This is a genomic window from Acidobacteriota bacterium (genome assembly GCA_028875575.1).
Taxonomy (GTDB): Bacteria; Acidobacteriota; Terriglobia; order Versatilivoradales; family Versatilivoraceae; genus Versatilivorator.
The window spans coordinates 1-57,671 of sequence record JAPPDF010000054.1 but is presented as its reverse complement, the minus strand read 5'-3'; the positions used below and the strand labels follow the sequence as shown (position 1 = coordinate 57,671).

Annotated in this window: 48 protein-coding genes and 1 tRNA gene; 19 read left to right on the top strand and 30 right to left on the bottom strand. The window is 61.9% G+C overall.

Going from position 1 to position 57,671, the window contains the following annotated elements; all coding sequences use genetic code 11:
* Positions 1-130 precede the first annotated feature (130 nt).
* Complete coding sequence (locus OXI69_08665; GenBank protein ID MDE2666209.1) at positions 131-1,399, top strand: GAF domain-containing protein; 1,269 nt, start codon at positions 131-133, stop codon at positions 1,397-1,399.
* A gap of 40 nt (positions 1,400-1,439) precedes the next feature.
* Here OXI69_08665 and OXI69_08660 read toward each other — a convergent pair whose 3' ends face one another.
* Positions 1,440-1,772 carry a type II toxin-antitoxin system PemK/MazF family toxin gene (locus tag OXI69_08660; GenBank protein ID MDE2666208.1) on the bottom strand — a complete coding sequence of 111 codons (333 nt, stop codon included), beginning with the start codon at positions 1,770-1,772 and terminating at the stop codon, positions 1,440-1,442.
* Between the two features lie 664 nt (positions 1,773-2,436).
* Between OXI69_08660 and OXI69_08655 the strand changes: the two genes are divergently transcribed.
* Positions 2,437-3,876 carry an FAD-dependent oxidoreductase gene (locus tag OXI69_08655; protein MDE2666207.1) on the top strand — a complete coding sequence of 480 codons (1,440 nt, stop codon included), beginning with the start codon at positions 2,437-2,439 and terminating at the stop codon, positions 3,874-3,876.
* Between the two features lie 171 nt (positions 3,877-4,047).
* Complete coding sequence (locus OXI69_08650; GenBank protein MDE2666206.1) at positions 4,048-4,824, top strand: outer membrane beta-barrel protein; 777 nt, start codon at positions 4,048-4,050, stop codon at positions 4,822-4,824.
* A gap of 103 nt (positions 4,825-4,927) precedes the next feature.
* On the opposite strand, the gene OXI69_08645 is transcribed toward OXI69_08650, so the two are convergent.
* From OXI69_08645 to OXI69_08630, 4 genes are all read right to left on the bottom strand, one after another.
* Positions 4,928-5,212: a type II toxin-antitoxin system PemK/MazF family toxin gene (locus OXI69_08645; protein ID MDE2666205.1), complete on the bottom strand. Its 285-nt coding sequence runs from the start codon at positions 5,210-5,212 to the stop codon at positions 4,928-4,930.
* Entirely contained in the window at positions 5,206-5,460 is a 255-nt protein-coding gene (locus OXI69_08640; GenBank protein MDE2666204.1) for an AbrB/MazE/SpoVT family DNA-binding domain-containing protein, read from the bottom strand. Before OXI69_08640 ends, OXI69_08645 begins: the two co-directional genes overlap by 7 nt.
* Positions 5,461-5,542: 82 nt before the next feature.
* On the bottom strand, positions 5,543-6,457 hold the full coding sequence (locus OXI69_08635) for a hypothetical protein (protein MDE2666203.1): 915 nt from the start codon (positions 6,455-6,457) through the stop codon (positions 5,543-5,545).
* A 209-nt stretch (positions 6,458-6,666) separates the two neighbouring features.
* The gene (locus OXI69_08630) at positions 6,667-7,302 is read right to left on the bottom strand and encodes a hypothetical protein (GenBank protein ID MDE2666202.1); all 636 of its coding nucleotides are present in this window, start codon (positions 7,300-7,302) and stop codon (positions 6,667-6,669) included.
* A 209-nt stretch (positions 7,303-7,511) separates the two neighbouring features.
* On the opposite strand from OXI69_08630, the gene OXI69_08625 reads away from it, so the two are divergent.
* Positions 7,512-7,608 (top strand) — tRNA-Sec (locus OXI69_08625).
* Positions 7,609-7,629: 21 nt separating this feature from the next.
* On the top strand, positions 7,630-9,291 hold the full coding sequence (locus tag OXI69_08620; GenBank protein ID MDE2666201.1) for an aldehyde dehydrogenase family protein: 1,662 nt from the start codon (positions 7,630-7,632) through the stop codon (positions 9,289-9,291).
* Here the strand turns inward: OXI69_08620 and OXI69_08615 are convergent.
* From OXI69_08615 to OXI69_08575, 9 genes are all read right to left on the bottom strand, one after another.
* Complete coding sequence (locus OXI69_08615; GenBank protein MDE2666200.1) at positions 9,286-10,044, bottom strand: lysophospholipid acyltransferase family protein; 759 nt, start codon at positions 10,042-10,044, stop codon at positions 9,286-9,288. The genes OXI69_08620 and OXI69_08615 overlap by 6 nt on opposite strands.
* Before the next feature lie 85 nt (positions 10,045-10,129).
* Positions 10,130-11,029 carry a diacylglycerol kinase family lipid kinase gene (locus OXI69_08610; protein ID MDE2666199.1) on the bottom strand — a complete coding sequence of 300 codons (900 nt, stop codon included), beginning with the start codon at positions 11,027-11,029 and terminating at the stop codon, positions 10,130-10,132.
* 463 nt (positions 11,030-11,492) lie between these two features.
* Positions 11,493-13,217, bottom strand: coding sequence for an AMP-binding protein (locus OXI69_08605; protein ID MDE2666198.1), 1,725 nt, complete (start codon positions 13,215-13,217; stop codon positions 11,493-11,495).
* Positions 13,217-13,459, bottom strand: coding sequence for an acyl carrier protein (locus OXI69_08600; protein MDE2666197.1), 243 nt, complete (start codon positions 13,457-13,459; stop codon positions 13,217-13,219). The genes OXI69_08605 and OXI69_08600 overlap by 1 nt, the downstream gene beginning before the upstream one ends.
* 17 nt (positions 13,460-13,476) lie before the next feature.
* A complete protein-coding gene (locus OXI69_08595; GenBank protein MDE2666196.1) occupies positions 13,477-14,280 on the bottom strand; it encodes an enoyl-CoA hydratase/isomerase family protein in 804 nt (267 codons plus the stop codon).
* 334 nt (positions 14,281-14,614) lie between these two features.
* Positions 14,615-16,282 (bottom strand): AMP-binding protein, encoded by a 1,668-nt coding sequence (locus OXI69_08590; protein MDE2666195.1) that lies wholly within the window; start codon positions 16,280-16,282, stop codon positions 14,615-14,617.
* A gap of 244 nt (positions 16,283-16,526) precedes the next feature.
* On the bottom strand, positions 16,527-17,936 hold the full coding sequence (locus OXI69_08585; GenBank protein MDE2666194.1) for a polysaccharide pyruvyl transferase family protein: 1,410 nt from the start codon (positions 17,934-17,936) through the stop codon (positions 16,527-16,529).
* Positions 17,933-19,063, bottom strand: coding sequence for an SDR family oxidoreductase (locus tag OXI69_08580; protein MDE2666193.1), 1,131 nt, complete (start codon positions 19,061-19,063; stop codon positions 17,933-17,935). The genes OXI69_08585 and OXI69_08580 overlap by 4 nt, the downstream gene beginning before the upstream one ends.
* Positions 19,064-19,066: 3 nt before the next feature.
* The gene (locus OXI69_08575) at positions 19,067-21,364 is read right to left on the bottom strand and encodes an SDR family oxidoreductase (GenBank protein ID MDE2666192.1); all 2,298 of its coding nucleotides are present in this window, start codon (positions 21,362-21,364) and stop codon (positions 19,067-19,069) included.
* A 522-nt stretch (positions 21,365-21,886) separates the two neighbouring features.
* Here OXI69_08575 and OXI69_08570 point away from each other — a divergent pair.
* Positions 21,887-22,930: a c-type cytochrome gene (locus OXI69_08570; protein MDE2666191.1), complete on the top strand. Its 1,044-nt coding sequence runs from the start codon at positions 21,887-21,889 to the stop codon at positions 22,928-22,930.
* Positions 22,931-23,042: 112 nt separating this feature from the next.
* Positions 23,043-23,696, top strand: a complete 654-nt coding sequence (locus OXI69_08565) for a hypothetical protein (GenBank protein ID MDE2666190.1) — start codon at positions 23,043-23,045, stop codon at positions 23,694-23,696.
* A gap of 106 nt (positions 23,697-23,802) precedes the next feature.
* Here the strand turns inward: OXI69_08565 and OXI69_08560 are convergent, their stop codons facing one another.
* From OXI69_08560 to OXI69_08530, 7 genes are all read right to left on the bottom strand, one after another.
* Positions 23,803-25,119: an inositol-3-phosphate synthase gene (locus OXI69_08560; protein ID MDE2666189.1), complete on the bottom strand. Its 1,317-nt coding sequence runs from the start codon at positions 25,117-25,119 to the stop codon at positions 23,803-23,805.
* Positions 25,120-25,250: 131 nt separating this feature from the next.
* Entirely contained in the window at positions 25,251-25,967 is a 717-nt protein-coding gene (locus OXI69_08555; protein ID MDE2666188.1) for a hypothetical protein, read from the bottom strand.
* Between the two features lie 25 nt (positions 25,968-25,992).
* Positions 25,993-26,670 (bottom strand): DUF1326 domain-containing protein, encoded by a 678-nt coding sequence (locus OXI69_08550; GenBank protein ID MDE2666187.1) that lies wholly within the window; start codon positions 26,668-26,670, stop codon positions 25,993-25,995.
* A gap of 114 nt (positions 26,671-26,784) precedes the next feature.
* Positions 26,785-27,000 (bottom strand): hypothetical protein, encoded by a 216-nt coding sequence (locus OXI69_08545; protein MDE2666186.1) that lies wholly within the window; start codon positions 26,998-27,000, stop codon positions 26,785-26,787.
* 2 nt (positions 27,001-27,002) lie between these two features.
* Positions 27,003-27,992 carry an FAD binding domain-containing protein gene (locus tag OXI69_08540; GenBank protein ID MDE2666185.1) on the bottom strand — a complete coding sequence of 330 codons (990 nt, stop codon included), beginning with the start codon at positions 27,990-27,992 and terminating at the stop codon, positions 27,003-27,005.
* The gene (locus OXI69_08535; GenBank protein MDE2666184.1) at positions 27,989-30,148 is read right to left on the bottom strand and encodes a xanthine dehydrogenase family protein molybdopterin-binding subunit; all 2,160 of its coding nucleotides are present in this window, start codon (positions 30,146-30,148) and stop codon (positions 27,989-27,991) included. Before OXI69_08535 ends, OXI69_08540 begins: the two co-directional genes overlap by 4 nt.
* Positions 30,141-30,800: a (2Fe-2S)-binding protein gene (locus OXI69_08530; protein MDE2666183.1), complete on the bottom strand. Its 660-nt coding sequence runs from the start codon at positions 30,798-30,800 to the stop codon at positions 30,141-30,143. Before OXI69_08530 ends, OXI69_08535 begins: the two co-directional genes overlap by 8 nt.
* A 924-nt stretch (positions 30,801-31,724) precedes the next feature.
* Between OXI69_08530 and udk the strand changes: the two genes are divergently transcribed.
* Together udk and OXI69_08520 are read left to right on the top strand one after the other, a co-directional pair.
* Positions 31,725-32,345: a uridine kinase gene (gene udk / locus OXI69_08525; GenBank protein ID MDE2666182.1), complete on the top strand. Its 621-nt coding sequence runs from the start codon at positions 31,725-31,727 to the stop codon at positions 32,343-32,345.
* Positions 32,346-32,366: 21 nt separating this feature from the next.
* The gene (locus tag OXI69_08520; GenBank protein ID MDE2666181.1) at positions 32,367-32,966 is read left to right on the top strand and encodes an NUDIX domain-containing protein; all 600 of its coding nucleotides are present in this window, start codon (positions 32,367-32,369) and stop codon (positions 32,964-32,966) included.
* On the opposite strand, the gene nth is transcribed toward OXI69_08520, so the two are convergent.
* Positions 32,963-33,631, bottom strand: coding sequence for an endonuclease III (gene nth, locus OXI69_08515; GenBank protein MDE2666180.1), 669 nt, complete (start codon positions 33,629-33,631; stop codon positions 32,963-32,965). The two genes, OXI69_08520 and nth, sit on opposite strands and share 4 nt — an antisense overlap.
* Before the next feature lie 126 nt (positions 33,632-33,757).
* Here nth and OXI69_08510 point away from each other — a divergent pair, with 126 nt between their 5' ends.
* Entirely contained in the window at positions 33,758-34,894 is a 1,137-nt protein-coding gene (locus tag OXI69_08510) for a mechanosensitive ion channel (protein ID MDE2666179.1), read from the top strand.
* A 16-nt stretch (positions 34,895-34,910) separates the two neighbouring features.
* Here the strand turns inward: OXI69_08510 and OXI69_08505 are convergent, their stop codons facing one another.
* From OXI69_08505 to OXI69_08490, 4 genes are all read right to left on the bottom strand, one after another.
* Positions 34,911-37,610, bottom strand: coding sequence for a UPF0182 family protein (locus OXI69_08505; protein MDE2666178.1), 2,700 nt, complete (start codon positions 37,608-37,610; stop codon positions 34,911-34,913).
* A gap of 75 nt (positions 37,611-37,685) precedes the next feature.
* Positions 37,686-38,921: a glycosyltransferase gene (locus tag OXI69_08500; GenBank protein MDE2666177.1), complete on the bottom strand. Its 1,236-nt coding sequence runs from the start codon at positions 38,919-38,921 to the stop codon at positions 37,686-37,688.
* A gap of 269 nt (positions 38,922-39,190) precedes the next feature.
* Positions 39,191-39,850, bottom strand: a complete 660-nt coding sequence (locus OXI69_08495; protein MDE2666176.1) for a DUF5752 family protein — start codon at positions 39,848-39,850, stop codon at positions 39,191-39,193.
* A 654-nt stretch (positions 39,851-40,504) separates the two neighbouring features.
* Positions 40,505-41,905: a D-alanyl-D-alanine carboxypeptidase gene (locus OXI69_08490; GenBank protein MDE2666175.1), complete on the bottom strand. Its 1,401-nt coding sequence runs from the start codon at positions 41,903-41,905 to the stop codon at positions 40,505-40,507.
* Positions 41,906-42,229: 324 nt separating this feature from the next.
* Here OXI69_08490 and lysW point away from each other — a divergent pair, with 324 nt between their 5' ends.
* The 6 genes from lysW to OXI69_08460 all read left to right on the top strand — a co-directional run bounded on the left by lysW (position 42,230) and on the right by OXI69_08460 (position 46,949).
* Positions 42,230-42,394: a lysine biosynthesis protein LysW gene (gene lysW, locus OXI69_08485; GenBank protein MDE2666174.1), complete on the top strand. Its 165-nt coding sequence runs from the start codon at positions 42,230-42,232 to the stop codon at positions 42,392-42,394.
* Positions 42,395-42,500: 106 nt separating this feature from the next.
* Positions 42,501-43,367: a lysine biosynthesis protein LysX gene (gene lysX / locus OXI69_08480; protein ID MDE2666173.1), complete on the top strand. Its 867-nt coding sequence runs from the start codon at positions 42,501-42,503 to the stop codon at positions 43,365-43,367.
* A complete protein-coding gene (argC, locus tag OXI69_08475; GenBank protein ID MDE2666172.1) occupies positions 43,364-44,407 on the top strand; it encodes an N-acetyl-gamma-glutamyl-phosphate reductase in 1,044 nt (347 codons plus the stop codon). Before lysX ends, argC begins: the two co-directional genes overlap by 4 nt.
* A 32-nt stretch (positions 44,408-44,439) precedes the next feature.
* On the top strand, positions 44,440-44,853 hold the full coding sequence (locus OXI69_08470; GenBank protein ID MDE2666171.1) for a carboxypeptidase-like regulatory domain-containing protein: 414 nt from the start codon (positions 44,440-44,442) through the stop codon (positions 44,851-44,853).
* A gap of 35 nt (positions 44,854-44,888) precedes the next feature.
* A complete protein-coding gene (locus OXI69_08465) occupies positions 44,889-46,025 on the top strand; it encodes a dienelactone hydrolase family protein (GenBank protein MDE2666170.1) in 1,137 nt (378 codons plus the stop codon).
* Between the two features lie 105 nt (positions 46,026-46,130).
* Positions 46,131-46,949: a [LysW]-aminoadipate kinase gene (locus OXI69_08460; GenBank protein MDE2666169.1), complete on the top strand. Its 819-nt coding sequence runs from the start codon at positions 46,131-46,133 to the stop codon at positions 46,947-46,949.
* 28 nt (positions 46,950-46,977) lie between these two features.
* Here OXI69_08460 and OXI69_08455 read toward each other — a convergent pair whose 3' ends face one another.
* From OXI69_08455 to OXI69_08445, 3 genes are all read right to left on the bottom strand, one after another.
* The gene (locus OXI69_08455; protein ID MDE2666168.1) at positions 46,978-47,559 is read right to left on the bottom strand and encodes a hypothetical protein; all 582 of its coding nucleotides are present in this window, start codon (positions 47,557-47,559) and stop codon (positions 46,978-46,980) included.
* A gap of 174 nt (positions 47,560-47,733) precedes the next feature.
* Positions 47,734-47,844 (bottom strand): hypothetical protein, encoded by a 111-nt coding sequence (locus OXI69_08450; protein ID MDE2666167.1) that lies wholly within the window; start codon positions 47,842-47,844, stop codon positions 47,734-47,736.
* A 13-nt stretch (positions 47,845-47,857) separates the two neighbouring features.
* A complete protein-coding gene (locus OXI69_08445; GenBank protein MDE2666166.1) occupies positions 47,858-48,118 on the bottom strand; it encodes a hypothetical protein in 261 nt (86 codons plus the stop codon).
* 170 nt (positions 48,119-48,288) lie between these two features.
* Here OXI69_08445 and OXI69_08440 point away from each other — a divergent pair, with 170 nt between their 5' ends.
* The 3 genes from OXI69_08440 (at position 48,289) to OXI69_08430 (ending at position 53,907) form a co-directional block, all read left to right on the top strand.
* Positions 48,289-48,519 (top strand): hypothetical protein, encoded by a 231-nt coding sequence (locus OXI69_08440; protein MDE2666165.1) that lies wholly within the window; start codon positions 48,289-48,291, stop codon positions 48,517-48,519.
* Between the two features lie 612 nt (positions 48,520-49,131).
* Positions 49,132-52,482 carry a PSD1 and planctomycete cytochrome C domain-containing protein gene (locus OXI69_08435; protein MDE2666164.1) on the top strand — a complete coding sequence of 1,117 codons (3,351 nt, stop codon included), beginning with the start codon at positions 49,132-49,134 and terminating at the stop codon, positions 52,480-52,482.
* A gap of 9 nt (positions 52,483-52,491) precedes the next feature.
* Entirely contained in the window at positions 52,492-53,907 is a 1,416-nt protein-coding gene (locus OXI69_08430) for a DUF1501 domain-containing protein (GenBank protein ID MDE2666163.1), read from the top strand.
* Between the two features lie 96 nt (positions 53,908-54,003).
* Here OXI69_08430 and OXI69_08425 read toward each other — a convergent pair whose 3' ends face one another.
* Positions 54,004-57,111, bottom strand: a complete 3,108-nt coding sequence (locus OXI69_08425; protein MDE2666162.1) for a hypothetical protein — start codon at positions 57,109-57,111, stop codon at positions 54,004-54,006.
* Positions 57,112-57,671: the final 560 nt, after the last annotated feature.

Here is a 57,671-nt window from a genome sequence, read left to right as displayed (position 1 = left end):
GGCGGGCTTTGCGGCGCTCCCGGTCCAATCCTGAAGGCGGTTCCCGGCCGCACCCGTCCGGTAGGAATGGGCGGGGTGCTGTGCTATGATTCGGCCACTCGCCGTAACCCTCCATTCGACGGGAATCCCGATGTCCAATACCGCGGAACGAAGGAGCCGGAACGTTTCAGCCGAAAGCCCCAGTCGGCTGCGGTCCGCCCTCAGACTCAAGGAGCAGGAAGTCGCCATCCTGCACCAGATCAGCCGGGCGATCAGCGGAAATCTGAACCTCAAAGACGTTCTGCACGAAATCGTCGATCTGGTAACCCACGTGACCAAGGGAGATTCCTGTCTCCTGTACCTTTTGGACCAGACCGGGGAAGAGTTGGTGCTGCGGGCCTCCAAGAACCCTCACCCCAGGATCATCGGCCGGATCAAGGTGAGGCTGGGGGAGGGAATTACCGGCTGGGTGGCTCAGGAGCGACAGCCGGTCGCCATCCAAAAGGACGCCAGCAACGATCCCCGCTTCAAACTGTTCCACAACCTTCCGGAAGATCGGTATCAGGCCTTTCTCTCGGTCCCGGTCATTACCAAGAACGAGGTGATCGGGGTCATCAACGTGCAGCACCGCCGTTCCCATCGCCATTCCTCCAGCGAGAAGACCCTGTTGATGACCATCGCCAACCAGGTCGGCGCTGCCATTGAAAACGCCCGCCTCTATGAAGAGGCCCGGAGGAAGGCCCTTCAGTTGGAGACCCTCTCCAACGTCAGCCAGACCATCACCTCCCACCATTTCCTGGACGAGATGCTCCAGTTCATCGTGGGCATGATCGCGGAGGCCATGAACTCTCCCATCTGCTCCATCATGTTGCTGGACGACGAGGGCAAGGAGCTGGAAATCAAGGCCACCCACAGCCTCAGTCAAGACTATGCCTCCAAGCCCAACCTTCCGGTCCACCGCAGCCTGCTGGGCCGGGTGGTGAAGGGCCGCAAGCCCCTGGTCATCCGCGACGTCACCCAGGAGCGGGGCTATGCCTATCGAGACCTGGCTCGCCGGGAAGGACTCCGCTCCCTGGTCTCGGTTCCGCTGATGATCAAGGACCTGGTCATTGGCGTGTTCAATCTCTACAGTTCCCAGGAGCGAAGCTTTTCGCGCGAGGAGATGCAGTTGTTGACCTCGGTGGCCAACCAGGCGGCCGTGGCCATTCAGAACGCCAAGCTCATGAGCGAAACCATCGCCATGAGGGAGGCCCTGGAGACCCGCAAGATCATCGAGCGGGCCAAGGGAATTCTGTTGAAGGAAGAGCGCTTGGCAGAGGCCGACGCCTACCGCCGCATTCAGCAAAAGAGCATGAAGCTGCGCAAGTCGATGCGGGAGATCTCGGAAGCCATCATCCTGGCCGCCGAGGTCAAGGGGTGAGGGGCGCGAGGAACGTCGAGATGGACGGAATCCCTGAAGTTTAGCCGTCGCTACAGGCGGTGGCAACGGCAAGAGCCCGGCACACGTCGTTCATTTTCTTCGACCCAAGCGTACCGACAAATTTCTTCAAGCGGGTCTTTTCGACCGTTTGGACGTGGTCCAGGTTAACGGCCGAATCCTTCTTCAACCCTTCTTCCACTCCCACAACAACCTCGCTTGGCGCTCCCCGAATCACGGATGTAACCGGCGCCACCATCACGGTGTGCAACAACTCGATGACTTCCGGACGGGTCAGCACCAGGACCGGCCGAGGCTTTTCCGGACGAGAGAGGGAAAGTAACCAAATTTCACCACGTCTTATTCTTCCATCCATGCAGCTTCACCCTCCCACCCCTTGAATTCTTTCCCGAGGTCAGCATTGGCGCCATATGCCTTTCGGTACTGACGGGCGATCTCGACTCGGCTTTGACGGGCCAGGTATTCTGATGTGGCACGGCGAAGAACTGCGGATCGTCCAATCTTCTGTACTTCTTCAGCCTTGTCGAGTCTGGCCAACAACTCTTCATCCATCGTAATCTGTATGGTCTTAATAGCTATATTATATGTGGCACCATGCGGTGTACCAATGGAGTTCTTTCGCCGCAACCTCCAACAGATCGAGAGGTTCGCCGACCACTGTCGGGTGGTAACAGGGGACGCAGTTGGATTGCCGGCAAGTTCCGGGACATGGCTGTCGGTCGACGCCTGAGGTCCCGAGAACTTTCTTGGTCTGGATTTGGCGAAGCAGCCTTCTTTCTCATCCCTCGACCCTCGGAGGGATGCCCTAAGGCGTTGAGCGCGACAATGTGCCGGGATACAATTCAGTCGATCCGTGCGCGATTGGCGAACGAATGCCGAGAGGCGTTGAGCAGCGGGTCCATGGAACATGGCGGAACCACGGAACATCTCGTTGACTGTCCCTTGCTGAAGCCAGGTGGGCACAACCCGAATCGGTCATCGCTCATTATTCCTGTCAGATATTCGTCGGGACGATCAGAATGATCACCCAGAAACGTTTTCCCATAGGCAGTCGCGAGCGGCCCCTCCAGGTGGCCATCGTGGGCTCCGGTCCTTCGGGGTTCTACACGGCCGACACCCTCTTGAAGCAGAAGGATCTTCACCTGAAGGTGGACATGTTCGAACGCATGGCCATGCCCTACGGGCTGGTGCGCTACGGTGTGGCCCCCGATCACCAGAAAACCAAGCAGGTGATTCGCATCTACGAAGCCACGGCCAGGGATCCGCGCTTCCGATTCTTCGGAAACGTCCAGGTAGGCCGCGATCTGCAGGTGAAAGAACTGCAGGAGCACTACGATCAGATTGTTTATGCCGTCGGATGTGAGTCGGACCGGCGGTTGGACATCCCGGGAGAGGATCTGCCGGGCAGCCACACGGCCACGGCGTTTGTGGCCTGGTACAACGGGCATCCCGATCATCGGGACGACCTGTTCGATCTGTCCGCACGGCGAGTGGCGGTAGTGGGCGTAGGCAACGTGGCCATGGACGTCACGCGAATCCTGGTGCAGGATCCGGAAGGCTTGGCCTCGACCGACATCGCCGAGCACGCTCTGCAATCCCTTCGCAAGAGCTCGGTCGAAGAGGTAGTGGTGTTGGGGCGCCGGGGACCGGTCCAGGCCAAGTTCACTCCCAAGGAGATCCGTGAGATCGGCGACCTGCCTGGTGTGGATCTGGCGGTCAGACCCCGGGACCTGGAATTGGACCCGTTTTCAAGGTCCCAACTGGAGAAGGGAGGGGCTGCGCGCCGCAATTTCGAGTACTTGAAGGAGCAGGCCAGCCAGGGGACCAGTCGTGGGCGACGCCGCGTCCGCCTGCGCTTTTTCACCTCACCGGTGGAGATTCTGGAGAAGCGGGGTCGGGTCGCCTCCGTCCGGATGGAACGGAATCGCCTGGTTTGGGATGAACAGGGACAATCCCGTTGCGTAGGCACCGGAGTGTTCGAGAGCATTGAAGCGGGCCTGGTCTTTCGGTCGGTGGGATATCGGGGAATCCCGATTCCAGGCATCCCTTTCGACGAACGCAAGGGCTTGATTCCCAACGCGGCGGGGCGGGTCCTTCGCCCCCCCGGCGACGAGAACGGGACCTCCGAGTACGTGGTGGGCTGGATCAAGCGAGGCCCTTCCGGTCTCATTGGAGCCAACAAGCGGGACTCGGCCGAAACGGTCCGTGGGATGATGGAAGATCTTCAGGGCCGGGAGGCCAGGTCTCTTCCGGAGGGGAATCATGAGGTCTTGGAAGGTCTCCTCATGGAGCGAGAAAGCCGGCCCATCAACTTTCAGGACTGGCAACTCATCGACGCGGAGGAGCAGGAGCGAGGCCGAAAGCGGGGCAAGGTGAGGGAAAAGATCACGGACCCGGACGAAGTTGTCTCGCTGTTGAGACAGGGGAAGCCCCTGAAAGAAGGCAAGTTGCCGGCTTGACGGGCTCTTGCCTGTTTCGAGACAAGGGACGCCTTGTCCTTGACCAAGTCATGCCTCCCTCTTGTTCAGATTCATATGTGGTGATCCTGGATTTGGCGGGAGTTTATGGTCACCACTACCTTTGATCGCCTTACCACCGACTGCCAGGTGAATACCATCACAGAACATCCGATGAGGAGTTGGCGGATTCGTGCCACTCTTCTTGTGGTAGCGACGGGATGGGTATTCTCCGGCTCCACGGCTCGAGCGAACGACTTTTACCTGCGAGTCGGGGGCAGCCTCGAAGCGGCTGAGGAAACGCGGTTCAAGGATAAATCCTGTTCGAGCACCTCTCCAGCGGCCTTATACGGCTGTGGGACAGGCAACGACGGCGCACCCAAGAGTACGCTGGGCGATTTCGGCACAATGGCCGGCTTCGAACTCGGGATTGGCCGCTTGGTGACCCCTGTCTTGAGGCTGGAAACCGTCCTGCAGCACCGCCCGAGCTTTTCCTTCAAGGGCCGCGCCAATTTTGTCCAAACGACAGCCAGGCAGACTGTCTCTGCGGACTTGTCCTCCCTTTCCGGCATGGTTGCCGCCTATGTGGATCTCCCACGGTTGGGTCTGAGCAGGTTCGGCCCGTTTGTCGGCGCCGGCGCCGGCGTTTCTCGAATTGACATCGGCGAAACCCGCATGGAGTTTCCAAAAACGGCAACCATTGTTCCAGGTGGACGACGGGTCGGAATCGCCCGCATGCTGATGGCAGGGGTCGGAATAACACTGACCGAGACGGTGACGCTCGATCTCGGCTATCGCTACAGGAATTCCGGCACTGCTGAAACCGGCAGAGCCACGGGACGGATCGTTTGGCATGACGGGAGCCGGGAACCACTGGAGCTCAGCCTCGCCGAGACGCGGGCAAGGGTGTCGAGCCAAGGACTCTGGGTATCCCTGCGCTATGGGTTCTGAAGGTATTTCTCACAGGGAACATACACTCTTGAGAAGAGTGCAGGCTGGCAGTGAGAAACGTGGGCTACGGCGCAAACATTTCACCCAGGACATGCAGGACTTTTTATGCGGCCTTGTCGTTGATTTTTCCCAGGCGTCGAAGCAGGCGCGATTTGTCGATCGTGCGAATCTGATCCAGGACGATTTGCCCGCTTTTCTGTTGGAAGAGGACGGGGATGCGGGTGGGGTAGCGAGCACCTCTTGTTGTCAGTGGGGCAACGATGACCGTGCCAATGTGTTGGTTCATCTCGTCGGGAGAAATCACGACGCATGGGCGGGTTTTCCGAGTCTCGTGCCCTTTAGTGGGATCGAGTCCTGCCAGATAAACCTCAAAGCGGGCAACTACCATTCCCACTCCGTGGTGTCCCATCGGGTAGCTGACAGAAATTCTTCATCAAGAAGCGCGTCGTCCCCTTGTTCGCGCATTTGGCGGAAGGCGTCATCCCAACCGGCCCGGGTCGGTGTAGCCGGACGAATGACCAGGTGGTCTTGGCGGGGTACCAGTTCGACTTCGTCGTTGAAACGGTACTGTTCCACGAGAACTTTGGGTATGCGTATGCCACGCGAGTTGCCAATCCGTATCAGAGCGGCTTTCACGGGAAGCCTCCACGTTAGTAAAGTAATTACAATGTATTTACAACAAAGGACAGAGGCTGTTAAAACAAAATGAGGTCTCTTCCTATCCGTCCCCTCCCATCATTGATTTCTCGCGGGCCAAGCCTGAGCCGTAGTCTCCCTCGTAGACCATGACAAAGCCCTTGGGGCCGACGAGTTCCTCCTCGGGCTCCAGGATCCGATCGAGGCCGTAGCCGAAGGAGACCTCGACCCGCCGGTCGCGCGCGGTTCCCACGGGTATGGTGAGTGTCCCCGCCTCGGGAGGCCGGCTGGCCACGGTCATTCCCATGACACTGTTCCAGAAGGCCACCCGTGCGAAACCGGGAGAAGCGGTGGTCACGGTCCGGGCGAAGTCGAGGTCGAGCAGGGGCTCGGTGCCATCTCCATGGACGAGCTGATCGTAGTGGAAGCACTGGAGGCCGTGTCGGGGGGCCTGGGCATCGGTCAGGGAAGCATCCATGCGGAAGAACTGGTTGGTGATTCCGGTGATTCGGATGGGGCGTTCCAAGTCCGGGTTGCGGTAGACGGCCCAGACCATGGCGATGTCCGGGTAGGCTTCGAAGAGCTCGACGACCATGGTCTTTTCGATCAGGATGTTCTCTTCGGTTTCTCCGAGACCGGTGATCTTGAGGCGCTTCCCGGGGCCGAAGCGGCCTCTCACCTCGGACAGGCCGATGTTCCGGTAGTCGACGTAGAAATCCAGGACGTCTTGTCCCTCAACCGCAATGAAGTGGCTGGGTTTGGCCAGGGTGGGATCGGGCGGGTTGTGGCTGAGAGCCAGGAGTTGTCCGTCCTGCCTGAAGAAGACACTGCAGTAGAGTTCCCGATCGAAGCGGATCTGAATGGAGGAGTGGCGGAACCATACCTCGCCCTCGGCCACGGCGGTATAGTGGATACCCTCCGATGTTGCCGTCTGTCGCTGGCCTCCGCCGCACCCCGGTCCGATAGTCCAGAGAAGAATTCCGCTCAGCACTGCCACCAGGCCGCGGGATGGGGTTGCGATTTCAGTTCGGCGAGGCCGTGACGGAGCCGTCGGTCTGGCGTGACCCCTGCGAATTCGATTTACGGGATTGGAAGGCATCATCATTGGTCCTGCTGCGAAGGGAATCCGGTTTTCCAACAAACGGCGCGGGGCTCCGGCTTTCTTCGCCATTGGAAAGCCGGCAGGCAAGCGTATCACGGAACCCTTTACCCGGAACGACTCGAACCGGCAGCGGGGGGCTCGACCTTCAGCAGGTAGTCCAGGCAGATCTGGGACCAGGTTTCCAGTTGGGAGCGCCGCCGCACCAGTTGCTTCAGGGTGAGGAAGCGAAGCTCGGTGATGGAGCCCTCCCCCTTGCTGACTTCGCGGTGGTCCAGCCGGCAGCGGTGCACGATTCCCAGGTGGACCCGCCCCACCGGAGTGGAATCGTCGTTGAGAAGCCCCAACGGCTCGGTTGGGAAAACACCCTCCAGGGAGATTTCTTCCGATATTTCCCGCTGCAAGGCCGCCTCGTAAAACTCCCGGCCGCGATGGAACAGGCTTTCATCCGCGGGATTGATGTGGCCGCCAATTCCAATCGAACCCATGTGTACCAGGCGTTTTTCTCCCGAGGCCTTTCCCCGGACGTAGTGCAGCCAGCGGTCTCCCTTCTGGATCAGGACGTAGGGGATCAGTTGCTTGAACTCGGGGTCCTGCTCGGCCTGGGACCTGGGTCGGAAGCGGGAATTTCGCGGGTCCAGCAGCACGTCCAGCCGGGCCTCCACCTGCGGCTGAAACCCCTGCCCGATCTCCAAGGTCTCCAGCAATCGGCTGGGGACTCCCAGGACCATCTCGTCCTTCATAGCTCTCCCCGGTCGGCAACGCAGGCTTGAGGTTAGGTAGGATCTCCGGGAAATGCAACCCGGAATTTTGCCTTCCCGCGGGTGATCACGGGTTTCAAGTAGGAGCCGAGCCGAATGGCGAAGGCTGATGCGGTGGGGGGCAAGGGTCGGCTCCGGACCAGGCGGGACGCCCGCGCTCCCGGGGCCGCGGCTATGCTATATTGCCGGGTGGAGGCGAAAAGGGTCTGGTGACTCTCCTGGTCTTCAAAACCTGTGCGTCGCGACGATGTCGGGACGGGTGGGTTCGATTCCCACACGCCTCCGCCAGCCCCCTCTGAAGCTCCCGCCATGCAGGAATTGAAAGTGCTCATGGAAGCCGAGCGGTCCCGCCCCTGGGCGCGAACTCCGGCGCCGGAGTTGGCCGGCCGGCTGTTCGAAGTGGCGGAGGCCTTTTACACCCGGGGAGATTGCCTGGCCTCGGAGACCGAGGAACGGCTGGGCGTGCCTCCGGTCTCGGTCTGGTTCGAGTCCATTTTCCCCGCGGTTTGGGGCCTGCTTTCCACCGCCTCCTTTCTGGAGTCCCTGCATGGCTCGCTGGGCGAGATCGTTGCCGCCGAGCCGATAGCCACCGAGGAGTTCGCCGGGTCGCCGGCGTTGCGGCTGCTTCCCGCCAACCAATTCCAACGCCTGCTCTTGCCCGGCTTTTCGGGGCATGTCCTGCTGCGTCCTTCCCTGAACCTGCCGCCAAAGCAGCCCACCGAAGAGGGACTGGCCCTTTGCCTGCTGCCCTTCAACCTGGCCGGCATTGGCGCGCTGGACATCCTTCATCTGCTTTGCAACGGCCCCAGGAGGGTCCTGGCCAAGGTCTCCGAGAAGGCTCCATTTCTCAAGGGTCACCTTGAGAAGCTGTTCGAACCCCTGGTGTCCTGTGGGGCCTTGTCCTTTGTGCAGGGCGGACCCGACACCGGAGCGCAGTTGGCGGCGCGTCCTGAATTCGACCGGATCCACTTGACGGGCAGCGCACGGACGGATGCCGCGGTGCAGGCCATCGCGGGGCAGGACAAGGTCACCTGCGAACTGGGAGGAGTGACCCCGGCCATCGTCCTTCCTGAAGTCAATCGGGACAGACGTTATTTGGGCCAGGTGGCTCGGCAGGTGCTCTTCGGAGCCCTGGCCAACAACGGGCAGCACTGCGTCAGCTACCAGGTGGTGCTGGTCCCGGAATCCCTGCGGGGCGCTCTGGGTCAGGCGCTGGCCAGGGAGATGGCGCTGGTTTCCCGGCCGGGTGGCCTGGTCGGTCCCGACCGGCTGTTGATCGACGAGGCGGCGTCCTTCCGGGTGGCGGCCATGGTCGAGGACGCCCGCCGCCTGGGAGCCTCAGTGACCTCTATCGGGGAGAGGGCCCGGGGCCGCCGCTTCCCGGTGACGCTCCTGAGCGGGATCACCGAAGAGATGCGGATCTTTCGCGAGGAAGCCTTCGGTCCGGTGGTGGGTCTGGCAAGCCTGCCCGACAGGGACTTCTGCCGGAGGGTCCTTTCTCGGGCCAATCAGCCCGCTCTGGCGGGCGACCTGGGCGCCTCGGTGTTTACCCCGTTTCCGAGCTCGCAACCCGTTCGTCAGCTGGCCCGCGACCTCAAGCACGGGGTGGTGGCCATCAACAGCTATCCGGGGGTGGCTTATGCCACCTCTCTGCCCTGGGGCCCCGGCTGCGGGCAGGCCAGCGGCCGCGGCTGGGTTCACAATTTCCGGTTCCTGGACGAGGCCCGGATGGAGAAGGTGGTGCTGGCGGCGCCGCTGGGAAGGAAAGGGCTGGGACCGCTCGCCTGGGAGGACCCCTGGCTCCCCAATGTCACGGGCGATGGCCCGCTTCGCCTGGCCAAGGCCCTGGTGCGGTCGGCCCTGGCCTGGTTCCGGAAGCAGCCCTGCCGCCTGTTGGCCTCGCAGTGGGACCTGGTTCCAGCCTTGATCGGACGCGAGCTCGACGCCCGCCGCAGTGACCGTATTCTATGAGGGGCCGGCGTGTCCGGAGGGGTGGGACCGCAGATTCTCGGCCACCGGCTCGGCGATGATGCGGTGTACCCGTTCCATCAGGGCGGGGACCTCCTGCGGGCGCAGGTCCCTGGTCTGGATGGTTTCGTGCAGGTGCACGGTGATTTGGGAGGGGTAGAGCATGGAGCTTCCCTTGCGGGAGAACTGGAACGATCCGCAAATGCTCATGGGAACGATGGGAGCGCCCAGCCGCTGGGCGATGACGAAGGCGCCCTTTTGGAAGGGTCCGACCCGGCCGTCCAGGGTTCGCGACCCCTCGGCAAACACGACCACGCTGATTCGATCCTGCAGGTGGGAGCGGACCCGGTTCAACAGGGCCTTGAACTGGGAGGGGCCTCCGCGCCTGCTGACCGGAATGTTGCCGAATCGGCTCATCATCCATCCGTAGACGGGGATCTTGAAGTGGGACTCCAGCTCCAGTCCTCGAACGAACTGAGGGATTGCGCAGTAGACCACAAAGGCGTCGAAGATGTTCACGTGGTTGCAGATGAAGATGCTGGTCTGATCGGGGTCGAAACCCGGGGCCCACCGTTTCCGGAAACGGACGCCTGCCAGTCGAACGATATTGCGGCAGAGGATCCTCTGGGGCCGGTCGTTCCAGCGTGGGTCCACGAAGATGCCCAGCGCCACCAGGAAGGTGCAGACGGTGAAGAAGTGAAGGCTGCTGACCGCCCAGATCAGGCCGCAGCGCAGGGTCAAATAGAGTCGGCGCATGGAAGTATCCGATTCGATGGGCGAGGCCGCTTGCCTGACGGGGATTGGACAGCCTGGCGGCTGGGGGCTGCGGAGCCTCTCCGACTCACGCCGCCACCTGGAGAGCTCCCGGCAGGACCTGGATGGACTGCGGTCGGCAGACGATCACCTCGCCGTCGATCATGACCGGCGTGGGGCCCTCGAGGTCGAACTCGACCCGTGGGGCCGCGGCTCGCCAGATCAGCGGGTGCGCCATATGGGTTCCTGAGAAAATCCGAGGGAAGGTCTTCACGAACTCCCAGCGTCCGATAGCGCCGACCCGAGTGATTTCGATCAACCCGTCCGCGATGTCGGCTTGAGGGGCGATCATCATCTTTCCTCCGGTAAAGCGGCTGTTGGAGAAGGTCAGATAGGTGCAGGGTTGACGCTGGGTCTCTCCCTCCTCCTCCAATCGGAAGGGAAAGGTGGGGTAGCGCAGCCCCATCCAGCACCTCAGAATGGCCATCAGGTAGCCCAACTCTCCCCAGCCCTTGAAGCGCCGGTTGGTGAGCTCTCCGGCGTCCGCCGTGAAACCGATGCTGAGCAGATTGATGTAGTGCACCGCACCTGCCGCATGGGTCAGGCGCATCACGTCGCAGGGGCGTGAACGCTGGCCTACCAGCGCTTCCACGGCATGATCCAGTCCCCGGTCGCTGAAGTCCCTCAAAAAGGAATTCCCCGTCCCCAGGGGCAGAAATCCCAGGGTTACCGGATCCGATTCACCCTCCCGCGGAAAGAGGCCGTTGACCACTTCGAAGCTGGTTCCGTCTCCCCCCACGGCCAGAAATCGGCGGAAACCGCTCCGGTAGGCTTCGCGGCAGAGACTGGTGGCATGTTCGGCTCGTTGGGTTTCCACCGACTCCACGGGGACGCCTTGCGAGCGAAGCCGCTCCAGGGCCGCCGGAGCCTGCCGCCCGCAGCGCCCTCCGCCGGCAGCCGGATTGACGATGGCGAAGTAGGGTTTCATGGCTGGTCCGTGCCCCCGCCCCCCACAACAGGGCGGATCATACGAGGGTGAAACAACGATTATTGCTGGCCTATCGAGAACAACGACCCAGTCCCGTGAATCCGGATTCCCGGACTACTGAACATGGATAGACAGGATGCACAGGATAAACAGGACGAGACGCTTTCGCACAGGGAGCGGACTCGCTCAATGATCGGGTGGGTCTTCGAGGGGCTCCAGGAGCTCGGGAGCGGGATTCGGAATCCCGGTTGAAGCCTGGACGATGGTTGAGCGCACGGTGGTGGAGACTCTCGCCAAAAAATCCTGTATATCCTGTGCATCCATGTCAATCAACTCTCGACTCATGCTTGACTTTGAACCGGTTTCCCGCCAGGAGGCGCAGCGCTTGATTCAGCTTATGCCTAACCTGTCTATCCAATAACTCTCCACTCTCCACTCTTCACTCTCCACTTGCCTGTGCCCCTCAGAGGGAACGGACGTCTTCCGGGCCCATGCGGGCCGCAATGGCGTCGGCCAGCACCTGGCGTTTGATCTTGAGCGACGCCGTCCGCGGAAAGTCTTCCGGCCACATCAGGTAGCCCGAGAGCCGCTTGAAGTCGGGCAGCCTTCGGTTCCGGCGGCGCAGCTCCTCCAACACTTCTTCGGACGCCAGCGAGCTGCCCGCCTCCAGGTGGAACGCGATGATCAACTGTTCCCCGGTAAGGGCACGCCGCTTCCAGACGAAGTTGGCGGCAAAGATGCAAAGCTCCTTGACTTCAAGGCCGCTGAAGGCGTTCTCGATGTCCTCGGGATAGATGTTCTTGCCTCCCTCGGTGACCACCATGTTCTTGAGGCGGCCCACCAGTTGGAGGTGTCCGCTGGGATCCATGCGGCCCAAGTCGCCGGTCAGAAGCCAGCCGTCCTTGAAAGTCTCGGCCGTCAGCTCCGGCTCGTCCAGATAGCCTCGCATCAGTGTCTCGCTCCTGACGGCGATCTCGCCCACGCCGTCGGCGTCCGGGTCGAGCACCCGGATCTCCACTCCCGGCAGAGGCTTGCCCACCGTGTCGGGGCGAAAGGGATTGAGATCGTTTACGGTGACCGCCGTCCCGGCTTCGGTGAGGCCGTAGCCGTTGGCGACGGGAAGGCCCAGGTCATAGAAGAACTGCAGGGTTTCGGGGTCGGCAAAGGCTCCGCCGGTGATAAAGGCCACCAGCTCTCCACCCAGGGCCTGGTGGATCTGGGGTAGCAGCCGCCGGCTCAGGGCGGGTCTCGGCTTGCCGGCTGTCAGCAGGCGGTTGATCCCGATCAGGCGGTTCAGAACCCAGTGTCGAAAGGGTGGAAGCTCGGCGAACTTGGCCTTCATGCCGGTTTCCATGGCCTTCAGCACCATGGGAACCACGCTGACGTAGTTGATGCGGTAGAGAGGGAAGGCCGCCTTGAGGAATTCGGGCCGGAGCGTCCTCAAATGGATGACGGTGGCTCCGCAGATGAAGGGTCCGATGAAGCCCACCATGAAGTCGATGGCATGGTTGGTGGGCAGAATGCTGAGATAGCGCAGCCCCGGCCAGAAGGGATACCAGGTCATGAGCGACTGGCACTGCTTCAGGTAGTTGTCATGGGTCAGCATGCACCCCTTGGGCCGTCCGCCGGTTCCCGAGGAGTAGACGATGCAGGCCAGGTCCGAGCGGTCGCGGGGGACGAACTCGGGCGCGGGATCGGGACGGCAGTCCTCCCAGCGCCGAGCGCCGGAGAGTTCCGCATCCGGGGGGGCTTCGCTGACCAGGATGGTTTCGGGTCTGAAGTCCTCGGCCTTGATTTCCTTGGCCAAGGCCCGCCAGATCGGGTACTCGACGATCAGCACCTTGGCCTTGGCGTGAGCCAGCAGGGCAAGATGTTCCGAAGGGCTCAGCTTGTAGTCCAGGGGCACCAGCACGCCCCCGCTGTAGAAGACCGCATAGGCGGCGATGAGCCACTTGGACTGGTTGGACATCATGATGCTTGCCCGGTCTCCGGAAACGAACCCGGCGGCCTGCAGGGTGGCGGCAATGGGGCGGGCGGCCTCGCTGAAGTCCCGGTAGGACAGGCGGCAGTTTTCCCGGTCGCGGTCGGCTTCGATCAGAGCCGGATGATCCGTCCACTTGGAGGTGGAGGCCCGCAGGGCTTCTCCCAGAGAACGGTAGGGGGTCAGGTCGGGGGCGGCAATCTTCATCAGAGTCTGGAATCCACGCGCTCCGCCAGGGTTCGAAAATCGGTCACGCCCTGGAGCTCGTAGTCGGGAAGCTCGATGCTAAAGTGATTTTCCAGTTGGGTCAACAGATCCAGCGCCTGCAGGCTGTTGATCCCCAGCTTTTCGAAGAAGTCGTCGTCGCCGCTCAGTTGGCCGAGGGGAATTTGAAACCGCTCGGCGGCGAGCTGAAGGATCCGGTTCAGGGTTTCTTCTTGCGCGGGCATGAAAGGGTCTCCTTGGCTCAGGGCAGATAGGGTTGAACCTGGCTGCTCTCCACGAATTTGAGAAGGGCCGCTTCCACCTCGGGCCGATCGAAGAGAGCGCAGAAGGTTTCGATTTCCCTTTCGAGCTCCAGGTGAGGGATCGGTTTGATGAAGCGCTTGGCCTCGCGAGCCGCGCGCGCGTCGAATTTGGTTGCCTGGGTCGCGATCCCGCGGGCTGCCCTCAAGGCGTGACCCGGCGCCACCAGTTGGCTGACGAGCCCGGCAGCGGCCGCCTTGCCGGCGTTGATGCTCCGGCCGGTCAGGAGCAGGTCGCGGACCAGGGCGTTGCCCAGATCCCGCTTGAGTCGAGGAATTCCGCCGAACCCGGGGATCAGCCCCAGTCTCAATTCGGGGAAGCAGAACCGGGCGGTGCGGTCGGCCACAATCATATCGCAGGTCAGCGCCAGCTCGAACCCTCCCCCGAACACGACTCCGTGAACTGCCGCCACCGTGGTCAGCGGGATCTGGTCGATCCGATTGAACACCCGATGGATGCGTTCCAGAAAATCGCGAACCCCGGCGTTTCTTTCAGCCTTACCGAGTGACTGCAGCCCGAAATAGAGCTCCCTGAGGTCGGCTCCGGCGCTGAACCCGGCCTCCATCGAGCTGTGGACCACCAGAGCCTTGGCCCGGACCGCCTGTTCCTCCAGTGTCTGGACGAATCCCTCCAACTCCCTCAGCGCCAGCGACCCGATTTCGTTGCAGGGCTGCCGGTGCAGCCGCAGCTCGAAGATTTCATCGGCCAGATTGTAAGAAAGTGTCTTTCCTTGAAACAAGTTCATGGTGCTTGGTCTGCCTGAGGCGAAGCCGGGTTAGCCGGACACCATCCTGGCGTATAGGACGCGACTTGGTGAGAAATATGGGTTCACCACAAAAGGCACAAAACGAATTTTTAGTTTTGAGTCCTGACGATGCTCCACTCTTCTTGTGTTTTTGTGCCTCTTGTGGCCATTCTCGGCAAAGATCCCGTTGCCAAATTTCCCCTTAATGTCTCTCTTCGTGGTGCTTCACGGAACCTTCTTGAGCCATCTCCAACCCCTTAGTGGCCCTTCGTCATCCTTCGTGTGTCTTCGTGGATAACTCTTTTTTCCTTCCTGCTCTTCGTGGATTACCTCTCTATTGGGCTTCAGACTGGTAAAGAGCCTCGATCTCTTCCAGGAAATGCGCCTCGATGGCTGCTCGCCGCTGCTTTCCGTTGGCGGCAAGCAGGCCGTTTTCGATGCTGAAAGGCTCGGCGGCAATGTGGAACCGGCGAACCTGGCGGTAGTGCGGCAGTTGCCGGTTGACCTCTTCGATGACGCGAGCCGACTCGTCCCGGCTCACCGGTCCCGTCAGCAGGGCGGACAGGTGCTTGCGTCCGTTCCCGACCACCATCACCTGGGTCGAGGCCGGCAGGGCTTCCAGCAGACGCTCCTCGATGGGCTCGGGGCTGATGTTGTGCCCCCCGGTGGTGATGATGATGTTCTTCATTCTTCCCACGATTTTCCAGTTTCCGGTGGCGTCCACCTCACCCTGGTCACCGGTACGGAACCACCCCTCCCGGAAGACGTCCCGGTTGGCCTCGGGGCGATTCCAGTATCCCGGAAAGATGTTGGGGCCCTTCACCAGAATTTCCCCCTCCTCGCTCAACCGCATTTCGATGCCCCGGATGGCCGGACCCACACGGCCCGCCGTCACCCGGTGCACGTCGTCCATGGTGCAGATGGCGGTGGTTTCGGTCAATCCATACACCTGCAGGACCGGAATCCCGATCATCTGAAAGAACTGCTGGGTCTCCTCGGCCAGGGGGGCGGAACCGCAGATGAGGGCCCGCAGACCGGACCCGATGCGGTCTCGGATCTTGGCGAATACCAGCCGTGTCGCCAGGGCCAGCCAGATCCTGTCGAACGGCCGGGACCCGTTCTCCTGTTGGCGAAACCAGGCCGATTGACCTCGGCTGAAGAGCAGCAGTCCCACGCCGCCGCCTGCCCTGATCTTTTCCTCGACGCCGGTTCGGATCCGTTCCAGCAGGGCGGGGACGTTCAGCATGTATTGGGGGGCCGCCAGTTTCCACTCGTCGGCCAGACGGTTGAGGTCCGTCGACAACATCAGGTTGTTGTTGCGATAGAGGCAGGTGAGCAGCAGGATCCAGGAGCCCGCGAAACAGAGGGGCAGGTAGTGGAAGACACGATCATCTCCCTTCCCGGGGACGCCCTGCATCAGCTCTTCCAGGCGAGCCGTGGTCCGCTGCAGCATGAAGGCGATATTGTCGCCGTTGAGCATGACTCCCTTGGGCTCGCCCGAGGTGCCCGAGGTGTAGATGATGGTCACCACCTCCAGCCGGTCTGGCGCCTCCTCGCCCACGACATCGCTTCCGTCGCCCGCATCGGGGGCCGACTCTACCAGAGCCTGCGAGTAATCGAGAACGGGCGGCAGGTCGCTCCAGCAGGAACGGATGGCTTCAATTTCTGAGGGGCCGGCGCAGCAGAGCAGGGAAACCCCGCAATCCTTCATCATGGCCACCAGTTCGTCCGGGGCCTGCCGGGAATAGAGAGGAACGGCCATGGCGCCCTCGGCCATGATCGCCAGGTTCATGGCGACCCAGCGGCTGCTGTTGGGGCCCAGCAGTCCGCAGCGGTCTCCGGGACGCAGTCCGGCTTCCCTCAGACGGCGTCTGGCCTGGCCGATCCAATCCAGGAGATCGGCTCCGCTGACCGAGTGGAGACCATCCTCCCGAACCTCTTGCAGGACCGTTTTCTGAGGGCTCCGGGAGAGATTGGAGAAAATTGTCTGTAGAAAGTTCATCTAGGTTAATGATGGATGATGAATGATGAATGATGAATAGTGATGAGGCTGGGTAGTGATTGAATCGACACGCCAAGCATCTTGTTGATCCTGTCGCACCTGTTAATGGAGTGCAGCCGGGTATATGTGGCAATGCCTATGAACCAGAGTACTCAGCGCCCCGTCGTATTCCTGCGTGGACAACCCTTTCCCCCATGCCCAACCCATCGACCAAAAAGCTCTTCACTCATCACTCATCCACTCATCATTCGTAAGTTTCGATCAAGTTGACCAGGTTGGAGCTCAAAGGCGGAAGATAGTCTTCCCAGGAGAGATGGCCGCTCCGAATGGGGAATTCGGGATAGCGCTCCAGCAGGTGATGCTGGAAGTAGACCCCCATGCGCGCCATCGCCTTCAGGTTCTTCACGACCGTCGCACCCAGGCTTGCCCGCATCTCCTCGGCCTGACTCAGTAATTTCGGCAGCAGGGCCTCCAACTTGGTCTCCAGATCGGGGTCATCGACCTCCAGCAGAAATTCCGAGTGTCCGCGCTCCCGCATCAGGTTGCGCAGGCGTTCATCCATGGTGATGCCCAGCGAAGCCACGCCGGCGGGCATGCTGGTGACCACTCCATGAAACCGTGAAGAAACGAGCAGGTGGCACTGCCTCAGGATGCTCACCAACTGGTACATGTCGAACTGGTCGGCGATAAAGCAGGGGGCGCCTCCCAGGCTATGGCTGATTTTCTCGCAGCTGATTCGATCCAGCGCCTCCATGCCGATTAATACCGGAAACACCTGGTGTTTCTTCCGGAAAGCTTGGATGCCGCGGCTCCAGGCATCGATATAGCGCTGAAAAGAGGCCCTGACCTCGGCGTTGTCGTGATGGAAGTAAATGGAACGGTAGTGGCTGGCCTTGTACAACCCCAACAGGGTACGGGCGGTAAACTTGGCCAGCGAAGGTCGCACCGGCCACCAGAAGGGATTGATGGGGCATAGCCCCAATATTGGGGTGCGTCCGTCCCAACCGGCGGCCATCAACTGCTTTTCCCCGTATTCCGGGCCGTGAGGTTCAAAGGTCCAGGCCGTATCGGTCCCCAACTCCGTCGGCACCCCCAGTCCACCCAGAATTCCCTGGGATTCCTCGTTGCGGGTGATGACCAGCGAATCGGAACAGAAACGCCGGCACATGGACTTCAGAAAGCGGTCCATGTCGCCGGCTTCCGCCCCATATCCCACCGAAAGCCGGTTGTGGGCGGCGGCAATTCCCAGGCAGCCGATCATCATGGCGCTGAGGGCGTTGGCGAACTTGCTCTTGAACATCGAGCCCTCGCATGCCAGAACCCCGTGATAACGGCCGACCTCGCGAAAGAGGAATGGTGGAAAGACATCCGGCAGCTTGACCTGGCGCACCGAATCGAAATAACCGCGGGACCACTCCAGGTTGTGCGAAAGCACGCTCAAATCCAGGTTGGAGTCGCCAAGCACGTGGCGAACCTGGCGGATCATCTCCTGGACCCGGACATCGGCCCCGGTATTGCGGTTTCCGTTGTAACCGGCAAACAGCAGGCGCAGCGGGGTTCCAGGCGTCCAGGACTCCCCCGATCCCAGCATCCATCTCAGCTTGGAGAGCTCGATCAGGCTGCTGACCCACAGCTCCAGTCCCAGGTCCATCATGGGGCAGCCCCCCTCTCAGGCCATTCCCGGTAGGGATAGGTGAAGTCGTTCCTGGTGGCGAACTGATAGAGAGGATAGCAGTAATCGGTGAAAGATGCGGGGCTTGTTCCCGTTTCCCGCACCACCCGGCTGTTGTCGAAGACCGTGTTCCAATGCAGGTATGGAAGAAAGACCTGCATGAGGCTGGCCAGATAGCCCACCGAAGTTCCCCGGCGCCGGGCCAGCCAGCCCACCAGGGAGTTGACGGGGCGGATCAGCGAGGGAGCGTAGGTGGGCCGGCGGCGATTTCGGACGGCGCTCAAGGCGTTGGTAATGTCCTGGCAGGTGGGGGAGCTTCTGCCGGAAGAAAGATGGTAGGTGTCGAAGCGGGGACTCTCTTTCTGGTGCAGATTCGCCACCGCCTCGGCCACGAAGTCCACGTTGACGATGTCCAGGCGGTCGCCGGCCCGCAGTGGCAGCAGTGGCAGCCCCGCCAGGAAGGCGAAGGCCTGGACCATGTCGAACTGGGTGGTCTCCGCCCGCCGGCTGTCGCCCAGCACGATGCTGGGGCGAAATATGGTCAGCGGAGTTTCCGGCAAAAGCTCCCGGATCAGGTGTTCGCAGAACTTCTTGGTGCGGGCGTAGGGATCGTAGTCGGACCGGTTCCAGTCAATGGCCTGCTCTTCCTCGACGACTTCATCCTGGCGGAATCCAGCCACCGCCACCGTGCTGATGTGGCTGAATCGCTTCAGGCCGTGGTCCGCGGAGATGGCTTGGGCCAGCTTGACGACTTCCAGGGTCCCTCGAAGATTGATGTTCAGGCAGGATTTTTCCGATTTGCGGTTGAGAGAGGCCGCCACATGCAGGATTGAATCGGCGTTCTTGACCAGGTGGCGATACTGGTCCGGACTGAAGCCGAATCCTTCTTCAGTGAGGTCGCCGGTCAGCACCTCGATACCGGTATTCAGGTGGTGGTGGAAGCGGTCGAAGTCCAGGTGCAGCTGAAAGGCTCGCCAAAGGCGCTGGGCCGCGGCTTCGCGGTTGGGGGCCCGAACCAGAAGAATGAGGCGTTGGTGGTGTTTTTCCAGCAACTCGCTGGCAATGTGAGCGCCGAGGTAACCTGTGGATCCCGTGAGGAAGATGCCCATGTGCTAGCCCTGGCTCGGCCGGGCATGGTAGACCCTGCCGCCCATCGGGTCTGCGGGGGCGCTGGCGGTTGCCGCTGAGGCGTGGGCGGGCTCCAGCTTGAAGTTGCGGGGGAGCAGGCCGGTGTCGGGACGGCGCCCTTCGATGATGGGATAGGTCCAGCGGCGCAACGCCGGCACGTGCAGGTTCACCCAGTAGTCGTACCAGTCGATGTTTTCCGGATGGTATCCGAAATCGGCGACTTCATCGCCGGGTAAGGCCGCTCCCAGTTTTCGAATATTGTCGGCGGCAAAGAAGTACTCGTTGTCCAGAATGAAGGGCTGGTAGAGCTCAATGACCTTGTGGACCCGGTCCAGGGCGCGTTGCTTTCGGGCGAGGCTGTCGTTCTTGACGGGGAGCACCCCGGTCACACGCTGAAGACCCTCAAGCAGGGTCTTCAGGCGGGGGAGGGAAACGTTCCGGTAGCGGGCCTGGGAGACCGGAATGGTGTCGAAGCGGGCTCGGAGCCAGTGCTCCAGGCCTTCCAGGGACCGATAGTACTTGCGATGGGCCAGGCCGGTCAGCTCGATGGTCCGGCGCATGTCGGCGGGATTGGTGGCCGAGGTCGCCAGTTGGTAGACCCTGTCGTGACGCCGCTCGACCAGGGCTGCCGCCACCAGGGTGAGTCCGCGGCACACCAGGTCGACCGGGATGACATCCAGGCGCTTGCGCTTGTTGGAGGGGAGTTGCCGGAAGTAGGTGCTCAACAGATAGGAGAGCGGTGCCGTCGTGTTGACGCCCTCGTTCCATCCCCGAAACGGTTGACTGATGGAGGACTCCACGATCGAGGGTCTGACCACGGCAATGGGAAGATCCTGGGTAGCCAGCAGCGATTCTCCCAGGCTCTTGGTGAAGGTGTAGATGTTGGGCCAGCCCCAGTGCTGTGCTCTCTCGATCCCGAATTCGATTCCGCGATCGCGAATCCAGCGGGTGCGCTCCTTGCGAACCAGGCGTGAAGGGTCGCTCACATTGGGCTTGCGGTCAGAGACCCGGGCCTGGACTTCGTCCGTTACCGCCTGGCTGTCTCCTTCCCCGGTGATGCGCTCAATGGCTTGATGGACCAACCGGTGTTCCTCGTAGACGTCGAAATCGGCTCGACCGGCGGGAGTGTAGTTGGGAAGCAGCTCCTCCGAAACCCGCCCGTCGATGCGGCCGTTGACGAAACAGGTGGAGACATGCAGCAGGGCGGCCCGTCGGCAGCGCTTCAGAAAGCCGATCAGGCCCATGACGCTGTCCACGTTGGTGGTCATGGCCAGGCGGATGTCCGGATTGAAATCGGTGAGGCCGGCGGAATTGACCACCAGGTCCAGATCCCGGATCAGGCGCTCCAGGGTGGCTTCGTTCAGTCCCAGGTCGGGATCCCCGATGTCTCCCTCCAGTACTTCCACCCGGTCCATGAGCATCCGGGGCAGTCGGTCGCCGAAGCGTTCATGAAGGGGAGCGAACGCGGGAGATTCGGCGACGATCTTCTCGAAGCGCTGCAGGGCGCTGCGCGAGCCCTGCCGTCGAATCAGCAGGTAGATCCTTCCGATCTCCGGAAGGTCTTCCAGCAGCATGGACAGCCAGACCTTGCCGATGAATCCCGTCCCGCCGATCAGCAGAATGTGCTTGCCGGAAAGGGCCTGGCGTACTGACACAATCTCGGCGCTGGCCCGGCGCCGGTGGAAATCCACCACCGGAGGCGCGGGGCTCCTGGTTTGCCGGGCGGTGGCCTGGATGTGCGGTTCCAATGCGCGGGAGGAAAGCCCGGGCAGGCCGTCGATGAGAAAACTCTGTGTGCCGAACGGTGCCCGGTTCGGCTCGGGTTGCAGGGTGTCGGGGATGATGGGTGAATGCAGGCGCCCGGTGGCCAGCCCGTCCCGAAACTCCAAACGGTTGGAGACCAGGTTCCGGACACCCAGGTGCTGGGCCAGGGGACGGAGGAGGTGGTCCAGTTCGCGGCTGACCAGCACCACCTGGTTTCCGTCGGCGCTCAACTGCTTTATGGCCTCAACCCCTTGGGGCTCGAGATGGTTTCGCAGCTTGTACTGGAAATATTCTTCGCCCAGCAGGTCCAGGCGGTCCCGGCTGGTGCCCCTCAGGGGCAGGTGAATCAGTCGAGTGGCCAGCCGCGGATTCCAGATACCCACGATCAGGTGGATGGAACGCATCAGAGCAACGCCCAGCAGGCGGTGGATTCGACCCGCAAACGTCTGGGAGTTGCTGGCGTAGTGGGCAGCCAGTCTGGAGGAGTTGACCCGGAACAGCCCCCCGTCGGCACTCACGAAGGCGAGCTTTCCAGGCTTATCAATGGTGTTCTGCAACGAATTGCTGTTTTCCGGCCGGGCGCCATGATTCAGGGTTCACGATCTGCCCCGGACGGGAAAACCATCCTCTCGTGGGCCGGCCGATTCCCGGACTCAGAAGGTAGGCCCGGCCGCCACCGGCAATCGGAGAGAATACGTGAGCACCATGGGTTTTTCAAGCCCAAAAGGGCTCCCTGCCGGCGGTGGGCAAGCCGCGGGCACTGGGCAGGGCGTGAGTTCCAAGGGCCATCTCCCCCTTGAGTCGGGGCCGAGCCTCGGGTACAATGGGACGCGATTGTCGACGTAGAAGTCCTTCCTTTACTTTCATTGCCTTCAGGAATTGGCTCGGTAGCTCCGGTGTCCCAGTGACACTGGCAAAAGCGGTACGCCTTGAGATTGGAGCGCCGTCCCGCCGACCCCGGGAGCGTCCCGGGAACTCCAGCCAAGTGGTCTGGAACCAGGATTAACGTCAAGCAGAGTCGAGGAGGAGTCATGCGGTCCATGCATCCATTGAGCCCTGTTGCTATCTCTCTGGCGATCGGTTTCCTTCTGGGTGTGTCCCTGACGGGATGCGCCCCCGGTGAACCGCCGGCTCCGGAGTATCAGCCGGAGATCCTGCCCTTGCCCGAGCAATTGGCGACCTACGAGGAGATGAAGATTCCGGAGGACAACCCCATGACGCCGGAGAAGGTCGCCCTCGGACGCCAACTGTTTTTCGACAAGCGCCTCAGCGCGGATGGATCCCGTTCCTGCTACTCCTGCCATCTGTGCGAAAACGGGTTGACGGATGGTCTGCCCACGGCCATTGGGGCTCTGAACAAGAAGCTCACGCGCGCCAGTCCGACTCTCTGGAACATCGGATACCACTCCGAGTTCTATTGGGATGGTCGCAGCGGCTCCCTGGAAAAGCAGGCCATGGCGGCCTGGAAGGGCGGCAACATGGGAGCCGACGTGGAGGTCGCCACCGCCACCATCAATGCCGTCTCAGGCTATCGGGCTCAGTTTCAAACGGTGTTTGGAGGCGAGGCGACCCCTGAACGGATCGTCCAGGCCATTTCCGCCTTTGAACGGACCATCATCAGCGGAAACACTCCATTCGACCGGTGGCGGGCCGGGGACGAAACGGCAGTGAGCGATGAGGTCAAGAAAGGCTACGAAGTATTCAAGAAGTTGGAGTGTACCAACTGTCACGACGGGGTCCTCTTCACCGATCAGCAGTACCACAATGTGGGCATCGGAATGGACGCCGAAAAGCCGGACGTCGGGAGGTTCAAGGTCACCGACAAGGAGGAGGACACAGGGGCCTTCAAGACCCCGACCCTGCGGGATATCGCCAAGTCGGGTCCCTATTTTCACGATGGCAGCGTGGCCACCCTGGAAGAGGCCGTGGACCTGATGATCGGAGGAGGCAAGCCCAACAAGTATCTGGACCGCACCAATCTCAAGAAGCGGAAGGCTACCGACGACGAAAAGAAGAATCTGATTGCCTTCTTGGGGTCACTGAACAACGACTGTCAACTGACCGAACCCAAGCTGCCCGAGTAAGCGACGACCGGATCAACCGTCGTCATGCCCACCCCACGAATGCGGGCTTCAACCATCGGGGCCCGCCTGCTTTCTTGCCGGTGAGAGCTTCGGCCGCCCGGCAGGAATCTCAATGGATTCCTATCTCATTCAAATAGGGAAACGCTGGGTCCTGTATGCCGAGGACCCGCCACTCCCCGAGGGGGAAGCGGGCCGCTCGCAGGACCGAGTCGACCGTATCATTGGGGGCCTGGCCGAGCGGGGAGTGTGGTGGGCGACGGCCATGAGCCGTCTGATCCGCGCCGTCCGGGACGGGTACTACGAACTGCAGAACCGGCTCGATCCCATGGAACGGGTATTCAAGCGCATGCGCGATGCCGGACCCATGCGGGTGCACTACTCCTCCTCCCTATCGGAATCGGAGGCGCGGGCCAGGCTGAAGTCGCTACTGGTGGTCCAGAGAATTCGTCATGGGGTCTGGATGGTCTTCGACGGTCTGCTGGCCCTTGGGATGGTGCCTCTGGCTCCCGTGCTGGTCCCCATTCCCGGACCGAACCTGTTTTTTTACTACCCGGCCCTGAGGACCTTCAGCCACTGGCTGGCCTGGCAAGGGGTCCTGTCCGCGCTCAGGCAGATGCCGCCGCAACTGGTGGCTCAGGAAGAGATCGCCGGTCTGGAGAGTGCGATCGGCAGCAAGGGAATCGCCGATAGTCGCGCTGAAATTCAGGATCATTCCTCCAGGCTGAAGCTGGAAGAACTTCCGGAATTCATTGCCCGATACGGGTGATCAAACCTGACACGGCACCTGGTCCTGGTGCCGGAAGTGCGATTGGGGGATTTTCCGCGGCTGCGGTCGAAGGTGTCGGTCGGCATCGCCTTCTGAACCGAGCCGGTCAGTCATAGTACTCCACGCCGAGGTGGGTGATCATCTCCTCACCCTTCAGGTACCGCAGGGTGTTCTTGAGCTTCATGAGCTGGATGAAGATGTCGTGTTCGGGGTAGAGTTCCGGCGCGCATTGAGGGCTCTTGAAGTAGAAGGACAGCCACTCCTGAATCCCGTGCATTCCGGCGCGTTTGGCCAGGTCCAGGAACAGGGCCAGGTCCAGGCAGAGGGGAGCCGCCAGGATGCTGTCCCGGCAGAGAAAGTTCACCTTGATCTGCATGGGGTACCCCAGCCACCCGAAGATATCCACGTTGTCCCATCCCTCCTTGTTGTCTCCACGCGGCGGGTAGTAGTTGATGCGCACCTGGTGGTGATAGTCCCCGTAGAGCTCGGGGTAGATGCCGGGCTGCAGGATTTGATCCAGCACCGAAAGCTTGGTCTCCTCCTTGGTCTTGAATGACTGCGGTTCGTCCAACACCTCGCCGTCCCGATTGCCGAGGATGTTGGTGGAGTACCAGCCGGCCAGGCCGATGAGCCGGGACTTCAGTCCGGGAGCAATGATGGTCTTCATGAGCGTCTGCCCGGTCTTGAAGTCCTTGCCGCAAACGGGGACCTTGTTCTTCCTGGCCAGTTCCAGCATGGCCGGAATGTCGGCCGACAGATTGGGAGCCCCGTTGGCATAGGGGATTCCCATCGAAAGGGCGGCGTAGGCGTAGATCATGCTGGAGGAGATCCTGGGGTCGTTCTCCTCCAGTCCCTTTTCGAACCTGGCCAGACTGGAGTGGACCTCGCTGGGCTTCAGGAATACTTCGGTGCTTCCGCACCAGATCATCACCAGGCGGCTCAGATCGTGGGTCTTCCGGAACTGCTCGATGTCCTTCATGACCGCCAGGGCCAGTTGGCGCTTGTTGGCGGCTCTCTTGACGTGGCGTCCCGACAGGCGCTTGACGTACTTGCGACTGAAGACTGCCTTCCAGGGGCGGATCTCCTCCAAGTGCGGCCGCAGTTCTTCCAGTTGCCGGGGGTCCAGCACCCCGGAGCGAACGGCCGTCTCGTAGCAGGACTCCCCGTGAATGTCCCAGCCGCCGAAGACCAGGTCATTCAGCGAAGCCAGGGGGACGAAGTCCTTGATCAAGGGCACCCGTTTTTCGGTGCGCTTGCCCAACCGGACCGTTCCCATCTGGGTGAGGGACCCGATCGGTGGAGCCTTTTGCCGGCGAATGGCCTCGACTCCGGCAATGAAGGTGGACGCCACGGCGCCCATCCCCGGCAGAAGAATTCCCAGCTTGCCCTGGGGTGCGGCAACTTCGGTTCCTTTCTCGATCACGTCGTACTCTCCCAAAATGAGATCCGCTCAAACGAACCGAAATCATGCAACGAAGTCGGCACACATGGCAACTCGAAAATTCCGCGACGCTGGGGCTGGGGAACGGGGCGCGACTCCCCGGGCCGCGGGGACTATCCGGCGGCCTGGCCATGGACAATAATACTCACCGGCAATTGTCCACCGGACTTCTGATTCAAGGGCAGCGACAGGATCCAATGGTCGGATTCGTAATTCTCCAGGATAGGACGCTCTACGGAGTCGGGAGGGAATGCCAGGTTGATGACGGTGGGATGGTGGGTCCCGGACGCTTTCTTGCTGAGTTCCACCAACTCCTCGGAACTGAGTTGCGCGTCCGGCGCCAGGGTGTCCTCGCTCAGCGGAATCAGCAGAACGAAGTCCACAATGGGCGCGGCCCCGACGTGGTTTCCGTCCTGGGGAATCACACCGTAGCGCATGGTGTAGGTTCCCTTCCCGACCGGAAGGCCCCGAAAATCGGTACCACCCTCGGGGAACCTCATCAACCCCAGCAGGACTCCCGAGTGGAAAGCCGGATATACGGCTTCCGGGGAGGCGGGCTGACCTGAGTCTGCGATCTCTCGACGGACCCAAATCTCACACCACGGGTTTCCCTGTCCATTCAGCACACGAACGCCGGCCGGATTCAGGCTGGATTTGAGGGGTTCCGCCAGAGCCTCGGGCGGACGCTCGACCTCTTCCAGGGAGAAGTCTTCTCCCAAGGCGGTTTGCACGCCCGGGAGAGTTAGCAGCAGCAGGCTGAAGCTGGCGAAGCGAAAGACCATGAGGGCGGGAAAGGTGGTTGGCCGGAGGCTGAGCTCCGGCCATCGCATTCGGTTGGCGGACGCCCGGTTGCGGTCAGCGTTGCGGGGCGGAGTCGTAGGAGAAGTGTCCCACGAAGGCGTTGGTCTTGCCGTTGATTTTCCAGTTCACTCCCAGTCCGCGTCCGCTGAACTCGTCGTTGATGGTGTAGGCCGGCATGGCATGGGAGAGCCGGGTCAGTGGAGGGTAATGGACGTGCTCATTGCCACAGAGGTGGTCCTTGGCTCCGATGGGCCGGGCCTTGATTCTGGCCAGATTACCGGCCTGCAACTCGGCCGATCCGTGCGACTCGCCCTCTCCGAGCGCCAGGTGAATGGGTGCGCGTTCCACATTCACTACGTTCCGCAAGAGCTCGGGGGCCATGGTTTGAGCGAAGGCCTCCAAAGCCGCCCGTTGCCGTGGGTTGGCCCGCGCATCCACGATGAGCACCGATTTTGCCGGATAAGGGTTGCCATAAGGATCGCCCAGGGTGGCTTTGGCTTTGGTGACGCCCACCACACCCAGACCGTCCAGCTTGACACCCTGCCAGCTTCCCTTTCGGATCCGCCAGGCCAGTATGGCCTGGTCGCCGGTCAGACCGGACTCGGCATTGGCCACGCAGGGCCCGGTATAGACATTGGCGCTGCGGGTCTCCACATAGTCACCCGAGATGACGGCCGCCCAGCCCGGGCAGGCCAAACCCAGGATCAAGACCAAGAGGATAGTTGCTTTCATTGCTTGTCCCTCCCGTGGATGGTGCCTGACTCCCTCGTCTCCGCCATTATAGTACGCTGGCGAGATGCAACTCAACCGCACCCGTCGAGCGATATTCCGCGGGCTCGGTGCTGCCTAGAATCCTCCTCGAAAGCAGGTTCGTCCCAGCTTGCAGTTCTCAGGCTCCACCAGCTGCTCATCGGGGCCCAGGATTCTCTGGGTCAGCGCGCACCAGTAGTTGTCGTCGCCTGCCGGAGGCACGGTGGGGTCGGGGACCGACTCGTAGAAAAGGCTCTTCCAGCGCAGGCAGTTGCAGACTTCATGTTCGTACCCTTCAAAGCGTCCGGCCATGGCTATGCCCCTCCCATGACAGCGTTCAGAATCGCCCGTTTCACCGCCACCCGGGCCAGTTGAACCTTGTATCCGTTCCTGCTCAGAGGTGTAGCTCCGTCAACGGCGGCATTGCCTGCCTCAGCCGCCGTGCTTTCATCGATCGCATTGCCCACCAGGCCCTCGGCCGCCCCGACGGCGTTCCAGGGGATCGGGGCGACGTGACCCAGGACGATGCGGGCCTGCTCCGCTTTGCCTCCGCTCAGCTTCAAGGCGACCGAGGCCGTGACCAGCGGCCAGTCCAAGGCTTCCTTTTCCCGAACCTCATAGGTGGCGTCGAGCACCTCCCCGGCCGGGGGAACGTGGATTTCTCCCAGGATCTCGCCGGGCTTCAGAATCGTCTCGCGATCCGATTCCTGCCGCGGGGTGCGGAAGAACTCGGCCACCGGCAGCTCGCGCGAACCGTCCTTGCTGAAAATCCTCAGGGTGGCCCCCAGGGCGATCAGGGGCGGGCCCAGGCTGGAGGCGCTGACGAAGGCCGCCTCTCCCGAGTTGCCCAGGATGGCGTGGTATTGATTCTCTCCCTGCCTGACCAGGTCCTGCCCCGAGCCATCCTTGGGGAAATACCCCAAGCCGTTGCGGAAGTACCAGCAGCGCGGCCGCTGGCAAAGGTCGCCGCCAATGGTGCCGAAGCTCTGGATCTGCTGGCTTCTGACGCCGTTGGCTGCCTGCACCAGCGAGGGATAGTGCTTTTGGGCCGCCGGATGGTCGATCAGCTCCGACAGGGTAGCCAGGGCTCCCAGGCGCAGGCCGGAGGAGGAGATGTAGTCGATTCCCTGGAATTCCTGAATTCCCTGTATGTCCACCACTCGCTTGGGGGTGGTGCCGAAGGTCTTCATGAGACTGAGGAGGTCGGTGCCGCCGGCCAAAACCTCGGCCTCTTCCCACTGGGCTCCCAGCAACTGGATGGCCTGCTCCTTGGTGGTGGGACTGGCATACTCGAAAGCCTTCATGCGTAGAGCCCTCCTTTCTCTTCCAGCGCCGCCAGGACGCGCCTCGGAATGAAGGGCGCACGCGGCACCCGTACGCCGATAGCGTTGGCCACGGCGTTGCCAATGGCCCCGACCGGTGCGATCACCGGGGGTTCCCCAAGCCCGATCACTCCGCGAGCGTCCTGCTCCGCATCTTTCCACATCTCCACGACCAGTTGACCGATATCGCCCAGGCCAGCCAGCTTGTAGAACTCCATTTCTCCGTTCAGGAGCGATCCGGTTCGCTCGTCCATGATGCGCTCCTCGGTCAATGCCGAGGAAATGCCCATGATCAGCGACCCGTACACCTGACTCTCGGCCAACTTCTCGTTGACGATCAGACCGCAGTCCTGAATGGCCACGAACTTCTTCATCTTGACCACTCCGGTCTCCGTGTCCACCGAGACTTCGGCCATTTGCACTCCGGCCACTCCGGAATCGATCAGCTTGCCGTCTGAAGCTCTACGGCTGGCGCTGATGTTTCTGCCGGTCACTTCCAATGGAGTCACCCCCAGACGGGAAGCAGCCTGCTTCCAGGTAAGGCTTCTGAAGGGTCTGCCCTTGACCCGGATGCGGCCGCTTGCGGCTTCCAGCTCGGACGGCTCCGTCCCCAGCCTGGGAGCCACCTTTTCGAAGAGTTCTTCCAGGGCCAGTTGGCAGGCCCGCCGGGTGGCCGCGCAAACCCCGCCGACGGTAGTGCTGCCGCCGGAGGGGCCGGAACGGGGGTAGTCGGGGGAGCGGCCGGTGTTGACCTTGATGGAATTGACCGGCAATCCGAAGGTCTCGGCGGCCACCATGGCGATGACGGTGGTGGTGCCGGTTCCGATATCCTGGGTGCCCATGCTGATGGAAACCGAACCGTCCGGATCGATCACCAATCGGGCCGTGCTGTTGTGGCCCCGTCCTCCCCAGGTGTGAAAGGCCAGACCCAGCCCGTGCTTGACGGGACCTGCCGCTTCCTGCCCTCTGGGGCGCCACTTCTTGCGCCACCCCATCAGCTCCTCGGCTCGGATCAGCTGCTTGCCATAAAGGTCGGGGCGCTCGGTGAGGTTGAGGTTCTTGAGGTAGAAGTCGAGGGGGTCCATCTCCAGCTTGGCCGCCAAGTCGTCCAGGGCGGCGAAGGTCAACCAGCAGGTCTGAGGATGGTTGGGCGCCCTCCAGGCCCGCGCCGGGCCGGTGTTGGTCGCAATGCCGGTGTGCTTCTTGCGGACGTTGGGTGGATTGATCACGTAGGGAAGGACCTGCATGGAAATCCCCCCTCCACTCAAGCCGCTGGTTCCCCAGGACTCCGCTTCCCAGGCGGTCAGCGAACCGTCTTTCTTGGCTCCCACCTTGATCCTGGCGAAACCGGAGGGTCGGACCCCGGCTACGAACAGCTCGGCGTCCCGCTCCAGAAAGTTGCGGACCGGCCGGCCGGTATCCCGAGACAGCCTGGCGGTTTCCAGGCCCCAGCTATCGGCCCCGAACTTGCTGCCGTATCCGCCGCCCACGTGGTCCTGAACAATGGAGACGTTGGCGGCCGGGATCTCCAGGGGTTGGGCGAACTGGTTGGCCATCCCGGAAATGTTCTGGGTCGACTGATAGGCCGTCAGCGTCTCCCCACTCCAGTCTATGACCTGGCCGTGCGGCTCCAGGCAGCAGTGGGTGATGACCGGGATCCCATACTCGCCCTCGACCACCGCATCGGCATCCTGAAAGGCTTGATCGGGGTCGCCCTTGACCTGTTCCGAAGCCGGCTTGGTGCGGTCTCCGGCCTTGCCCAGGTCGTCTTCGTTGACCAGGTGAGGCAGCACTTCGTACTCCACCACGATCTTTCGAACCGCGTCCTCGGCCGTGGCCTCATCCACGGCAGCCACCACCGCGATGTCGTCCAGAGACCATTGGACTTCTTTCCCCGGTCCCTGAATCACCCGCACGGCCTTGACCCCGGGCAGGCTCTCGGCGGCGCTGGTGTCAATGCTGGTGACCCGGGCGTGTGCATGGGGGCAGCGCAGGAACTTGGCGTGCAGCGTCCCCGCCAGGTTGACGTCGGAGGTGTACTGGGCCTTTCCAGTGACCTTGTCGGGGCCGTCGAGCCGGCTGACTCGTTTCCCCAGGACCTGTCGTTCGTTCCTGTCGGGCCATCGATACTCAGGCATGATTCCTCCCTTCGACAACCAGGCTGCCGGTTTGACTCTCTGACGACTGCAATACGGCCTGGGCCACGCCCACGTAGGTTCCGCAGCGGCAGAGGTTGCCTCCCAGACCGGTGCGGACCTGGTCCAGGGTGGGGGTGGGGTTCTTGTCGAGAAAGGCCTTGCAGGCCATTACGAACCCGGGCGTGCAATACCCGCACTGTTGGGCGTCGTTGTCGACGAAGGCCTGTTGTATCGGGTGCAGCCGGTCGACCTGGGCCAGCCCCTCCACCGTCCGGATGTCCTTCCCCTGGACCTGGATGGCCAGAACGGAGCAGGCATAGGCGGGTTTCCCGTCGATGGTGACCGTGCAGGCCCCGCAGGTGCCGCGGTCGCAGACTTTCTTGGCGCCGGTGAGGTCCAGCTCGAAGCGAAGTGCATCCAGCAGGGTGACGCGAGGTTCCAGCGCCAGGCTTCTCTCGGCTCCGTTTACCGCGAGCGTGATGTCGACCTTGCCCGGACCGGCCACCTCCGCCCCCGCGGATTCCGGAGCGGCGCGTAGCGACTCGGTTCCGGCTACCAGACTGGAGGAAATCACCGCGCCGGCGCCGGTGAGGAAGCCTCTGCGCGATACCTCGAGCGCGCCCTTGCCTTCAGGCTCTTTGGGTTTTGGCATGCGTTACCTCCTGAGGGAGAAGACCATCGCTTTCGGAAAGCAGACCGCCATCCATGGCCTGTTCCCGACGGGCGTCTCACGGGCCGCTGTTCGGTCCCGGTGGACCCCGGCCTTTCTATGTGAATGGGCGTTGATTCCGGATGAATCCAGAGAGGTCTGCATCATAGAGGCAGGCTTTCTCGGTTGTCAACTGCTATCGGACGGACCAGGATGCGGGCGGGAGGCGCGCGCTCCCCGCGACTGGGCAGATCCATCGGGAAGTACGATCAAGTGAACATCGATGCACAGGATGCACAGGATCATCAGGACGGGACGCTGCTGCACGAGAGGCTGAATCGGGCGATGATCGTGACCTTGGTGTCATCAGGTCATGGGAGGAAGCCACCCGGGAGCGCGGGCGTCCCGCCCGCACAATCCCTGGAACGGCCTTCCCCATCTCCGCGACCTGGATCGGTCGGCTACGGCGCAGGGGATCGACATTTTTTGAACATGGATACACAGGATGCACAGGATTAAAAGGACGAAGGGTTTGTGCACCAAGTGCCGGCTCGGGCGTCGATCCGGTGCGGGCTTGCGGGTGCTCAGGATTAAGAGCTGGCAGTATCCTGGAAAAATCCTGTGCATCCTGTGCATCGATGTGAATTATCCGTTTAATGGTGGCGCGTGGCGTTGAAGCAACTCCCTCTCCCGTCGTGGCGCTTCGTTGTCCTTCAAGTATCGCTGTGCGGCCAAAAGGAATAAGGATGCGGGCGGGACGCCCGCGCTCCCGGATGGGGCGCCCTCCCGATGGCTCGGTGCGGGTCCGGAAGGCTTGACGGGTTGTCGGCGGAGGCCTTAGCCTTGATCTCCCGGCAGCATGTCGTCGGAGAACACTGATCATTCAAACTGCTCGGTCGGGTCGGCGCCGCCGGGAATGTCTCAACCATGAAGCCCAGAATAACAATCGGCGTCGGCGGGGGAACGGGGTCGGGCAAGACGACGCTGTCCCTGAAACTGGCGGAGTTTTTGGGGCCGGAGCGGGTGCTGATCCTGTCTCAGGACCACTACTACCGGGATGCCGGCCATCTCCCGGTGGAACAACGGGCCCTGCGGAATTTCGATCGGCCGGAGGCGGTGGATTTCGAGCTGCTGGTGCGACATCTGAAGCAGCTGCAAGCGGGCCTGGAAATTGACCGGCCAAGATATGATTTCACGCGACACGTTCGCCTTGAGGGCTCGGAGCCGGCTCCTCCCCGGCCGGTCATTCTGGTAGAGGGGACGCTGGTCTTCGCGGCGGAGGAGTTGGTCGGCTGTCTCGACCTGAAGCTCTTTGTGGATGCCGATCCCGACATCCGCTTCATCCGCCGCCTGAGGCGCGATATCCGGGAACGGGGGCGGAGCGTGGAATCCATCGTCCACCAATACCTTGAGACGGTGCGGCCCATGCACCTGCGCTTTGTCGAGCCGGCTCGAACGCAGGCCGATCTGGTGATCTCCGGGGTGGACGGCATTGAGCAGCAGCTTGCCCAGGTCGGGGACCGGATCAAGATAGCGGCCGGCATCTGAGGGAAGGAGGGAGCCAGGTTCGTGAGAGTTCACATCAGACAAACGGGTTTGGAGTATGACGGCTTCATTCGGATTGAGAGGGCCGACCTGGCCTTCGAAAAGTTCAGTGGGGAGATGAGCGGCGCCGTCCGGCGTTATCGCTACCACCGCGGGGAAGTAGCGGCGATCATGATTTACGACGCCGGTCGGGATCGGGTGCTCCTGATCCGCCAGTTTCGCTATGCCGTGCACGCCCGAACCGGCGACGGCTGGCTGATCGAATGCGTGGCGGGAATCCAGGAGAAAGGGGAGTCCATCGAGACCGTGGCTCACCGGGAGGTTCTGGAGGAGACCGGGCTGAAGCTGGCGGGCCTGGAGTTGCTGGCCGAGTACTTTTTCAGTCCCGGAGCCTGTTCCGACAAGGTACATCTCTTCGTGGGCACCCTGGAGGATCCCGAGCAGTCTCTGGGCGTTCACGGTGTGGCGCAGGAAGAGGAGGACATTCAGGCCTGCTGGGTGCCCTTGAGCCAGGCTCTGGAAATGGCCCGCTCCGGACAGATCCAGGATGCCAAGACGCTGATCGGACTGCACATGCTGGAGAGTCGACTCCGCCGCGGAACGGGCGCGGAGAGCCCGGGCTAATCGAGCCCCACCTTCCGGCAATGGGACTCCAGCGCGCACAGGCTGCACTGGGGTTTGCGGGCGCTGCAGATTCGGCGGCCGTGGTGAATGAGGCGGTGGGAAAAATTGATCCATTCACCGGCAGGAATCACGGCCATGAGATCCTGCTCGACTTTTTCCGGGGTCCTCGCCCGGGTCAGGCCAAGCCGCCGGGAAATCCGAAACACGTGGGTGTCGACCACCACCCCTGAGGTCACCCCGTAGGCCGTCCCAAGCACGACGTTGGCCGTCTTGCGGGCCACTCCGGCAAGTCGAAGAAGCTCCTCCATGGACTGCGGCACCTGCCCGTTGTGGTCTCTCACCAGGCGGCGGCAGGCCTCCCGGATGTTTTTGGCCTTGTTGCGGAAGAATCCGGTGGAATGAATCATCCGCTCCAGGGTCGGCAGAGAGGCGCGGGCAAAGGCTTCCGCCGAAGGGTACTTGCGAAAGAGCTCCGGCGTCACCAGGTTGACTCGCTTGTCGGTGCACTGGGCCGACAGGATGGTCGCGATCAGCAGTTGCAGCGGGTCAGCGTGCCTCAGCGCGCACTCGGCCTCCGGATAGGCCTTCTTCAGGCCCGCCAGAATGCCGGACACCTGCCTCTTGCCGACCTGTTCGATTGTCTCTGGGTCGTTGGAAACTGACATGGGTATCTATTATCTTATCGCAGGGCAAAGAAAGACCTGAAAATGAACGATCTTCTATAATGTATGGGTTGACCTGGTGGGATATACGGGTTGATCAAGATAAGCCCTTCAAGGAGGTTGGGCCTAATGTCAGATCAGGAATGGAGACTGATTGCCACCATTGCAATGGTCCTGGTGGCAGTGGCGGCCCAGGTCCTCTTTCGCCGGGTGCGGCGGCGCCTGAAGGAGTTGATTCGACGGGAGCACCCCTTCGGACCGATGCTGCACAGCGGGTTGGATTGGGCCTTTGTCCTGCTAAGCCTGACCGTTTGGGTCGCGGTGGCTTCGGGAGTGCTGGCCGCCATTCCTCAGACCCGGTTTCTCAACACCAAAATGCTGGGGCTGCTTTCCCAGGGGCTTTCCCTGCTGGACCGGTTTTTCGAAAGCGAAATTGTGCCGGGGAAAACCAACTTCAAGATCAAGAACCTGTTTATGGTGGTGGCGGCTTTCGCGGTGATTGCGCTGCTGGCCCGGGGGGTCCGCCGCCTGCTGCTCAACTACATCCTCAACAAGGCCCCCATGGACCTGAGTGTCCGCCACGCGATCGCGACCTCCGCCCAGTACCTGATCGTCATCGTGGGGTTCCTGGTCTTGCTTCAGAGCGCCGCCGAGATCGATCTGACCATGCTGGGCTTGGTGGCGGGCGGAGTGGGTGTAGGGGTCGGCTTCGGCCTGCAGAACATCGCCAACAACCTCATCAGCGGGATATTCATTCTCTTCGAACGGCCGATCAAGGTCGGGGACCGCATCGAGGTCGGGGAGGTGCACGGCCACGTGGTGCACATTGCGGCCCGGGCTACCACGGTGCGAACCAACGACAACATCGACTTCATCATTCCGAATTCCAGCTTCACTTCTTTCAATGTGATCAACTGGAGCCACGGGGACCAGAAGGTGCGATTCCGGATACCGGTTCCGGTGGCTTACGGCTCCGACGTGCGCCAGGTGGAGCGGCTCCTGCTGGAGGTTGCCGAGGAAAATGAAAATGTCCTGAAGGAGCCCTCACCGAGGGTGGTGTTCTGGGCCTTTGGCGACAGCGCCCTGGAGTTCCAACTCAGGGTCTGGACGACACGAATGCTTCATCGGCGCGGCGTCTTCGTCGGCCAGCTCAACCTCGCCATCTACGAAAAGTTCCAGCAGCACGGGATCCACATTCCGTTCCCCCAACGGGACCTGCACCTCAAGACCGCGCCTCCGGAATGGAAGTCGCCCTCCCCGGACTGACCTCTTTCCGCCCCGTCTACTGCCTCTGGCGAAGCCTCTGCAGGATTTCTCCCAGAACGCGGGTTTCCTCCCCGTAGCGAGCCCAATCCCCCTGCTTCAAGGCCGATTGAGCACGGTTGTAGGTTTCAGTCGCGTCCCGGATGAGGGACTGTACCGTTTCCTGCTGCCGCGGCCGGCCGTTGGCCTCGGCCACTCGAGTGGCGGCAGGACTCACGCTTCCGCCGAAGATCCTGGCCAGCGAGAGATCCAGGGTCTCTTCCATGGCGATCTGGTTGCCGTAGGCCACGATCACCCGCTTGAGCTCGGGCAGGCTGCGGTCGGAGGCGGCCGCCAGGTAGAGAGGCTGAATGTAGAGAACCGATTCCTCGACCGGAATCACCAGCAGGCTTCCCCGGATGACCGAGGAGCCTCCCTGTCCCCAAAGGGTGAGCTGTTGCGAGATCTCAGCTTCCTGGTTGATGCGGCCCACGATCTGGGAGGGGCCGTAGACCAGCCGCTGCTTGGGGAACCTGTACACCACCAGTTGCCCGTAGTTGGGAGCGTCGCAGCGGGCGGCCATCCAGGCGATCATGTTCTCGCGGCGTGCCGGGGTGAGGGGAATCATCAGGATGAACTCTTCCTTCGCCGCCTCGCTGTTGAGCTTCATGATGGTGTAGTAGGGCTCCAGAGGGGTGGCCCCCTCCTGCTGGGAGAGAGTGGGGATCCGCCACAGGTCCTCCTTGTTGTAGAAGACCTGGGGGTCGGTCATGTGGTAGGTGGCGTAGATGTTGGCCTGGACGCGAAACAGGTCCACCGGGTAGCGCAGGTGCTGCCTGAGGTCCTCGGGCATTCCCTCCAGGGGCTGAAAGACGCCGGGATATATCTTGGAGTAGACCTTGATCAGAAGGTCCTCGGGGTCGTTCACGTAGAGCTTGACGGTGCCGTTGTAGGCGTCGATGGTGACCTTGACCGCGTTGCGGATGTAGTTTCCCAGGCCCCGCACCGGTTGGGAGTAGGGAAACTGCCCGCTGACCGTATACCCGTCGACGATCCAGAAGAGCTTGCCCTCATCCGAGATCACCATGTAGGGATCGCTGTCATAGCGCAGGAAAGGCAGCAGCTTGCGGAGACGGGTGGCCACGGCGCGGTCGAACATCAGGCGGCTTCCGGCGTGGATGTCGCTCGAGAGGATGATCTTGGGTTCCTTGAAGTAGAGGCCGAAAAGCAGCTTGCGCAGAAAACCGCCCACCGGGATGCCCCCCGCTCCCTGGTAGTCGGTGAAGACGTTTTCCTCTCCCGAGGGATAATCGAACTCCTTGGCGTGGGTCTTGACAAAGCAGTAGGAGTGGGAGAGTTCTCCGTAGTAGATCTCCGGCCGGGTGACCTTGATGTCGGTGGTGGAAGCCGGGGGAATGTCCTTGATCATGAAGGTGGGCAGACCTTCCTGGGTGAACTGGTTGACCGGCCCCTGGCAGATCCCGTAACCGTGGGTATAGGTCAGGTGCTCGTTGATCCAGATGCGGCTGGGCAGGCTTTCGGAGGAGAGCTCACGGGGAGACAGGCTCACCTGCCGGTACTCGCCGTCGATCCAGTAGCGGTCGTTGTCCACGTCCACGAAATCGTAGTAGGGGCGAATGATCTGGAGCTGCCCGTAGGTCTGGAGCAGCGGCTGATGGTCCCACAGCCGGATGTTCTGCATGGTCTGCTCGTTTTGCTTCAGAGTCTCGGAAGTCAGATTCTCCAGGGCGGGGAATTCCTCCTCCTTCACCCGGTCGATCCCGTAGGCCATCCGTGTGTGCTTGACCGCATATTCGATATAGGGGCTCTCCTTGCTGATCTCGTTGGGAGCCACCTCGAAGGTCTGAATCACATAGGGATATCCCTGGTTCCCCACGAATCCCACCCCCAGCAGAATCCCGATCCCGGCCAGGGCCAGGGTGAACTTGGCTCGGAAGGCGCTGGACATCACCAGCCCCGCGGCCACCAGGCTGACGAAGATCATCAGGGTCAGGACCGGGAGCTGGGCATGGATGTCGGTGAAGCTGGCTCCGTAGACCACGCCCCGGTCGGAATAGAGGAGGTTGTACTTTTCCAGGTGGTAGTGAATGGCCCGCCATGCCAGGAATGCAGCCACCAGGCCGAACAGATGGAAACGGGCCGCCGTGATCATGCGAGGGCCGCTCCGGGTGATCTGGACACCTCCCTGAATCAGGTAGACGGCGGCAGCAGCGATGGCCGAAAAGACCAGCAGCGCCCATCCGAACTGATAGATGAACTGGTAGAAGGGCAGGGTGAAGAAGTAGAATCCGATGTCCTTCTCGAAGAGGGGATCGACGCTGCCGTAGGCCACGGCGTTCTGATAGGCGAGATAGACATCCCATTTTGTGCCCGCCCAGCTCCCCACGATGTAGGCGATGAAAATGGTGCCGCCCAGCAGGAACTTGCGGAACACCTGGTCCACACCCTCGGGGATTTCAATCAGGTTGTCGGGTGAGAATGAAGGTTGATCGCCGGCCAGCCGGCGCGCCACCTTGGCGTTGGCGTGAACCACCATGAAGAAGAACAGTCCGAACAGCCCCGTCAGGATCCACTGGGTGACCAACGGCTTGGTGAAGAGCACGGGAAAGCCGGTTTCCTCGAACCAGAGCCAGTCCATCCACAGGCCGATGATTCCGTTGAACAGCCCCAGGCCGAACAGAATCGCCAAAATAACGAGCAATCCCCAGTTTCTTCTCATCAATGATCTCCTTGGGATCTAATCGGATTCATTCCCGGAAAGCGACGTGGCTGTCGAGCTGCCGGCGCCGGCGCATCAATTTTCATAAAACTGGACGATGTCTTCATCCGGGTGGTCCAGCGACAGCATGAGAAACAGATAGTCCTTGAGGTGCCGGGTCAACAGGAAATTCTGCTTGACGTGCTGGTGCCCGTTCTCCCCCATGGTCCGGCGCAGTCCGGGGTTGGCCAGCAGTTGCATGGTTCGCCGTGCCGCCCCTTCAGGCGAGTGTACCAGGAATCCGGTCACTCCGTTCAGAATCTGCAGCTTGATCCCGCCGACTCTTCCTCCCACTACCGGCTTTTTCTTCCAGAGGGCTTCGCTCACCGTCAGCCCGAAACCCTCCTTGATCGATTTCTGCATCACCACGGTGGACCCGCGCACCAGCGCGTTGATCTCCAGGTCGCTGAAGGGGGGAAGCAGGCACACGTGAATGTCCGGATCGCCGGCCGCCGCTTCCTCCACTTCCCGCAACACCACTTCCCCCTCGGGGTCGTCCGGGGCGCCGCCCCCGGCCAACAACAGTTGACAGTCATAGTTTCTCTTGACCAGGCGGTAGGCGGCAATGACCCCCAGCGGGTCTTTCAGCCGGTCGAAGCGAGAGATCTGAGTCAGGATCGGACGGGTGCTGTCCAGCTCGTACTTGTCCAGCACCCCTTGTATGGTGCTCTGGCTCAGGGGCTTGTTCTTGTCGCTCAGCGGGTCGATCGAGGGCGGGACCATGTATTGTGGAACTGCCAGGTCCCGCGCAAATTCGGGCATCGAGAAGACCGAGGCGTCGTACTGATCGACCAGCGGGCGGAGGAAGTCCCATACCTTGGGATTGGGGGATGAGACATCGATGTGGCAACGCCAGATCCAGCGGCGCCCGATTTCCTTTTTCTTGAGGATCAGGCCTGCCGGCTGAGGGTCGTGGACCACGATTACGTCGCCGTTCAGATCGAGGCTCTTGAGGTTGGCTTCGGTGTTGGCCTGGAAGTGATCCAGCATTTCCCGGGTGATTTCTTCCGGGTGCCCGTGCAGTGCGTTGTGGAAGGCCTTGGTGATGTTGAAGAAAGCCTGGTCTCCCTTGATGACGTCCCAGGTGGCCTCGATTCCGAGCTCGCCAAGCAGCGGGACCAGCCGGGTGAGGATCTCGGCCACGCCGCCGCCGACCGCGGTGGAGTTGATGTTCTGCAGCCGCTTGTTCCGGACCCTCTCGGCGAAGACGGAGAGCTCGGCGATTTCTTCCCGGCCGACGATCTGTTCGTAGTCCTGCAGCCGGATGGCCATGTCAGCTTCCCATGTGGACAGTGTCCTGTCTCAGAAATAGGATTACCATCTCCGATGGAGGTTCCAAAGGAAAACAGTCGGTTGGAGAGTCCCTTTGCGATTCAGCGAACAGGCGCCGTTTTGTTCTCCCATCCCGGGAACCTCCATCGGCCCTCCGGGTTCGGGCGGAACAGCGCCGTCTTCGTCGTCGCTCCTCCTCACAATGAAGGGGCATTGCATCGTCGTCGCTCCTAGAATCCGGCGCCGTTGCGCTCCGAAAGATGGCAACCCTATTTCTGGGACAGAACACTCATTCCCAGTTGGATGATTCGGTGGCGCAACTCGTCCAGGGTCATGGCATAGGGGTTGAGCCTGCCGATCTGGTCCGCCAGGGCCTCCTGTCCGATACCGCTCAGCCAAAACGAGAAATCGTTGGTCATCCGCTCCAGTCGGAGCCGGGCCTCGAAGAAATGAAAGTAGAGGGAGGTGTTGGAGACCGAGGGAAGCCGGTTCAGAAAATCGGGCAGATCCCGAGCCACGATCCCTGTCGGCACCACGAAGCTCTTGGCCTTGCAGAAGTGGAACTCGTTTCCGGGAGGACACTCGCGGGCGCGGCCTCCAGTGCTCTCCAGAAAGGCGGTGATCTCCGCCACCATGCTCTCCCGAATCTGCCGGATGGAAGAGAAGCTGAGCAGGTCGATGGCGGCCAGCTTTTCCGCCAGGGGCTCCTCCTGGAGCGCTTCCGAGATCCAGAGGGAGAAGTCGTTGTAGAACTCGTGCCTGGCGAACTGTCGAGAGAGGAAATACTCCTCGTGGGAGTGGTAGAAGATGGAGGATCCCGAGATCCGCTTGAGAATGGCCAGCAGTTCCGGCAGGTTGCGAGCCGTTTGGCCGGTTAGAACCACCAGCCGGCGTTCCGTATTGAACACGAAGGACTCGCTATGGGGCATGGCCGGGGGGTGCGGGTAATCAACCGAGCATCGAAAGCAGTGTTGGAACCTTTATCTGAACCGGAGCGGCGAGATGGGCGCAGCCGCCGAAAGAAGGCCAAGAATAGGTAACGGATAGGGAGATGTCAAGAAAGCCGGCTGGCAGGCAGGCGAGGCCGCGGGTCAGATTCCTGAGAGGCCAGCCCAATGGGAACCCCCGGGAGCGCGGGCGTCCCGCCCGCACAATTCCTGGCACAGCCTGGCCCATCTCCTCGACCTGGATCGACCGGCAAAGACGCCAGGGCTCTGCTTCGGTCGTGCCCATGCGGTTCCCGCCGCCAGCGTGGCAGGGTGCGCCATCGCAGGGAAACCGAGCGGCAACCCACGGGAGAGGATGCGGGCGGGACGCCCGCGCTCCCGGGGGGGGGCATCCTCCCTCAGTCTTGCTCCTCAAGGGGGCGTGCCGGCTTGGCTTGCCGCAGCCCTGCAGGCGGCAGAGCCGTCACGCTCGATGGCCCTTCGTGTTCCTTCGTGGATCACTCTTTATTTCAGTTGCTTCAGGTTGGGCTTAACGTGTCGATCGAATAACTATCCACTAACCACTATTCACTTGGCAGCGCTGCCGTCCCATAACAGGGCGACGACTCATAAGCGGCGAATCGAGGGTGTTCCAGCTCAGGTTGAAGCCGGGATCGGGGCGGGGAGGATTCGGAGTTCTCCTGTTCGAACGGGCCGTCTGGATCTCCTGCGTATCTTGCGCCGATAGGCGGGAACCCGGGCCAGCCCTTCCCAATAGGGGGAGGGACTCCAGGAAGAAGAGCCGTTGAGCCGGCGGGACTTGGGGCGGGTCTTCAGGGCCTGGACCTTGCCGCCGTTCTCCTGGATCAGCTTCCGCAGAAACTCATCCTGCCATCGCCGGTAGGCCATGACGCCGCCGCCGTTGTTGAGAATGGCATAGAAGACGGGTCCGTGGGCCCGGGTCATGGCTACACCCGCCAGCGTACTGACACCTCCATCCTTGGAAGAATTGGTTCCCGTTTTTCCCAGGACACGGCCGCGGTACCTGGAATGCCGAAAGCGCCCGCGAAGCGTCCCCTGGTCCACTCCAGCCACGGGCATGATGTCCTGCAGCTTCATACCATGACCCTGGACGGTGGCGCGAAGGCAGTGGAGCACTTGAACGGCGGCACGTGCGGTCATGCGGCTGCGTCCTATTCCGGACGGTTTTTCTATCCGAATATCCAGGGGACGAATGCCCATCTCCCGGATCAGATACTCCCGCATGGACTCGGGCCCTCCCAGAGCGCGCCCCAGCCTGTCGGCGATAGCATTGACGCTGAACGCATTCACCTTCCACAGGATGTCCCGGAGGCGCGGTGAAGAGTGGCTGAGATACTCGATTCGCAACCGCTCGCTGACGCACTCTTTCGGCGCGGCGTAGACTCGTCCCTTGATCCTGATGCCGGTTCGCCGGAAGTAGCGCGCCAGGTACCGGACAGGGTAGTCGGGGTTGCTGCTGGAGTTCACCGAGAAGGGTCCGGTTACCACCAGGTCTCCCTCCACCCGGCGCAAGCCCCTTCGCTTCAGGGAACGGGTCAATCGGTAAAGTTCGGCCCTGCCGAGAAGGGGATTCCCGTCGCTGACCAGGTAGAGATTGCCGGGCAGCACCCGTTCCTCCTGATCGATGGGGGAATCGCCGTAGACTCGAGTGACGAAGCGGTGATCGGGGCCCAACTGCGCCAGAGCCACCAGAGAGGTGACCAGCTTCATCACCGAGGCCGGATTGAGCGGGGTTTCCGGGTTCAGTTGCGCCAGAACGGTGCGACCATCCTGCGATTCCACCAGAATCCCCTGCCTGTCCAGGTTGTAGCGATGCCTCCGGATTCGGCGAGAGAAATTTTGCAGGGCTGTGCTTTCCAGTTGCCGGGGCGGGGCAGGCAGCGGTTGGGCAACCGGGTGTCGCAGCTCGCTGCTCTGATTGGCTTCTACGGGCCAGAAGGCGCTCAACACCAGAAAAGCGAGACAGCAGGGACCGGATTGGATCGGTCGGAGGTGCTTGAACAGAGCAGCCGTCATAGACGCGGGTCCCCGGAGGCAACGGCAAGATCGCTCCATCATAGGAAAAGACAGCTTGGCTTGTAAACCTAAAAGAAACAACGCCTGACGCGATTGGGCAGCACCCGGAGGGTGCCTCGGGAGCCGTATAATGCGCTTGACAGTTTCTTCGGCCCTTCCTTATACTGCCGCCTGCTGCCGCAACTAACGCCGGCTTGGTCACCTGCACTGCCTTGGTTCCCATCCTGATTGTGGCTGGTCGGGAAGTGAGGCGCCCATTTTGCTTTAGGTTCTCCACGATCGTCACCATTGCTGCAATCTTTGTCGGTGTCCAGGGAGGGTACCGTGCCCAACTGTCCGGAATGCGAAGCCGAATTGGAATTGGAAGACGATGTGGAAAAGGGTGAGATCGTAACCTGCGCCGATTGCGGGGCCGACCTGGAGGTCGTGGGCATGGATCCCGTGGAGTTGGACCTGGCTCCGGAGGAAGAAGAAGATTGGGGGGAATGATCCCCGGCAAGGAGTGTTTACAACTCACCTTCCGACCCGTACGACCACAGAGGATGCGAGGGTTTCTTGACCGATTCCGCTCCCTGTGGTTTTTTTGTGTGTACTGATGAAAGTAGGACTACTCTGCTCCATCCTGCGCAAGGAAGAAAAGCTGCTGCTGCAGGAGTTTCGTAGCCGTGGCGTTGCTCCGGAGATCGTCGACGACCGCGAGCTGATCTTTCGCCTGGACTCCAGGCATCTTGATTTCGACGTGGTTCTGGAGAGAAGCGTCAATCACTCCCGGGCCCTCTATTCCCTGAAGGTCCTCAACGACTGGGGGATCCGGACGGTCAACAGCTACCCGGTGGCCGAAACCTGCGGTAACAAGTTCCTGACCAGCAGCGCGCTCCTCCGGAATCGGATTCCCACCCCTCGGACCGTCATGGCCTTCACGCCCAAGTCGGCTCTGAAAGCCATCGAGGAACTGGGTTATCCGGTAGTGCTCAAGCCGGCGGTGGGGTCCTGGGGGCGACTGCTCTCCAAGATCAATGATCGAGAGGCCGCCGAAGCCGTGCTGGAACACAAGGACATCCTGGGTTCCTACCAGCACTCCGTCTTCTATATTCAGGAGTACGTTCCCAAGTCGGGCCGGGACATCCGGAGCTTCGTGGTGGGTGACGAGACTATTTGCGCCATCTATCGCTATTCCTCCCACTGGATTACCAACACGGCCCGAGGAGGGCGAGCCGAGAACTGCCCGGTGACCCCGGAAATCGACCGCCTGTCTAAAGCGGCCGCCCGAGCCGTTGGCGGCGGGGTCCTTGCCGTGGATCTCTTCGAGTCGGAGTCGGGTTTTCAGGTCAACGAAGTCAACTACACCATGGAGTTCAGGAATTCCATCCATACCACCGGTGTCGACATCCCGGCCAGAATCGTCGACTACGTCCTGAACGCTGCCCCCGAAGGGCAGTCCGGGTCCGAGGGGCATCCATGATCTCGGTTTCCATCGTCGGAGGTTCCGGTTATACCGGTGGAGAGGTGTTGCGCCTCTTGTTGGGCCATCCCGAGGTTGAGCTGTGTCAGGTGACCTCGGAATCCAGGGTGGGCAAGTTCGTCCATTCGGTGCACCCCAACCTTCGCAAGCGCTGCAAGCTGCGATTTGTGGCCAGCCAGGCCTTGAAGACGGTGGACCTGCTCTTCCTCTGCCTGCCCCACGGGATGGCCGTGGAGCGCATGGAGGAATTTCTCGATCTGGGCAATCGGGTCATTGACCTCTCCTCCGATTTTCGCTTGCGCTCCCCGGCGGATTACGTGACCTGGTACCACCACGAGCATTCCAGGCCGGAGCTGCTGGAACGGGCGGTCTACGGCGTTCCCGAACTGCACCGGCAGGAGATTCGAGAAGCCAGGCTGGTGACCGGGGCGGGCTGCCTGGCCACCGCCGCCATTCTGGGCCTCTTCCCGCTCTACAAGGCGGGACTGGTGGATTCGGAGGACATCTTCATCGAGGCCAAGGTGGGCTCGTCGGCGGCCGGCAACAAGTCCAGCCTGGCTTCCCACCACCCGGAGCGCAGCGGTTCTCTCCGGTCCTTCCAGCCGACCCGCCATCGCCACACGGCCGAGGTCAAGCAGGAGCTGGCTTTGAACGGTGCCAGACCCCGGATTCATTTGTCGGCCACCTCCACCGATTCCGTGCGGGGCGTCCTGGCCACCGCCCAGGTGCTGCTGGAGCGGGTTCCGGAGGAGAAGGCCCTCTGGAGAGCCTATCGGGAGGCCTATCAGGCGGAGCCCTTCCTCAGAATCGTCAAGGAAAGATCGGGGGTCTACCGTTACCCGGAACCCAAGATCCTGGCGGGATCCAACTACTGCGACGTCGGTTTCGAGCTGGACCCGGCGGAGGGGCGCCTGGTGGTGCTTTCCGCCCTGGACAACCTGATGAAGGGGGCGGCGGGAAACGCGGTCCAGGCCATGAACGCGATGCACGGCTGGGAGGAGACCCTGGGGTTGGGATTTCCCGGTTTGCATCCCGTATAATGGTGAACAGGACTGATTTGTCGAGCCCTCCCATGGTGTTGTCGAGGTCGAAGTCACTCAAGCTGGCCGCGGCGGCTGTTCTGGCTGCCTTGATTTGTTTCGCCTGGGCGCCCGGGACAGCTCTCCCAGGGGAGGAGTCCAAGAAGGATCAACCCTTTGCCTTGCTCAAGGGGAGCTGCTTCGATCAGAGAGGCTTCAGCCTGCCGGGAGTGGCCATTCAGGTGACGCTGCCGCCGGGGGAGAGCGGAAGGAAAAAGGAAAAGCGTTGGCGGATGCAGTCCGACCGCCGCGGGGAATTTGCCGTCCGTCTTCCCGCCGGAGAACAGACCGTGGTGGTGACCGCCAGCAAGAAGGGCTACCGGAAGACGGAACAGTCCGTTCAGTTCTACGCCGACGAGATGCAGCACATCGCCATCCGGATGACGCCGGTTACCAAGTCGGAGTAGCCGGTTCCTCCTATGAAATGCGGACTAACGATTCGATGCCGACCCCTGCCCCCAAAGCCATGATGCGACCAAGTCTCCAGTTAACCGCCGGATTGCGAACCATCGTCAGGATGGGACCGGCGCCCTTTCTCTTGGGGTTGGCTCTGATCTGGGGATTGGTTTCCGGGGAAGCCAGACCCCAGGGTGACGAGGAGGCGCCTCGGACCAAGTCGATTCGCGGCCACGTGGCCGGGCCAGACGGGAAATCCCAGCCGGGGGCCAAGGTCTTCGTCAGGAACGTCAAGAACGAGACCACCACCATCCTCATCACGGACGAGAAGGGACTCTTTGCCATTTTCGGCCTGGAGCCGGCGCTCGACTACGAGATCCACGCCGAATACCAGCAGCTTAGCTCCAGAGTTCTGGCCATCAGCTCCATGCTCCAACGTTACGACAACGTCCTCAACTTCAAGCTGGCCGAAAGGGTGGTCGAGGAAAAACCCGCGGATGTCCCTGTGCGAATGCAGAGCGTCGAGATCCCGGGAAAGGGTGGATTGCACTTCACGGGCGACTGGTATCCCCCACCGGACTCGGAGGAGGTGCGGTTTCCGGCGGTGTTGCTGCTGCACGGTTCGGGGGAGACCCGCGGCGTCTGGAACACCTTCATCCAGGAGAAGCTTGCGGGAAACATGGTCGGGGTGCTCAACCTCGATCTGCACTCCGGGGAAGAGGAGTCGTCAGGGGGCGCGGCCACTCCTTCGGAGTCGGATCCCGACCGGATGGATGCCTTGCTGGAACTGTTCGAGGCGACCTTTGCCTGGCTGGAGGCTCAGGGAACGATCGATCCCTACCTCATCGGCGTGGTGGGAACCGGACTTGGAGCCGACCTGGCGTTTCTGGCCTCCGGCAAGTACGAAAATGTGCGCGCGGCGGTGGTGGTTTCCGGCAACCTGGCCAATGTCCGCGGCGTGGCCGAGCGGGCTCAAGACTTCCAACCTCACTCCATCCTCTTTCTGGCAACCCGGGGGGATGAGTCCTCCACCGCTTCCATCGCCGGATTGGAGCAGCAGACCGGATATCCGAGACTAACCCGAGTCTTTGAAGGCTCCAGCTCTCGGGGCATCGAGGTGCTTGCGGAGATTCCGGAAGCCTCCGACCTGGTGGTGGAGTGGTTGGACAAGAGGCTGCGCTGAACGCCGCCGGAGAATTCAGGCGGTAGCGGCCGGACTCGCCAAGAACCTCGGGTTGCGCCCAGACCTGCCCCCAAGCCAAGTCAAAATCAAGGAGATCGAGCAACCATGCTGGTGGTCAAGGTAGGAGGCAGTCTCGGTATCGACTACGACTCCGTGTGCCGCGATCTGGCCTCCCTCATCCAGTCGGGGCGCCGGGCCATTCTGGTCCACGGAGGCTCGGCCGAAACCAATGCGCTGTCGGAAAAGCTGGGGAAGCCCCCCCGCATGGTGACTTCGGTCTCGGGCTACGAGTCCCGTTACACCGACCGCGAGACTCTGACCATCTTCGAGATGGTCTATTGCGGCAAGATGAACAAGGGGATCGTGGAGCGGTTTCAGAAGCTGGGGGTGAATGCCGTGGGGCTCTCCGGGATGGACGGCCGCATCTGGGAGGGCCGCCGCAAGTCGACCATCACCATCGTGGAGAACGGAAAGCGGCGGGTGCTGCGCGACGACTACACCGGGCGCATCGAAAGCGTGAACCTGGACCTGCTCAACCTTCTGCTGGATCACGGTTACACGCCGGTGCTGACGCCACCGGCCGTAAGCCGCGAAGGAGAAGCCATCAACGTGGACGGCGATCGAGCCGTGGCCGTGCTCGGGGCCGCCCTGGGGGTGGACAAGCTGGTCATCCTGTCCAATATCCCGGGTCTGTTACGGGACCTGGAGGATGAGAGCAGCCTGATCCGGGAAATCCCCCTGGAAGAGGCCGATGCATTCATGGAATTCGCCCGGGGACGTATGAAGAAGAAGTTGCTGGGAGCGGTCGAGGCGGTGCAGCAGGGAGTCAGGGAGGTCATCTTCGGCGATGCCCGGCTGTCCGATCCCGTCACCCAGGCCCTCTCCGGGAAGGGCACCGTCATTCGCCGTCGGACCAGGGATTGATTGGCGAGACAGGACACTGGCGGCGTCCTCACAAGAATCGCGGCGTCTCCCGCCGATACCGCTCGTACTCCTCCCCGTATTGCTCCTTCAGCCAAACCTCCTCACTGAGTGGCATGATGATGAACACCAGGGCAAGCAGCCCATGGGTGACCCAGAGGAACTGTGAGTTCGCAATGATGCTCAGGCCCAGGAAGAGCAGGTTGAGTCCGAGGGATTGCGGGTTGCGGGTGAACCGGTAGGGGCCGGAGTCGACGAAGCCGTCCCTGAGGCCCCAGGAAGCCTTCCGGCCGATGGTGGCGATTCCCCACAGCACCAGCATTTCTCCGAGCAGAGCCAGCGGGATGCCGAGGAGCAACCGGAGGCCGCCCGAAAAGACCCAGGTATTCCAATCCAGCACCAGCAGACACGCGTTGAGTCCCAAGGCCCCACGGTAGCAGATCCAGATCATCACGAACTGCCACGAGCGCCGCGCCGGTGGAGGCCAGATCCGGCGGTCGGGCCGGACCACGGACGAGACGGTTGCGACCAACAGCAGGAAGAGGGCAACGAGGTCGATTGCGAACAGGACACGGATCAGGCGATCGTCTACGTCGATGATATCCATTGACATCGTTGGAGATTCCTTTCGGATCGAACTCCGCGAATGTTGCTCTGAATGCGGCCAGCCTCGGATATCCTCCCTCGACCTGACAGTCGTTCGTCGTCGCTCGGCCAGGTGACTTTGAGAAGGGGACCTGCATGCTCAGTGCCGGATGCCCGGCACCACCCTGCCGTTGTCGGCCCTCTATCGGGGTCGGGCCCCTGCCACGGCATGGAGAGCTTGATCGAAGGTCTTGATCTCGCTCACGCCGCGCCTGCGGCAACTGGCAAGGTGGCAGAGGTCCCGCGGGCTCAAGCCGGAATGCCGTTCATGGAGTTGCCGGGCCAGGGTGACGATCGAGGTGTTCGTCCCAATCCGGTTCCGTTTCCGGGCCTTCCATGCTGTCGCAGGCTCGAAAAAACTCTTTCAGATCCTCCGGGGATTGGAAGGGTTTGGATTGCTGTCGTTTCTGGAGATGCTCGCGGGCGGCAGCCCTCAACCAGGCACTCAACGTCATGCCCTCCTTACGTGCCTGGTACAAATAGCGGTCGCGATCTTCATCGGGAATGACGAGCTGAACTCTGGCCATGGCACTCACCTGTATCGCCTATAGGTTTTGATGTTTATCTTACATGTCCCCCGCTAGAGCAATCAACGGCGCCGATTTGCGAAGTGGCTTCACCGGATGTGACCTGGTAGACCGACATAAGGCAAGATAGGCACCCATGCGTTTGGGTGTTTGTGTGTGGAGATAGATCCATGACGCGATGGCATCTCTCTATCCCTGAAGAGACCGACCGGGCAGTGCTCACTTATCTTGCACGCACCGGAGGCAAGGAAGGCAATTTGTCCCGATTTGTCGATGAAGCCGTGCGCCGCCGTTTGCTCGATTTCACTGTCAGCCGGGTCAAGGACCGCAATGCCCGATATGTCCAGCAAGAAATCCTCGACCTGATTGACCAGGAGGTGGACGCCGCGCCCCGTGAGTGACAGGTCAACGGTGCGTGGGTGTTGCGTTTTGGTAACGCTGTGCGTTCCGGAACGGGTGCTTTCTATTCGCCGCATTCGCGGCTGGGTTGACGCGGACCCATACGACCCCGGGTTGCCACCCGGGGCCACCCTGAGCCGCAGCTACGCAGCTCTATAGGGATGGCTCGTAGGTGGCGTCTTGCCGGGCAACCCACGTCAACCGCAGCATTCGCAGCTCTCCCATAACCCACAACACTGCAAAAGGAAACGTGCTTTTCTATTTAGAATAGTGCCCCGGGCAAAAGCCCGGGGGAGCCATCGGGAAACGTCACATAGGGGAGTTGAGCCGCGAACGCGGCGGCAGCAAAAACCGGCATACCAAACTCAAACGCAAGCCCATTACTCATCTGCAAAAACGCTGCATGAGCCAGGCTCCTTGACAGCCGCGAATGCGGCGACAACCGGTAGCCGTGGGCGTCAGCTAGGCCCGGCCCGAGCCATTGGGACGCGGGCCATCAACTTCCCATTGCCGCACTACCGGGCGCGGGAATAGAATGGGAGCATCCATCGCGGCGTTCGTTGGGGCTCGGATGCCGGATGGGCGTCTGCGGCCGTTTAGAAGGTTTTTCTGCCATGAAGGCCGAATCCCTGAAGTCAAGACTGATTGCAGCCGGGGCGCTGGTGCTTTGCCTGGCCGGGTCGGGACTGGCGTCCGAGAAGTTTCCGGCCGAGGCGCTGGAGTTTTTCGAGAAGGATGTGCGTCCGCTCCTGGCCACGCACTGCTACGACTGCCACGGTCCCCAGATGCAGCAGGGCGAGTTGCGGCTGGACTCGAGAGAGGGAATTCTCAAGGGGGGGAGCCGCGGAGCCGCGGTGGTGGAAGGGGAGCCCGGGTCAAGCTGGTTGATCAAGGCGGTTCGCCACCAGGAGCTGGAGATGCCGCCGGCCGGCCAACTGTCAGCCGAGCAGATCGGCGCCCTGGAACGCTGGGTCGCCCTGGGTGCGCCCTGGCCCGAGCCTGCCGCCACCCCGGGCGGGCCTGGTGAGGTGGATGAGTTCTACGCTGGAATGCTGCGGGAGCACTGGTCCTATCAACCCTTGACCGAACCCCGGACGCCTGGGAATGGCGCACTTGCGTCGGGGCATCCGGTGGACCGGTTCATTCTGGCGGAGTTGGAACGCCGGGGTCTGAAGCCGGCCCCGCCGGGCGACCGGCAGACCCTGGTCCGAAGGCTCAGCCTGGTGTTGACCGGGTTGCCGCCCGAGCCCGAGGAAGTCGATCGATTCGTTCGGGATGCCTCCCCCAACGCCTACGAACGGATGGTGGACCGTCTTTTCGCCTCTCCTCACCTGGGGGAACGGTGGGCGCGTCACTGGATGGACGTGATGCGCTTCGGGGAAACCTACGGCTACGAGTGGAACTACGAGCTGCTGGCTGCCTGGCGCTACCGCGATTATCTGATCCGGGCCTTCAACCAGGATCTGCCCTTCGACCAGTTGGTGCGGGAACACGTGGCCGGCGATTTGCTGGATCAGCCCCGCATCGACCGCAGGTTGAGACTGAATGAGTCCCTGGCCGGGGCGGCATTCTTCCGCCTGGGAGAAATGGGTCACGACAACTGCGTGACCTTCAGGGAAATCCGCACCGACGTGGTCGACAACCAGATCGACACCCTCACCAAGGCCTTTCAGGGCCTGACGGTGGCCTGTGCCCGCTGCCACGACCACAAGCTGGACCCCGTTCCCACCCAGGACTATTACGCGCTCTACGGGATCCTGAACAGCTCGCGCCAGCTTTCCCGGACGTTGGACGTCGGGGACTCCGACCAATGGATCAAGCAGCGCCTCAAGAAGCTCAAATCTTCTATCCGCAAGGAGCTGGCCAGGCTCTGGATTCGCCAGTCCGAACAGATACCCGACTACCTGCTGGCGATCCAGGCGGCCCAGAGCGGAGCTGCTCCATCCGCGGCCCGGGCCGCCGGTCTCGATCCCGAACGGCTGAAGCAATGGCGCCTGGTCCTGCTCAAGCAGAGCATGGACACCGAGGGGATTCTCTATCCCTGGGCAGCCATCGCCTGTGAGGCCGGGTTGTCTCCCGCAAGCTTTCGCCAGGCCTGGTCGAAGATGGAGACCCACTACAAGCGGGAGACGGCGGAGCGCAAGGACTTCAACCGGACCCACTTTCTGAGCTTCGGCGATTTTCGTTCCGGCAGCCCCGGCGACTGGCGCCCCGACGGTCTCGGAATCATGGGGGGGGCGGTAAGCGACGGAGCATTGACCCTCAACACCGATGGCTCGCGAGCTGTTTCGGGGGTTCTTTCCGCCGGCCTCTACAGCCACGTCCTGTCGGAACGTCTCAACGGCGCCCTGCGCTCTCCCTATCTGCCCAAGGACAAGAAATTCGTGAGTCTGCGGCTCATGGGAGGCAAGCTGGCATCCCGCCGGACCATTGTGGATCACTGCATCCTCGGCGACGACTACAAGCCGCTGGAGAGCGATCGCCTGTCCTGGTACCGGATACCCATCAAGCACCGCGACACGACTTTTCCGCTCTATATCGAGCTGGTCACCAAGGACGGGAATCCCCGCATACCCGAGCGCCCCCGGCATCTCAAAGGCTACACCGAGGAGGACTTCGTCAGACCCGGGTCCTATTTCGGCATTTCTCGGGCGGTGCTGCACGACATCGAGGAACTGCCGCGGGAGGAGCTGGACTACCTGGACCCGCTGTTCCAGGGGGGAGCGCCGCGCAGTGCCGAGCAGTTGGCCGGGCGCTATGGAGCCGCCAGCCGCCGCGCCCTGACCGCCTGGGCCAAGGGGAAGGCGGGGTTGCCGGAGGTGCGCTGGATCAATTGGCTGATCGGGAACAAGCTGCTCGAGAACCGCAGGGACCTGAGCCCCCGGCTCAACCGCCTGGTTTCCGCCTACCGCAACCTGGAGTCCCGGCTCTCAACACCGCGGATCATCAGCTCCATGGGCGACATCGACCCCGGATTCGATGCCCCTTTGTTGGAGAAGGGAGACGCCAAGCGTCCCGCCGATCCGGTGCCTCGCGGCTACCTGACCCTGTTGAATGCCTCCGGATCGGCCTTCCGGACCCCGGGCAGCGGACGCAGGGAACTGGCCGAGATCATCGCCTCGGCCGACAATCCGCTGACGGCCCGGGTGATGGTGAACCGTCTCTGGCATCACGTGTTTGGCCGGGGCATCGTGTCCACCGTGGATGACTTCGGACGCTTCGGAGACAAGCCCACCCATCCCGAACTGCTCGACTACCTGGCCAGCCGATTCGTCAAGGACGGGTGGTCGGTCAAGCGGTTGCTGCGCCTGCTGGTTCTCTCGGAAACCTTTCGCCAGTCCAGCCGGCCGTCGTCCCTGGCCACCCGGGTCGACCCCGACAACCAAAGCCTCCACCACTATCCGCTGCGGCGGTTGGAAGCCGAGGTCATTCGGGACACCATCCTGTCGGCCTCCGGGAGGTTGGAACCCCGACTCTTCGGTCCCAGCATCCAGCCCTTTCGGGACGATCCCAAGGATTATCGCAAGCTGCTCTCCGGCCCCCTGGACGGAAACGGGCGGCGCAGCCTCTATCTGAGAGTGACCCGCATGGAGAGTCCGCCCTTTCTGGAACTCTTTGACTTTCCGGCGCCCTCGGCCACGCGCGGCCGTCGAGACCGCACCAACGTGCCTTCCCAGGCCCTGGCGCTGCTCAATGACGCCTTTGTGGTCGAGCAAGCCGGCTATTGGGCGGAACGACTGCTGGCTGAAGGGGATGAAACCGTGGAAACCCGCCTGGAACGAATGTTCCGCCGGGCGCTGGGCCGTTCGCCGGACCCGACCGAACTGGAGCGATTCAGAGGCGCGGTGTCGCGGTTATCTGCCTTGCACGGTGTCTCTGAAGAGAATATACTGGGCGAAAAAAAAGTGTGGAAAGACGTGGCTCATGCCATGTTCAATCTGAAAGAGCTTATCTATCTGTTCTGAGGCCCCACCATGTCGATTCGAAGAGGGAACGGAGAGGGTTGTCCAGGATATGCCGGCGCTCCGCTGACCCGGCGCCAGATGCTCAAGCAGGCAGCCAATGGTTTCGGAATGCTGGCGCTGTCTTCGCTCATGGCCGATGAGGCCTACGCTGGACTTGTTCCCACGGCCATGCCTCATTTCCCGTCCAAGGTGAAAAACGTCATCCTCTGCTTCATGCCTGGCGGGGTCTCGCACATGGATACTTTCGACCCCAAGCCCAAGCTGAACGAGCTGCACGGCCAGCTTTCGGGAGACGGGCAGAGGACCTGGCAAGGGTGCCCCTGGAGCTTCAAACGCTACGGACGGTCCGGGATGCCCGTCAGCGAGCTGCTCCCCCATATCGCCACCTGCGTCGACGATCTGGCCGTGGTCCGCTCCATGGTCTCCGGGTTTCCACTGCATCCCCGGGGCAACATCCTGTTCCATACCGGCAGAAACGTGGGAGGGCATCCCAGCCTGGGATCCTGGATCACCTACGCTTTGGGCAGCGAAAACAAGAACCTGCCCGGATATGTGCTGCTGCACACCGGAGATATTCCCCCCGGCGGCCTGGAGAATTTCTCCAACGGCTTCCTGCCGGCCACTCACCAGGCCCTGCCCGTCAAGGCCGAGGGCAATGCCATCGACAACCTGGTGGCCTCCGATGACCCGAAGCTCCAGCAGGCCAAGCTAGACCTGCTCCTGGATCAGGACCGGGCCTTCGGCGCCTCGGCCGGCAGCGACGACGCCGTGGATGCGGCCATCCGCAACTACGAGATGGCCTACCGCATGCAGTCACTGGTGCCGGACGTTCTGGATCTGGACAAGGAGACCGAAGCCACCAAGCGTCTCTACGGCCTGGACACCACCAACAAGGACAAGCTGAACTACAGCCTGCAGTGTCTGCGGGCCCGCCGGCTGGTGGAGGAAGGGGTGCGCTTCGTGGAAATCACCTGCCCGGTTCTATTCGGGCAGAACAACGGGACCTGGGATCAGCACTCCTATCTGAAGCGGGGCCACGAAGCCAACGCGCTGGTAACGGACCAGGCGGTGGCGGCGCTGATCAAGGACCTCAAGTCGCGCGGCATGCTGGAGGAGACGCTGCTCATCTGGGGCACCGAGTTCGGGCGGACCCCGGACAGCTCCAACGGCGACGGCCGCGACCACCTGGAAACCGCCTTTACCATCTTCATGGCCGGCGGGGGCACCAAGGGTGGCACTCTCTATGGCGAGACCGACGAGATCGGCAAGAAGGCGGTGGAAAACATCACCACGGTGCACGACCTCCATGCCACCATCCTTCACCTGGTGGGCCTTGACCACGAGAAGTTGACCTACCGCTTCGGCGGGCGCGACCTCAGCCTGACCGACGTCCACGGCAGCGTAATCCGGCCTATCCTGGCCTGACCCGCAACCAAAAGGATGCCGGACTGTCCGCAGTCTTCGGTGCTTACAGCTTCCGTGTCCTGGTCGTCACCGGCCCACTCTCCAAGGACCGAACGGCTACTCCTGGCTGAGCAGGAAAGCGCCGTCCCCGCTCCGCTCCCCGGGCCTGCCGCCGTCGTTGATCACGCCGTAAGTGACAAACGGGTTGTTGCCCGAAACCTTCCTCACCTGGACGTACCCCTGGCCGATCTTGCCTAGAATCCCGTTTTCCTGCCTCCAACGGCGAGGACCGAGCGTCACCGTTTTGGTTCTCGGTTGAGAATCCCCGCTACCGTCGTAAATGGTGATCTCGAAGGTGCTGGAGCTGTTGTCGATCTCTCCCGTATTCACCAGGGCCAGGTTGCTGCGGTTCTCCGCGTTCTGCTGCAGCCCGTAGACCCAGGCGCTTTCGATCGAAGCCGAGCCATAGGGCACCCCGTTGTAGAAGAGACTGTATTGTCCCCCCCTCTTGTCGGGAGCCCCCGTCCGCGCCCCGATCACAATCCCGCTCATGTCCCCCTCGGCCGCCCTGGCGAACAGCGCTCCCACATAGGCCCGGTTGGCCGGGCCTATGCCCTCCACCTGCCGCCGGCGCAGTTCCTCCACGATGTCGGGCAGGATGGTCTGTTCCCCCGCCTTTAGAGTCAGGTTGAATTCGGCGGTGTCGTCGGCGCCGGCCACAAAGTTGAAAACGATGGTCTTTTCAGAGGCCGAGAAGTTGGTGACGGTCAGCTCGCTTTGGAAGTTGCCGGTTTCGATGATGACCGGCAGGGTCTGTCCGCTGGTGCCCACCAGGGAAGACTCGGTCACCGGAAAGACGAAGGAGCCGTCCGAATTGAAGTTGTCGTTGATGACCCCGTAGACGTAGAAGGGGGCCGATCCGCTCACTCGTTCCACCTTCACATAGCCGTTGTCAAATCCGGCCGTGTCCAGGATACGGTTGTACTGATGGAACCCTCCCGGCTCCAGGTTGCGATCCGGCAGTTCAAGGCTGCTCCCCGGAGCTGCCAAGTCCCCGGAGACGACCGTGACCCTCAGGGTAATGGCCCCGTCGTCTGAGTTCCCGGCGTGCTGGACCGCCAGGTTGGAGCGGTCCTGACTGTTCTGCTGCAATCCGGCGATAACGGCCGAGCCGGTCAACAGGTCCTCAGGGCTCAAGCCCACGTAGGACAATCCGGCCCTTCCTCGTCCCTCTTCAACCGGGGTGCTGACCCTCAGGGTGACCGCGGCATCCGCAGCGGAGGAGAGATTGGAGAAATCGACCTGCAGGGTCCCGCCCGCCGAACCGCCCCCGATGGGAATGCCCAGGGAGGTCAGGTAAGCGACAGCGTCGGGAACGATCCGTTGCCGGCCAGCTCCCAGGGAATCCACGGCCGTGCCCGTGCCTCCCCCGAAGGACGCCGTGTAAACGTACCGGATGTATGCCGTAGTGGTTCCCCGGTTGGTGAGGGTCATTTCGGACGTAAAGAAGGATCCTGCCCGGCCCATGGCCCGCAGCACGATGGGAACGAACAAACGGCTGTAGATGCCGGTCGTCACGGTGAAGGACTCGGCGCTCACGGCCGTCCCGTCGGACGCAACCACGCTGATCGGCCCGCTGGTGGCATCCGGCGGCACGATGGCCCAGAGGCTTTTCCTGGACAGGACCTCGAACTCCGGAGCGCTCACCCCATTGAACAGGACGTCAGTGACGCCCAGGAAAAGGGTGCCGCTAACGGTGACCCTTGTGCCCACCTGCCCGCTCGAGGGCACAAACCCGGTAACCGTTGGCGGAAGCGCCGGGGTGATCGCCATGGCCTCGTCGGAGAATTCGGAATCGACGGTGGGCCCCAAGGCTCGTACCCGGTAGTGATAGAGGGTGGCCGGTAGTACCCCGCCATCCGAAAACATGGTGACGTTGGCAGCGGTTGTTCCAATGCCAATCCACTCATCGGAACCATCAACCCGCCGCTGCACTCTGAATCCGTTCTCATTGCTGCTGTTGTCCTGCCAGGTCAAGTCGATCCTGGAGGCGGAGACGGCTATTGCCGTCAGGTTGGTAGGGGGTGAAGGTGCAGAAGAGGGCCTTAAGACTCTAATGCGATTGTTGTGGAAATCGGCGAAGAAGACATTGCCTGCCCCATCCACATCCACACCGTACGGAGTGAACTGGGCCTGGAGCGCTGGTCCGCCGTCCCCGGCAAAACCTCTTACTCCTGTTCCCGCGATGGTGGTGATGATCCCCAAGGTGTCCACACGGCGAATGCGACGGTTGAGGGTATCGGCTATGTAGACGTTGCCGTCCCCGTCCACCGCCACGCCATAAGGGCTTCCTAGCTGGGCCTGAACTGCCGGTCCGCCGTCTCCGCTGAACCCCTTGGCTCCGGTTCCGGCGATGGTGGTGATGATCCCCAAGGGATCGACCCTGCGAATGCGGTTGCCGCCAGAGATGTAAACATTGCCGTCTCCGTCCACCGCCACATCCCTGGGGTATACACTTGCCTCGACTGCCGGGCCACCATCCCCGCCGTCCTCGTCATTTCGCCCAATGCCTGCGATTGTGGTAATGATGCCCAAGGGATCGACCCTGCGAACGCGGTCGTGGGTGGTATCGGCGATGTAGAGATTGCCGGCCCCATCTACGTCCAAACCTCGGGGCTCGCCGAGTTTCGCCTCGACCGCCGGGCCACCGTCTCCGCTGAAGCCGGACCTCCCGATCCCCGCGATGGTGGTGATGATCCCGGCGGGATCAACCTTGCGAACGACGTCATTGCTTCTGCTGGCGAAATAGACGTTGCCGGCCTTGTCCACTGCCACACCGGTAGGGCTGCGTATCCAAGCCTCGACCGCTGGGCCACCGTCTCCGAGATAGCCAGGACGGCCGATCCCCGCGAAGGTGGTGATTGTGCCCGAGGGATCCACTTTGCGGATGCGGGTGTTGCTGTTGTCGGTGATGTACAGGTTTCCGGCGCTGTCGACAGCAACGTCATGGGGGTCCGAGAACTTTGCCTCGACCGCCGGGCCGCCATCCCCGGAGTAGCCGCGGTCAGAGTAACTGCCAGTCCCGGTCCCCGCGACGGTGTAGATGGCGTAGACAACCTCGGTTGCCTGTGTATCTTCTTGCGCCTGGTAAGGCTGCCAGGCTGCCAACGCCGGCAGCAAGCCGCTCAGGCAGAATTTCACCAGGAAAGACATGGACGGTTTCATGAATCTGTCCTTTCTTTTATGGAAACCCGTTTGGAGTCGTGATCGACAACCAGAATGTTGCCCTCGGCGTCGAGGGCAATGTCGTTCAGGCTGGAGAAGGAAAGATCCGGTGACGCGCCCTGAGCGAACCCACCAGGTTCGGTCGGGGAGATAACGAATAAGGACAGGGCAAGGGTTTTGAGCATTCTGGGTTGCATGGACATTGTCGGGTCCAGCCCTTGGAGTGCCTTCCCTTAAATCGAGATTCGGTTCGAAAGTGAGGAAGTGGCATTCCCTCAGGCGTACAATGTTCCCCTGAAAGGGATCCCGAAGCCGGACCAGTAAAGCGTTAATCTCAAAGAAATCAAACCTTTAGAGGCTAACAGGCGAGAGAGACTCCCCTCTCAGGTGAGGGGATATGCAAGGACTCCAGTCGGCTTCGGCCGGACCCTACTCCCGAGCCGGGATATAGGCGCCGTCGCCGGTTCGCTCACCCGGAGCTCCGCCGTCGTTGACCACCCCGTAGGCCAGGAAGGGATTGGCCCCCGAGACCTTGCGGATGCGGACGTAGCCCTGCGTGG

Coding starts and splice junctions, on each gene's coding strand:
- OXI69_08665 (MDE2666209.1), top strand. CDS start 131: ATGTCCAATACCGCGGAACGAAGGAGCCGGAACGTTTCAGCCGAAAGC.
- OXI69_08660 (MDE2666208.1), bottom strand. CDS start 1,772: ATGGATGGAAGAATAAGACGTGGTGAAATTTGGTTACTTTCCCTCTCT.
- OXI69_08655 (MDE2666207.1), top strand. CDS start 2,437: ATGATCACCCAGAAACGTTTTCCCATAGGCAGTCGCGAGCGGCCCCTC.
- OXI69_08650 (MDE2666206.1), top strand. CDS start 4,048: ATGAGGAGTTGGCGGATTCGTGCCACTCTTCTTGTGGTAGCGACGGGA.
- OXI69_08645 (MDE2666205.1), bottom strand. CDS start 5,212: ATGGTAGTTGCCCGCTTTGAGGTTTATCTGGCAGGACTCGATCCCACT.
- OXI69_08630 (MDE2666202.1), bottom strand. CDS start 7,302: ATGAAGGACGAGATGGTCCTGGGAGTCCCCAGCCGATTGCTGGAGACC.
- OXI69_08620 (MDE2666201.1), top strand. CDS start 7,630: ATGCAGGAATTGAAAGTGCTCATGGAAGCCGAGCGGTCCCGCCCCTGG.
- OXI69_08615 (MDE2666200.1), bottom strand. CDS start 10,044: ATGCGCCGACTCTATTTGACCCTGCGCTGCGGCCTGATCTGGGCGGTC.
- OXI69_08610 (MDE2666199.1), bottom strand. CDS start 11,029: ATGAAACCCTACTTCGCCATCGTCAATCCGGCTGCCGGCGGAGGGCGC.
- OXI69_08605 (MDE2666198.1), bottom strand. CDS start 13,217: ATGAAGATTGCCGCCCCCGACCTGACCCCCTACCGTTCTCTGGGAGAA.
- OXI69_08600 (MDE2666197.1), bottom strand. CDS start 13,459: ATGCCCGCGCAAGAAGAAACCCTGAACCGGATCCTTCAGCTCGCCGCC.
- OXI69_08595 (MDE2666196.1), bottom strand. CDS start 14,280: ATGAACTTGTTTCAAGGAAAGACACTTTCTTACAATCTGGCCGATGAA.
- OXI69_08590 (MDE2666195.1), bottom strand. CDS start 16,282: ATGAACTTTCTACAGACAATTTTCTCCAATCTCTCCCGGAGCCCTCAG.
- OXI69_08585 (MDE2666194.1), bottom strand. CDS start 17,936: ATGATGGACCTGGGACTGGAGCTGTGGGTCAGCAGCCTGATCGAGCTC.
- OXI69_08580 (MDE2666193.1), bottom strand. CDS start 19,063: ATGGGCATCTTCCTCACGGGATCCACAGGTTACCTCGGCGCTCACATT.
- OXI69_08570 (MDE2666191.1), top strand. CDS start 21,887: ATGCATCCATTGAGCCCTGTTGCTATCTCTCTGGCGATCGGTTTCCTT.
- OXI69_08565 (MDE2666190.1), top strand. CDS start 23,043: ATGGATTCCTATCTCATTCAAATAGGGAAACGCTGGGTCCTGTATGCC.
- OXI69_08555 (MDE2666188.1), bottom strand. CDS start 25,967: ATGCGATGGCCGGAGCTCAGCCTCCGGCCAACCACCTTTCCCGCCCTC.
- OXI69_08550 (MDE2666187.1), bottom strand. CDS start 26,670: ATGAAAGCAACTATCCTCTTGGTCTTGATCCTGGGTTTGGCCTGCCCG.
- OXI69_08545 (MDE2666186.1), bottom strand. CDS start 27,000: ATGGCCGGACGCTTTGAAGGGTACGAACATGAAGTCTGCAACTGCCTG.
- OXI69_08540 (MDE2666185.1), bottom strand. CDS start 27,992: ATGAAGGCTTTCGAGTATGCCAGTCCCACCACCAAGGAGCAGGCCATC.
- OXI69_08535 (MDE2666184.1), bottom strand. CDS start 30,148: ATGCCTGAGTATCGATGGCCCGACAGGAACGAACGACAGGTCCTGGGG.
- OXI69_08530 (MDE2666183.1), bottom strand. CDS start 30,800: ATGCCAAAACCCAAAGAGCCTGAAGGCAAGGGCGCGCTCGAGGTATCG.
- udk (MDE2666182.1), top strand. CDS start 31,725: ATGAAGCCCAGAATAACAATCGGCGTCGGCGGGGGAACGGGGTCGGGC.
- nth (MDE2666180.1), bottom strand. CDS start 33,631: ATGTCAGTTTCCAACGACCCAGAGACAATCGAACAGGTCGGCAAGAGG.
- OXI69_08510 (MDE2666179.1), top strand. CDS start 33,758: ATGTCAGATCAGGAATGGAGACTGATTGCCACCATTGCAATGGTCCTG.
- OXI69_08505 (MDE2666178.1), bottom strand. CDS start 37,610: ATGAGAAGAAACTGGGGATTGCTCGTTATTTTGGCGATTCTGTTCGGC.
- OXI69_08500 (MDE2666177.1), bottom strand. CDS start 38,921: ATGGCCATCCGGCTGCAGGACTACGAACAGATCGTCGGCCGGGAAGAA.
- OXI69_08495 (MDE2666176.1), bottom strand. CDS start 39,850: ATGCCCCATAGCGAGTCCTTCGTGTTCAATACGGAACGCCGGCTGGTG.
- OXI69_08490 (MDE2666175.1), bottom strand. CDS start 41,905: ATGACGGCTGCTCTGTTCAAGCACCTCCGACCGATCCAATCCGGTCCC.
- lysX (MDE2666173.1), top strand. CDS start 42,501: ATGAAAGTAGGACTACTCTGCTCCATCCTGCGCAAGGAAGAAAAGCTG.
- argC (MDE2666172.1), top strand. CDS start 43,364: ATGATCTCGGTTTCCATCGTCGGAGGTTCCGGTTATACCGGTGGAGAG.
- OXI69_08470 (MDE2666171.1), top strand. CDS start 44,440: ATGGTGTTGTCGAGGTCGAAGTCACTCAAGCTGGCCGCGGCGGCTGTT.
- OXI69_08465 (MDE2666170.1), top strand. CDS start 44,889: ATGCCGACCCCTGCCCCCAAAGCCATGATGCGACCAAGTCTCCAGTTA.
- OXI69_08460 (MDE2666169.1), top strand. CDS start 46,131: ATGCTGGTGGTCAAGGTAGGAGGCAGTCTCGGTATCGACTACGACTCC.
- OXI69_08455 (MDE2666168.1), bottom strand. CDS start 47,559: ATGTCAATGGATATCATCGACGTAGACGATCGCCTGATCCGTGTCCTG.
- OXI69_08445 (MDE2666166.1), bottom strand. CDS start 48,118: ATGGCCAGAGTTCAGCTCGTCATTCCCGATGAAGATCGCGACCGCTAT.
- OXI69_08440 (MDE2666165.1), top strand. CDS start 48,289: ATGACGCGATGGCATCTCTCTATCCCTGAAGAGACCGACCGGGCAGTG.
- OXI69_08435 (MDE2666164.1), top strand. CDS start 49,132: ATGAAGGCCGAATCCCTGAAGTCAAGACTGATTGCAGCCGGGGCGCTG.
- OXI69_08430 (MDE2666163.1), top strand. CDS start 52,492: ATGTCGATTCGAAGAGGGAACGGAGAGGGTTGTCCAGGATATGCCGGC.
- OXI69_08425 (MDE2666162.1), bottom strand. CDS start 57,111: ATGAAACCGTCCATGTCTTTCCTGGTGAAATTCTGCCTGAGCGGCTTG.